A 57671-nucleotide genomic window follows, 5' to 3' on the forward strand; every position below is an offset into this window, starting at 1 on the left:
GTCCGGTAACGTAACCCGTAACAACGTGGTACATTTTGTGAACCATGTTGCGGTGATATTCCATTCGTTCTTGGTCATTATAGATACCCCAAAGGCGACTAAGCCACATTGGGCCCTCTACCAACATAAGGAAGGTGAGTACCAGCACAAAAAGGCAGGAGACCATGAGTGAAAATATCGAGCCGAGCCCATTCAGGACATTTGAGCCTAAATTAGCCGCCCATCCGGTAGTATTGTTACGGATTGTCTCCATTGCATTTTCCACTTGAGGTTGTAGGTGGTATTTATCAATGAGCGCACTCAGTCCCTGCCACTGCGTCGTAGCCGTTTCTACGAGCCCAGGCACTGTCTCGGCAAAGCGCACTGTTTGCTGAATGATGGGCGGAACGACCAAAAATACGAAACCGCCCAATATAACCACCACGAGCAAAAAAGCGATTGCCGTCGGCCACACACGACTTTTACCTGGCAAATGCTTTGCAAGAAATGATACGGGCTTATTAAGAGCAAGTGCTAAAAACAGAGCAGCCCCGAGCATAATAAGCGCGGTACGTGCACTGTAAATTGCTAAAATTGCAAACGCAAACCCTATAACGACCAGCCAAAACCGCACGAATGTTTTGGTGTCGATCTCGATACGTACCTTCATAATGTTACTATTATAGCATCACGAAGCATATTCTCATCAGAGTCGGATTTTAAGAGATTTGGCATGAATTTTATAGTGCAGAGGAGATCTAGCCCACACTACTTCTCCGTCCCGTGATATCCGCAGATTTCGGTGGCTTGTTCGAACCATTAGCTGGGAGGCGTAGAATTCATCAAACTCCTCAAGAAGATGACTTTTTCCAACTAAAGAGAGTAGGGCAATTTTAAAAAGAATCATGCGTGACGTTGTTCGTGCCACAAAAACAGAAAGCACACCATCATCAAGCTTTGAACGCTCGCTCACTCCCATGCCATCCAATTTATAGCGGTTATTGCCAATAAATACGAACGGCGTCTGATAAGTTTTACCGTTTATTTTTACACGATAAAGTCTAAAACGCACTAATACCTTAATAGCAGCAACTACCGCAGCGAGCCATTTACCTAAGTATTTTTCTGTTTTTGAACGCTCATGCACAGAAGAAGGGTACAGCCCGAGGCTCGAATTATTAATAAAAACGGTATCGTTTACCGTCGCCATATCAACATTCAGTACTTTCGAATACGCGAGATTCTGTATAGCATCGGCTATATCTTGCGGAATGCCAAGGTCTTTCGTGAAGTGATTAAGCGTTCCGCCCGGAAGCGGGGCAAGCACAGCATCTGTATCAGCTACTAAACCCGCAATCGCACTAATAGTACCGTCACCGCCAACAACCGCAATAGTTTCGCCCGCTCTGATAAACGGATTCAGATGAAACCTCAGTCGATCATCCATTTTGATTGCTCTTATAACTGCGATACGGCTCGAATTGAAAAACATCTTTAAATCGTCTAACGTATACGCACCACCGGATTTTTCGTTATAGACAAGGACTACTTTCATACGACTGGCTTGATGATAAAAATAATAACCGCAAGACCAAGCAGACCTACGACCCATCCGGCAATGACATCACTCGGAAAGTGGGCTCCTAGATAAATACGAGACATGCCAATCACCATAATAAACAGTCCTAACAAAATAGCGACAACAACACCCCAGGGGTGAGGGAGCAGATGCCATGCAAGATATGCCAGGAGTCCGTACGCAACAGTAGATCCAACAGTATGACCGCTTGGAAAGCTAAACGACGTATACATCATATTGTTGACATATTCCGTAAGAGGTCGGTCGCGGCGGAGGCTTACTTTTAACAGAGTTCCTAAGCCTAGAGTCGCAAACACCGCAAAGCCCGCGTATACCAAACGAAGATTAGCCCTTAGTCCCCCAATCAGGACAACAAATAGCCCGATACCCATTGTCACTATGGGATGACCGAGTATCGTAATAATTGTCATAATCCCCTCGAGGCCGCGCCATTGTTGAACAAACAATGTGAGCTTTATATCAAAGTTATGAATATATGCGCGCATATATCTATTATAATAAATATATGGCTACTTTTTCTTTTGATATTGTCTCAGACTACGACAAGGCAGAAATGAACAACGTATTTAGCGGGGTCGAACGTGAAATCGGTACTCGATACGACTTTAAAAGCACACCGGCTAGTATCGAATGGTTGAACGATAAAACCGGCTTTAAAATCATCGGCGCAAACCAATGGCAATGTGATGCGATTCTTGATATTGTGCGCAAAAAGCTCGCCAGCCGCAACCAAACCTCAAAGGTACTTGATACCAGTAAGACTCCTAGTGAAAGCAACTTGAAAATGACCTGGGAAATTCCTTTCAAGCAGGGGTTATCGCAAGACAACGCAAAGAGTATTTCAAAACTAATTCGCGAAAAGGCCCCCAAAGCAAAATCACAAATTCAAGGTGATGCAGTACGCGTGACGAGCGGAAGCAAAGATGAATTGCAAGCAGTCATCCGGCTTCTTCAAGAAGAAGATTTCGACTTCCCGTTGCAGTTTATTAATTACCGCTAAATTGTTACAATAAGCGACATGGCTAAGAATTCATCACTTGTGAAGGTAGATCACTTCCGGATGTCATTCGGAAAATCAACTGTCATTGACGATCTCTCGTTTACTGTTGAACGTGGTGAAACGTTCGGCTTCCTCGGAAGCAACGGCTCGGGAAAGACTACCACGATTCGAGCGCTTCTCGGTATTTATCAGCCGACGAGTGGAGCACTTACTATCAACGGCAAGCCTTACCGCGTCGACGGAAGTATACGACTGGGGTATTTACCTGAAGAGCGTGGACTGTATAAAAAAGAAAAAGTACTCGATACCATGGTGTATTTCGGCATGCTAAAGGGTCTGGATGCACACGATGCACACGATTGGTCACTCGATTTTCTCGAACGAGTAGGGCTTAAAGATAAAGCTCGCGAACGACTCGATAAGCTTTCCGGTGGTCAGCAGCAAAAAGTACAACTTGGGATCACTATCATGAATGACCCCGACCTTCTCATCCTCGATGAGCCGACCAAGGGGTTTGACCCCGTCAATCGCCGCTTACTGATGGACATCATCGAAGAGCACCAGCAAAAGGGTGCGACGGTGATTTTTGTTACCCATCAAATGGAAGAGGTTGAGCGACTATGTGACCGAGTCGTTCTTTTGAAAAACGGCAAAGCACGACTTTATGGCACGATCGATGAAGTAAAAGAGCAGTTTGGCGGTACAGAACTCGAGATCGTTTCCGAGCACGATATTCCGGAAAATACGAAACTCTACACAATCAAGCGGCGAGAGGGAAGTCTTGCTATTCTAGAGCCGAAAGCAGATACATTTACCATTCAGCGATCGCTCGTTTCAAGCGGAGTTGCCTACAGCCGATTCGAGCTAAAGCGCCCATCACTCGACGATATCTTCGTCCAGATATACGGCGACCAGAATGATGAGGAGGTAAGACATGCATAATCTTAGCACTGTTGTTAAGTTTGAGGTTATCCGTACGCTCAAAAAGAAGAGCTTCTGGCTGGCGGCTTTAGCCCTGCCCGTCATTGCGGGTGTTATTGGCGTTATCATCTACTTTTCCAATAAAACCACGAACGACGTAGGACAGCAACTAAGTAGTGAGCGTTATTCTCTTGGGGTGACGGACGATTCAAAACTCCTCTCCGCAGATATTCTCCGGTCGGTAAACGCGCAAATTATCACATCGCCGTCAGAGGGACAACAAGCCGTAAAAGAGGGGAGGCTCGACGCTTATTTCCACTATCCAGCAGATATGAAAAACCAGCCCGTCGAAGTATACGGCAAAGAGGTCGGATTATTTAAGAATAATCGCTATGAAGGCCTCGCGCAGCAACTCCTTAACCAATCGGTCATGCTTACCACATCCCCAAATATCCAAGCGGTGATCCAAAATAGCGTCAACTACACGTCGGTTACCTACAAAGATGGACAAGTAGACAAAGGATTTTTGAAATTAATCGCTCCCGGCATCTTCCTCGTGCTCTTTTATTTCATGCTTGTCACCTTTGGTGGTCAAATGCTTACGAGTATTATTGAGGAGAAAGAAAACCGAGTTATTGAAATGATTCTTACTACTATACGACCAACTACGCTCTTAGTAGGCAAGCTATTTTCGCTCGTTATTCTTGCATTCATTCAGCTTATCGTTATTTTGGTTCCAATTATTACGGGCTACTTCGCGCTCAAGAATCAGTTGTCTCTTCCTAATTTTGACTTGGCGAGCATTCCACTGGATCCACTTTCCATTACGCTGGGAGCAACTATATTTATCATGAGTTTCCTGATGTATACCGGTATTCTCATGACAATAGGAGCTGCGATGCCCACCGCCAAAGAAGCTAATAGTTTCTTTGGGGCTGCGATGGCATTTACGTTTGGCCCGCTTTATGCAGTCGCGCTATTCATATCCTCGCCCGAGTCACCACTCGTCCAAGTACTTAGCTACTTTCCACTAACATCACCTATTCCACTTCTTTTAAGGAACGCTATAGGCAACCTTACGCTTCAAGAGGCGCTCGTCGGAATCACCTTACTTGCGCTCACTACAGCATTTGCGATTCGTATAGGCGTGCGCATATTTAAATATGGCGCACTAGAGTACAGCCGCCGTCTCAGTGCAAAAGAGATATTCGGAAAGCGTTAAACGCGACGTTTAGTACATTACAATAACAGTAATCAACACGAGGCTGACCACCGCCACACAGGCAACAGCTAAGGCTACCTTATTTGGCTCAAAATCAACTTTTGTACTCTGTTTCTTGTTGGTTTTCTTAGGGGGAGTTTGGTTTTTCATACTATCATTAGTTTACGCCTCAGCCCAACCAAGTGCAATACTTACCATAAACAGTATCACATCATGACTTTACGAATATTGCTACACAATGTATAGTAAAATCATGCAGACAGCAGTGGATATCGGATGCGTAAGAGCCGCAACGGCAATCTTAGGCGACAAATGGACGCCGCTTTTGTTACGGTATTTTGTCAATGAAGAAGAAGTCCGTTTTTGCCAACTTCAAGATCTTGTAGGAGGTATTAATCCTCGTACTCTATCGGCGCGACTTGCCTACCTTGAAGAGGAGGATATCATTACAAAAATAACCAAAGATGACGCCGGCTTTTGCACCTATCGCCTCACCAAAAAAGGTACGGATCTCCTGCCAATCTTGCAGGATATGCATGCCTGGAGTCAAAAGTACGGCCTTACGGTTTAAGATTACTTTAAGGACTCTTGAGTATAGTTATATATATGCGGATTCTTATTATTGAAGATGAACACAAGATTGCACGCGCTCTCAAAAAGGCTCTGGAACAAGAGAGCTATGCGGTTGATGTCGCCTATAACGGTGACGACGGCTACGCAATGGCCACGACAGAACCATACGACGGAATGATTATCGATCGAATGCTGCCCGGAGAATACGACGGCATTGGAATCTTAAAGGCAATGCGTGCGCTTCGTATTCATACACCTGTACTCTTTTTGACCGCATTAGACAGCATCAGTCAGCGGGCAGAAGGGCTTGATAGCGGGGCAGACGATTATTTGGTAAAACCGTTCGCACTTGAAGAATTACTGGCACGTATCCGCGCGTTGCTTCGCCGCCCAGCCGAACAAACTCCGACTATTCTCACTGCGGGTGATCTTTCTCTTAATACTGTCACCTACGAAGTTACTCGTGCCGGTAAGCCGATTCTGCTCACTAGCAAAGAATTCGCATTGCTCGAGTATTTTCTTCGTAACCAAAATCGTCCGCTTTCAAAAGAAATGATCATTTCCCATGTTTGGAATTATGATGCCGATATTTTACCAAATACCGTTGAAGTCTACGTCAAGTATCTTCGCGCCAAGGTTGATGACGCGTTTGACACCCGGCTTATTCATACCATGCGCGGTTTCGGTTATAAGCTTCAGGCGGCCTAATGTTCCGATCCGCTACTTTTAAACTAACAAGTTGGTATTTGGCCATACTTATTGCAGTCTGCCTGTTGTTTAGCGCTATTATTTACACCAGTGCTTCAAGGGAAGTTGTGGCTCGTATCGATGACTGGCAGGCAACGCCGCTTTATAGGATTAACGAACCCCGGTTTCTTGCGCTGCGTGAGCAGCAACAGCATCAGGCTGAAGCAAACCTCATTGCTTCACTCGCTATAGCCAATATTGCCATCTGGACAATAGGTGGCATTGGTAGCTATTATTTGGCCAGACGAACACTACACCCTATTGAAGAAGCGCACGAAGCCCAGTCCCGCTTTACTAGTGACGCCAGCCACGAACTTCGCACACCGCTTGCCAGCATGAAAACAGAGATAGAGGTTGCCCTGCGCGATCCGAGTATTAGCAAACAAGAAATGCGGGAGCTTCTCTCAAGTAATCTTGAAGAAGTCGATAAGTTATCGCGGCTTTCACATATGCTTCTTCAGCTCTCAAGGCTTGATCACGGGAATATCATCCTTGAAAAGGTAGCCTTGCTCGACGTCGCGAAAGGAGTGATCGGTCAGCTTGATAAAGAAGGGAGACGAATCGAATTGACAGGTCATCCTTCACACAAAGTACTTGCTAACCGCTCCAGTGTCGAAGAACTCATGACAATCCTTCTTGATAATGCGCTCAAATATAGCCCGGAAAATTCTAAAGTACGCATGAATTTGTTAACCAAAAAACAGCTGACGGGTTTTGAGATCATCAACCAAGGCGAAGGAATTCCAGCCGAGGCACTTCCTCATATTTTTGATAGGTTTTACCGCATTGACAGTTCACGCTCTAATGGCAGCAAAAAAGGCTATGGGCTAGGGCTTTCGCTTGCAAAAAAGATTGTCGAATTGAGCGGAGGTGAGCTAACCGTCAGTAGCGCACCACAGCACGATACGACATTTACTGTTTTTATGCAAAATCTCAGCAAAAGTAAAGCAAAAGATCAGTCTTAGCCTGTATATTCCTGGTGTAAACCATGAATAAGGAGACACCATGAATGTCATAACCCGAGGAATTAGAGGCGCCTTTAGGAGCCCTCTCCGGTCAGGAGCTATCCTATTGATGCTCGCCATTAGTATCGGGCTCGTCCTCGCCATGCTCGTAGCGCGCTCAAGCGTTGAAGCAAAAATAACAGAAGTCAAAGCTTCTACCGCAACACAAATTACCATCAACCCGGCAGGTATCAGCGGCGGTACCGGAGGAGGTGATGCGCTCACATCAGAACAAGTAAAAATCGTTGCCGAGACACCGCATATAGTCAAGACGTCCTCCACGCTGACTGACCAGCTTGGCGACGACGACACAAATCTTACCCCGTCGCTTGAACTTGGCAACTTAGGTAAACGGCAGATGCGCTTCGAGGGTCGTGCGGGCGGAGAAGGGAGTACAATGCTCCAGAGCTCCGACGGTAAGATGCCGACGCCAAAAACAAATGTGACAGGAACGACCGATCCTACAAAAGCTATCGAAAACAGTACGCTCGCAAACGGCTCTATGATCGACGGTTCCAGCAGTGATCTCGTTGCACTTATTGGTAAAAGCCTGGCTGAAAAAAATAATCTTGCGGTCGGCGGCACCTTTACTGCCTATGGCAAAACTATCACCGTAAAAGGCATCTATTCGACTAACAATAAGTTCATTGATAGTGGAATTGTAATGCCACTTACGACCTTGCAAACACTCACGAACCAACCCGGAGCAGTAAGCACTATCAATGCGACTGTCGATAGTAGCGACAATGTGAGCGGTGTTGTAGCAGCACTCAAAAATGCACTTCAAGACAAAGCAGATATCGTAAGTCAGGAAGAGCAGGCCGCAAATAGTTTGAAACCTCTCGAAAGTATTTCGGGCTTGGCACTTGCCGGCGCCATCGGCGCAAGTATTGCCGGAGCTGCGATAATCTTGCTTTCTATGATAATGGTCGTTCGCGAACGTCGTCGTGAGATCGGTGTCATCAAAGCTATAGGTGGCAAAAACAGTAAAGTCATGTTGCAGTTCATTACAGAGGCGCTGACACTTACCATTATCGGCGGCGTCATCGGTATTGCTCTTGGGATCACCGTAAGCGGACCAATGACGCAATCTCTCGTTGAAAATTCACAATCACAACAACATGCTGGACCTAGCGGCGGCGGGCGCACCTTCATAAAAGACGATCTCGGCATGGCAGCAGCGCTACTAGGAAACAATGCAAAAGCAATCACCGCAAACTTAACTCCTCAAACCATCGCAACAAGCATAGGACTGACACTTCTTATTGCTATCGTGGGCAGCGCCGTTCCAGCTTGGGCAATCTCGCGCGTGCGCCCGGCTGAAGTATTGAGGACAGAATAGGAGAGTACAATGTTAGCAGTAAAAAATCTTACAAAGACATTTCAAGCCGGCCATGGCGAAGTCCGTGCGCTCCAGGACGTTACCTTCAAGGTTGAGACAGGCGAGTTCGCTTCTATCATCGGCAAGAGTGGAAGTGGTAAATCGACGCTCTTAAGCCTCTTGGGTGCGCTCGATACACCGACGGACGGTGAGATTCATGTTGATGATACCGACATCGCGAAATTATCACAAAAGAAACAGACGGATTATCGCGCACGAAAGATCGGCTTCGTTTTTCAGCACTACAATCTCATTCCAAATCTTTCGGCGCTAGAAAACGTTATGCTCGCGCTAGAGTTTGGCGGCGTAACGCCCATGCATGTGCGCCGAGAGCGTGCCTCGGAATTGCTGAACGAGGTTGGCATTACCGACGATCAGCAACTGCGTAAGCCTGCCAAGTTGAGTGGTGGTCAGCAGCAGCGAGTTTCGATCGCACGGGCACTCGCCAACAAACCGGCGATCATTCTTGCTGACGAGCCAACGGGTAATCTAGATACTGAAACAGGCAAGAAGATCTTTGATTTGCTTCATACTTTGTCTCGAAGCGAAAATACGACCATCATCGCCGTGACACACGATCTAGAAATTGCCGGCAAAACAGACCACACATTCACATTAAAAGATGGTAAGTTGAGTATAAAAGCAAAGTAACGTAGTAGCTTATACAATACCGCGCACTTTTTCAGAATTAATTCAGTTTTCTATTTCATAATCTGTAAACGTAGGAGGGGAACATATAAAATTCCGACTACAAAAAGAAAAGGAGGACTAAAATGAGCTCTCAAACAACTGTTTATTTAAGCAAAAGAGGCATGAAGGAACTGAAAAAGGAGGTCTCCCGGCTTGAACGCGACCGCCAAGAGGCAATCGTAACACTTCGCGAACTCGAACGCATCGATAATCACGAGGAGCGTTTAAAACGAAGTGAACGTCTTGCCCAGCTTGAAATTTTGGAAAGCGAATTATCAGACAAAAAACGGACACTGGAGAGTGCTAAGCAGCTTCCGCGCAAGCGAGATGCCCTGAAAGTCGCCATCGGGAGCGTCGTCGACCTTCTCGACACGAACGGCCGGATTATCCGCTATACGATCGTTGAAAGTATCGAGGCCAACCCAAGCGATGGACGCATCTCTACCAAAAGCCCGCTCGGAAGAAGCCTACTTGGTAAACAGATGCAGGAGTTCGTTGAATGGTCGGTCGGTCCACGCACCAACCGTCTTCAGCTCATCGCCATAACGTAAAAAGACCCACCTCACACACGTAATACCAGAGCAGCCAAAGCTCTGGTATTTACGTTTAGCGTACTTTTGCATCTGTTATAATTAATGCTAATGCTTTACTACACAAAAACTGTAAAACAAATCCTCAAAGAATTTGATACCTCTGAAGTGGGTCTCGCGAATAGTGACGCTGCTGAACGGCTCTCTAAATATGGTCGTAACGCAATCAGGGTCCGCGGCGAACCGCTTTGGCGCAAACTCATCGAACCGTTTGCCAATGTGTTTATGGCGGTCCTCTTCATCGCTGTGATCATCAGTATTTACCACCACGCTATTTTGGATGCGCTGATTATTAGCATTATCATGCTCGCCAGCGCGACAATTTACTATATTCAACGATTCTCAACTGAACGCATTCTTCGCTCTCTTCAAAAGCACAATACTCAAATGGTTGATATTTTTCGCGACGGGAAAGTGGTACGGCTCGACTCTGAACAGCTTGTCCCAGGCGATATTTTCACCCTTAACGAAGGAGAGAAGGTACCTGCTGATGCACGAGTTCTAGTCAGTCAATCGCTTCGGGTGGATGAATCTCAACTTACAGGAGAATCGGTGCCTATCAGCAAACAAACCGATGCATTATCGGGAGAAAAAGAGGTTTATGAGCGAAGTAATATGCTCTTTCAGGGCTCTTTTGTTGTGGCTGGGGAAGTGCGTGCCATCGTGGTGGCAACGGGCAATGACACTGAATTTGGCCAGCTTGCTGCGCTTACTACCAATGTCTCTACACAAAGCCCTGTTCAGAAAAAAATTGACAAACTCATTTCGCAGATAATTGCTGTCGTAGGGGCAATCGCCCTTGTTGCCTTCGGGCTTGCCGTGAGCAGAGGGATGGATATCACAGAGAGCTTTCGCTTTGTCCTTGCGCTATCGGTAAGTGCAGTCCCGGAAAGCCTTCCTGTTGCTATATCGGTCGTTCTCGTATTAGGCATGCGCCGCATGGCAGCTAAAAAAGCTCTCATTACCGCAATGCGCTCTATTGAAACGATCGGTGTCGTTACCACGATTGCAACTGACAAAACTGGTACACTCACAAAGAATCAGCTCACCGTTCAGGACACGTGGCGCCCCAAGGGTATTTCCACGCAACTTTTAGCTCATTATACTTCTTATGCCGTTAACTATGCGGCTGAAAAAATGCACGATCCGCTCGATACAGCCATGGATATATTCGTAGAAGGAAAGGTGAAGCGTCCGTCGGCAAAACCTTTAAAGAGCCTTCCGTTCAACCAGGCATTCGCTATGAGCGGTAATCTGTGGCACAACGGCAGTACCTATACGCTTGCTATAAAAGGGGCACCCGAGCATGTACTTTCCCGCAGCGATCTTACTGAAGGCGAGCGCGAGAAGGCCAGCCTTGCACTTCATGAACTAACTGCCAGCGGTTATCGTGTGATCGCTATAGGTCATATGGAGCTTGTCAAACCGCTTAATGGCTTCGAAGATCTTCCCGCTAAAGCGGCGCTGGAGTTCGATGGCTTTTTAGCGGTTGCCGACGTGCTCCGCCCTGAAGCTAAAAAAGCCATCCATACTGCGCTTCGGGCCGGCGTTACTGTTCGGATGATAACGGGTGACCACTTTGAAACCGCATACCAGATAGCCAGGCAACTCGGTATGGTTCAGAGCAGAAACGAAGTCTTTGATAGTCGCCATATGAGTGTTATGAGTGATGAGGAGCTCCGAAGCAAGATTGATTCGATCCGCGTTTTCTCGCGCGTGACACCCGAACATAAATACCGTATTTTGACACTTCTCAAAGAAAAGAACATCACCGCCATGACAGGTGATGGCGTGAATGACGTACCCGCACTAACGAACGCGCACGTTGGAGTAGCCATGGGTAGCGGCGCACAAATTGCAAAAGATGCCGGCGACATCATCCTTATAGACGACAACTTCAAGAGTATCGTTGATGCCATGCATGAAGGTCGCACCATTTACGCCAATATCCGCCGCATGCTCTTCTACTTGCTTTCGACTAACGCCGGGGAAGTAATAACGGCGATACTTTCACTTATCATAGGTCTTCCTATTCCTCTTGTGCCTGTACAAATCTTATGGGTAAACTTGGTCACGGACACATCGATGGTAATTCCTTTAGGGTTAGAGCCTGGTGAGCGCACGGCAATGACAAAAAAGCCGAATGCACCAAATGCTCCTATTTTAGGTAAATTCCTCATTTCGCGCATGATACTCGTCGCACTTACCATGGCACTTCTTACCGTCGGGCTTTACGCGTACTATTCATTCAATTTCGATAACGAATATGGGCGCACAATCGCATTTTGTTCGCTCGTGGTCATGCAGTGGGCAAATGCCTTTAATACACGAAGTGATGATGAGTCACTCTTAAAAAGGCTGCGTGTCTTTAATGGCAAGTTTTATATCGGCCTCGCGATTGGAGTTAGCCTTCAGGCGCTCGCCGTGTTTGGGCCGCTTGCAAGCATTCTCCATGTCAGTTCGGTTGCGATAGGCGACTTGGCAATTACAGGCGCCATTGCATTCGTTATTCCTATATTTGTGGTTGAGGTTCATAAGCTTATTGGACGGCGCTTTCTTAAGCGACATTAGTACCTGTACTATACCTAGATGATCTTTTTACATTCTATTGCTTTTATATAGCCTTTGGGCGGGCATCAGTCCTCAGACCTACGAAGCCTACGATACTTCCTACGATGAGTTCTGGGCGAGACCGATATGTACGCTCTGCCTCCCGAAAGAAAGAGATAACACTTAAAAAAGCAACGCCCCACCTGAAGTATTAGGCGGGGTTCTTTCCTTGTAATTAGGTGTTATGTATTAAACTTTATGTCAAAAATATGATATAGTAGCGAGGCGCATTAGTCATGCTACCTTAACAAGCAAACCTCGAAGGGATCCCCTAGAGAGATGAAGCAAGCCATAGCCCTGATCATCCTTCTCGGACTGATCGCAGGCGGAATCTACGTCGGATACGAGTACTCGCAAGTCGACATCACTTCGCCTCCCAATACCGGCAAAGACTCGGTGGTGTATGCAAAGGACAACAAGGTCCTGGGCCACATCCGAGCCAGCGGGGGAACCCAGCTCAAAGACGAGGAAGTGTCGAGCCTCGTAAAACAGGCACACATGGCGGCCGAGGACCGCGGGTTTTATACTCACGGTGCTGTTTCTTGGCCGCGCATGGCGTTCTCGGTTGTCACGAGCCTGGGATCCGCGGGTGGATCGACGATCGCCCAGCAATACATCAAGAACGCTTTTTTGACGCGAGAGAAGAGCCTTGGTCGCAAGAGCAAGGAGATCATCTACGCGTACAAGCTGATGGACCAGTACACCCCCGATCAAGTCCTCGTGAAGTATGTGAATACGATTCCATACGGACGAGGAACGTTCGGTGTCGAAGATGCTGCCAAGACCTGGTTTGGCATCTCCGCTACCGAGCTCAAGGATATCAATGACCCGTTGCAGGTGGCACGCGCCGCATTTCTTGCTGCGCTTGTTCAGCGGCAAGAGTTTTTTGCCGCCTCAAAGGATAAGCCGTCAAACCTCGTCAATATCGACGCCCTGAATGACAGGATACGATACGTCCTGGATGGACTCCGCAAGGTTGAAGGCGTCGATCAGAAGGACATGGTTCCCCAGGCAGTAATTGACAAGGCGAAGCAACTTTTGCCCTTGAAGGTTACCGATACCGTGAACGCCAGTGGTAGCTCGGCAGATACCGACCCGTATCTTCTGGACTACGTAAAGGACTGGCTGACCGCCTGGCAGATTCAGGTTCTGAAAAACGACGGTATGAGTGACAGTGAGGCTACTGCTCAGGGTGAGAGTGCCAGCAAGGCGCTACTTGCTCGTGGTGGCCTCGCCATCCACACCTCGATCGACAGCAATCTCCAAAACTTGGTTGCCGAGGCTGTTCAAGCCAAGCTTCCAAAAACAGGCCTTTCCGCGGGTGTGGTGATTCTGGACCCACGAACAGGTGCTGTTGCCGCGATGTACGGCGGCAAAAACCACGTGAAGGACGGCTTCAACTACGCCCTCTATGCCAATCGGCAGGTGGGCTCAACAATGAAGACAGTGGTGCTGGCGGATGCCGTCAGTCACGGCATTTCGGTGCAGTCGGTGCTTCCGGCGCCGGCCTACATCAAGATCAATGGCGCAGAAATCTACAACGACGACAGGAAAGCTGCACCCGGTTGCAAGTTGAGCCTGGCCGACGCGATGGCAGTTTCGAACAACCCGGTGCACATCGAGTTGATCAGCGGAAAGATGGCGAGTTGCGACAACCCAGCCGCACTCTCGGATATCCCCGATTACCCGATAAGCCCGGCAAGTGTCGCCGCATTGGCCCACAAGTTGGGCGCCGACGACAGCCTTGTGCCCGGCAAAACGAGTCCGGCAAAACTGGATGAAGTACCGTCGCTTGCTCTTGGTGTTAGTTCGCTGACTCCGTTGAAGTTGGCCTCTATTGGTGGCACCTATGCCAACGGAGGGGTGCACAACAAACCGCACATCATCGACAAAATCGATGACAGCAACGAGGAGAACGTCTACGAAAACGAGACTCAGTCCAACCGTGTCCTGCAAGCCAAGCAAGCAGGTATTCTGAATCAGGTACTCACCGGTGTGTTCACCAAGGGTACCGCACGCGGCGCTCAAGTGCAAGGCCATCCCCTGGCAGGGAAGACTGGTACTACCGACACCGACGCCTGGATGCTGGCCTACTCCGCAGTGGATCCGAAGAACGACGACACTCCCGCATACGTGTGTTCTGCCTGGGCAGGCTATGCCGACAACCGCACAACAAGTGCGCGTGGCGGCGATGTTTGGGGTGCTGATGTCGCGAAAATATGTCAGTACTTTTTTGCGGGGGCGCTCAAGGGAACTCCCACGGTCAATTTTCCCGCGGCCGACATGAACGCGGGCAAGGTGATCGGGCTTCAGCAAGAAAAACCGGTGGAGGCACCCAAGCCACAACCGACGACGGCCGAGCCGGCTAAGGCAAAGCCAACACCCACGACAACCGAGGAGGCGCCAACAACGACGAAACGCAAACCGCCGGCAACGACGACCGAACAGTCGACCGTCACGCCTTCATCGCAGGGGGTCGTAACAGGTACGGTCGATCCGGGTCAATCAGTCGGCTAAGTAAAGGGTAGCGGATCTAATGCGCAAAACCCCTCGTGAGCACCCAGGTGTCACGAGGGGCTATCCCTTGTTATTATCTATTTACGTTACGCAGTGCATCAAGCGAAACAGCACCGTTCCGAGCGTATACTTTAGGCGAAACCTCGTCTTGACGTCGAATATGCTCGGTAATTTTTACGACTTTACGTGCCGTGTCCCAATCCTGAAAACTACCCTCAGGAGTATCTCCATTAAGTCCACTCTTTACAACTTCTCCATAGCCGTTATCGGTAAATTGTGTCTGCTCAAATAAATGCTCAACAGCCTCTGGTATGGTAAGCGAATTACGTTGCAAGTCAACCACAACGGTATTTCGTTCACTCGTGTCAGGATCAACAAAGTCAAGCCGCACGCACTTCTTATCATCAAGGCCTTTTCCGCCTTGCCACCGAAAAGGAAGTTCATAATGCATCCTCTCTGGAATAGTAGCCTGCTCATCAATAATTGTTGTCGTTCCGTGCACGATAAAACCGGTTTCAATTTCGGAAGGGAGCACCGAGTCGGCATATTTATATCTCTCGAGACTTAGCGTAGCATTACCTACATTTTTATATCGCTTACTTGCATAGAATGCCTGCTCAACATCAAGCCCAATACTAATAACATGTGGCCCAAGATCCTCAAGTGCGCCTCCTTCAAAAGCCGCAACTCGACCTTCGCCTTCTACGGTTCGGGCCTCTTCAATAGTAACCACTGCCGATTCCAGTCTCCCAAGCACATCCATTACTTCACCGAGTTTTTCGCGCATTGCCTTCCAAGCACCCTTTACGACATAATGCTCGTGCACATAAAGAGGGTCTGTATCGGCATCAATACCGTTAGCCTTTCGCTCGGCTTCAGCCTCAGCAATTGCATCATCAACTTCTCGCATTTCTGAAATAGTGCGTACGGCTGGTTTGGGAACAACTACAAACCCAAGCAATCCTTTTCCCACTCTTCGCAGGTGCTGTTTAATCGCGTCGACATGCATTTGTGGTATGAGGCTAAGATATGCCGAAATCGCCTCTGTACCGAGCGCTCTATCCGCTCGCTCACGACCCTCATATTCGTCCAAGCGGTATAAGACATCATGGGGCACACGAGCGGGGTCAATATCGCGTACTTCAAAAAGCTCTACCGGGCGGATCTCTTGCAAACCTTTTAGCGCACTACCGAAATGCTCTGTATTTGCACCACCCCCAAATACCTGAACCGATCGGTTCTCACGAGTATTGTTCATACGAGGACTCATTGCTTCTACAGACATACTTTTCCTTTTTGCCTATAAAGAACAGGCACCGTCTCACTTGAAAACGGATTCAGCCCTCTTTTGGCTCATTATTTTAGCATTAAAAAACGCCCTTCATGAGAGTGCAGAGCGCTGGCGCGGAGTGCGTTTCGTTCATATAGTAGATCAAACGCGTATGATATACAATAACTTTTTACGGGTTTTGTATATTTGAAGCAGGAGATTGCCCCATAGTTAGCTTTGGCCTTGGCCTTACGAACGCTAAAATAATCAATAGCATCACGCCCAGTACTACATAGCTTACACCAAATCCCAGCCACCAATCACGAAGCTGTGTTGCAAGGATTTCGAGTGCAATGAGCAATTTATCTTGTACCGCCGGAGTAGCCGAGGCTGGCGCAAAAATAGATACACCGGCATGCAAGAGCCACACTTCAACGATTGAAAAGACGATGTTCGTAAGCCCGATAACGACAAGGAGCCATGCCATCCGTTTTACGCCTGCGCGTTTTGTTACGCTCCAAAAAATAATAGCAATAGTTCCAAGAAGCAGAAGCACAGGTACAACATATAGCGAGATAACGAAGTAGCGGTGGGCCACTGGAACAAATGAAAGTTGGTCGCTAAGAGGCTGGCCATTTACATCCTTAAGGCTGGCCGTATCAATCGTGTCGGTGTCTGAAAAAAGCTTAGTGGCAAGAATTTCTTGGCGCACCATCTGGCCTATTTGGTCGAGTGAAATACCTCGGGGGCGGCACGTAAGATTAAGGACTTCTTCGGCCGACGTAGGTGGTGCTGTCACCATTGCACACAGTGGAAGCGCAGCAAGCTTTTGCTCTATATCCTGTGCAGTATTACTAGCGAAGTTCTGTTTAACTGGTGTTAAATCAATTGAAAAATCGGGTTTTGGTGTTTGCCCGCGTGCCCATGCGTAGATGCTATCAATAGCACGTTCCGAAGAAATTTTAGCAAAATCCGGAGGAAACGCCGCCACAAATGCCTGCTGAATTCCCGGATCAGAGACGAGCAGAGTGGTGTCGCTCGCCTCCGGGAGACTACTCTGAATCGATGTTTCATACACACCGCTCGTGCGAAGTGCTTGCTTAAGTGGCTGGGGAGAGTCAAAAACCATATATAATGCCACGAAAAGCGCTAAAAGCGACAAGCAAAACGAGACGATAAGAACCGCCATACCCCCACCAAAACGACGCAGCATATCCATAACGGCATTATAGCAGTGTTCATCAATTATACGCCAATGTGTCGGCACATAAAACTACAACCTCACGCTCTCATTATAAATACAATTGAAAGCCCGCCTCCTACGGGCTTTTTTTAGCTCTTGTATGAAGGCGGGAAGGGTATTACGGCAACAACGGACGATGGCGAAGACGACCGGTATATGGTCGCAATTCCCGTGCCGCTTCGAGATTTTGCACCAGAACAGTCGCGCTAGGCATATAGCTCAGAGTATCGTCATCGCTTCGCCACCTCAGAATTTCAAAGATGTGCGGTAATCCCCTTTGCCGATACTGATTTGCCTTACGCATTGCCACGATACAGGTCTGTGTAACCGTGTCGGGAAGATGCATAAGACGCTGCTCGGGCACCTCACCTCGAACGGGATGGAGCATAGTTTGATACTGCCCAGGCCGAGGTAAGGCACCACACGTTCCCGTGCCTTTATCCGTCACTACAACCTGAATTACTTGTCCAAATCGATCCTCGTAATGAGTATCTCGGGGCGTCATGTCGTAGGTGCCCGGCTCTAAAACGACAAGCTCCGAAGCATATCGAGCCAGTAGTTGATCCGTTAATTCAAAAGGAGATTGACCTTTCTCGATTGCAAAAGGGACATCAAGGTGAAGATGCTCAATTGCCATGTCGTAAATTGTACAATAAAAAGCATCGCCTGCCTAGCAACTTTAGTCTTCCACCACCTGTCGTTGCGTAAGATAGTACCCCACACGAAATCGCACCAATACAAACAAAGCGATATAAAGGGCAAATATATACAACGCAAATGCCGAATTCTCAAGCGTCCACGATTTGATTGTAAGTAGAGTTATCAGAGCGCTCACAACGAATAGAAGGAAAAGGGTAGGGCTCTCAGAATCAGGATCACGAAATGACTTGATAATTGTTGGTGTTGCAGCCAAGCCGTCGGCCATAATACTAAGGATAATCGCCCAGGCACTATCTTGAGTCAGCTGCCAGGCCAAGATCGCCAACAACGAGACTCCGCCACACACATAGTCAAGTTTTGTGAGATGAACAAATCCTTTCTTTAATGCAACAAAAAAGATAACTGCCGGACAAAAACCCACGGCAAATGTCAGCCACGCAGACGCTCCAATACCATGTTGCAATTGAGCCGTAAATGCAATCAATGGCGCAAGTCCCCATAAAAACCACGTAACGATATTTGGTCGAACTTTGCCTGCGATAATATCTTTAATATACAAACCACCACCAATAAAAAGCAGACCTACGCCCACCCACACAAAATGCTCGTCAATCATGCCCACCTCCACGACTCATCATCATGGAGTATAACAAAAGGCGTTACGTATTTAAACCGAGCTGCCTGACCACACTATTTGGTCCGACAAAAAACGCACTGTCCGACATAATAGCTTCACGCCACGCCTTCAATACCGTCGTCCTATCAAATTGTATTGCCTCAAACCAAGCCGGAGGCATCTTGGGGTTTTCGCTTGTCATTGTACCCCAAAGAGCCATTTCATAGATGATAGGAATTGTCCCCAGCCCGGCTTCAGTCAGCGTATATGCGACTTTCCGCCCGTCTTCTTTATCGATCGACTTTAAGATAATACCCGCCTTTTCCAGGTGAACCAGCCTATCGGCAAGCACACTAGTACCTATCCGTTCCTCTGACTTTAGGAAATCGCTATAGGTTTTTGCGCCGTACGTCAGGATACCTCTGAGTATTAAGAATGACCACGTATCACCAAATATCTCAGTTGTGAAATTAATAGGGCATCTTGATCGGTTACTCGCTCGCTTCATAATATCCTTAAGTATAGCAAATATAACTTTCATTATCAAAGTTAAAATGATATTATGGCAGTACATCATAAAATTAAAGGGGAATGTATGAAAAAAATTAACTATTGGGCCGTACTGGTGGCGATACTCGTAACATTTATCGCCAGTGCTATTTGGTACGCTGCATTTGCACATCAATACTTTGAGCTACGGGGGATCGACCCTAACGATCAAGCCGCAACAGCGATGCCAGGATGGCAGATACTTGTTATCCTCGGGCGACATCTTGTTGTGACACTCGTCATAGCCTACGCGTTTATTCGCATGGGAATCACTACGCTAAAAGAAGGCCTAGGGATGAGTTTTCTTTTCTGGCTTGGCTTTCCAGCGGTTTTGCTCGTTGGTTCAATCGTTAGTGATAAAGTACCTTTCGAGCTCGCCGCGATTCATGGGGGAGACTGGCTTGTTAAACTTCTTATTATTGGGGCGATCCTTGCCCTTTGGCAAAAGAAAGTAAAGAAGGGAGTATAGATGGAAGATATTAATTTTTGGGCTATCGTTGCTGCGGTAATCGCTTCATTTGTGACAAGTTCGATCTATTACGTTGTTTTCAGTAAGCAATGGGCATCGGTAAGTAAAGTTGGCGCGGCGGCCGCCGAGGCAAACGCCAAACATCCAGGCCCTTTCCAGGGTATCGTACAAATTGCCCGCACTCTCGTACTTACGTTTGTCGTTGCCTTTCTCGTAAGCAATTTGCACATTCACGATGCCGCGAGTGCCATCGGCCTTAGTTTTATCCTTTGGGTCGGCTTTCCAGTCGTACTGCTTACCGGTTCGGTCATGTGGGAAAAATCCCCAGTAAAGCTCGCCATGCTTCACGCTGGCGACAGCCTCCTAGCACTTCTTATTATGACCCTGGTCCTATCCCTCTGGCGCTAGGCAAGAATTAAAAAGCCCCGTAATATGCGGGGCTTTTTAATTAAAACACCAATTTACTTATGTGATTTCGAGGCCTTTTTCTGCATTTTTTGCTTGCGTTTTTCCAACTTCTGGTCGCTTTCATCCTCGGCATCAATCAGATCTTTACTTGTAATACCCAGCTTTTTCATGATTGCATCTTGTTTGATATTCATCGCTAGGTTATCCCGATTTTGCGTATTTTGAATAATGAAAACCATCAAGAAAGTAATAATCGTCGTACTCGTGTTGATAATGAGTTGCCAGGTGTCCGAAAAACCCAAAATCGGTCCCGTTACCGCCCAAAGTGTAAGTACGCTAAGAGCTAAAACAAATACCCAAGGCCGTCCTAGCCACGCAGAAACAGTACTTGTAAAGCGTGTAAATAATTCTTCTTTATTTTTAGCCACATTACCTCCTTATGTCACTCGGCTTTCTCAGCCTCACCACTTGCCGTGGTGAGTTCGTGCTTGGTTGGCTTGCCGTGCGTAAGATAATTGAGAAGCACGGCCAAAGAGGCACCAATAATAGGCCCTACAAGATATATCCAAAACATTTCTAGCTTACCTGTTACCAACAGTGCCCCAAATGATAAGGCAGGGTTCATCGACCCTCCGCTTGTGGTTGCCCCCAGAGCCGAACATAATGCAACCGTGCCCCCTACGGCAATGCCCGCATTTGGCCCTACTATCTTACTCCCTGTAGCCGTACCAATAATGACAGTCACTAGCAAAAGCGTTAAAATCGCCTCCATCCCCAGCGCAAGGGGTAGTGAAATATCGGGAAGAGGCGCTTCTATAGGACTCGTATTACTCAAAAACATCTTAAGCAGGAGAACCGCGAGAACAGCACCTATTAGCTGGACAATTATATATCCCGGCACTCGTCGCCATTCAAATGCTCTTCGAATGGCAAAAGCAAAAGTAACAGCAGGATTAATATGAGCTCCCGAGACCCTTCCTAATGAATAAATAACCGCCATCACCATGAGGGCGGGGGTGATTACTTGAGCAATAAAATCTACCCGAGATCCCGGAGCATGGGCAAGTGATGCAATTCCAACTCCGGCAAAAGTAAGAGCAAATGCTCCGAAGAGCTCCGCGACCAACGCGCGAAATTCTTTCTCAACCGAAGTCTTCTCATGCGCAATCATAAGCTTATTATACAGGATGCTGTATTTAAGGCTAATCCGGTACACGTTACAGTTGTAGTATTGCCAAGAGCAAGTTGCTTACTCCAAAAGAATCGAAAGAGTATACCTAGTAGCAATGAGCATCGCCGAAAAACGGATCATAAAAGCTAAAAGGCCCTATCGGCTATACTTTATACTAGGGCTTTTGGTGCCGCTACCATTCATCGCGGCCAGTCTTTTATTCGACTTCTTTTCGCAAAATATCCACGCAAGTAACGCCTTTCTTTACCTGACTATCATAATCCTCACCATTTTGTTTTTCACCATACTTGTCGTCAAGTTCTACCGCCGGCTTTCAGATACAATAAACGATCTGGATATTCATTCGGCAACATTGCTTGGGTTTCACGTATCTTGCCTCATCCTTTTATCACCGCTACTTTACGCCGCAGTTGCTTCGCTCCAACCTCCGCTGCGCCAGCTATTTCAGGCTCTTCTGCTTGTGTGCGTAAGCGGCGTATTGATGGTGCTATTTTTAGGCATTGCCTTGAGCAAACTAGCCGACACGAAAAATCCTGAGCTTTCTTCTCATTATGGCGATTTGCCTCATCGCGTCACTTTTTTATTTACTTAAGAGATAAAAATCAGAGAATATCGGCGCCACCACCTTGCTGACTAGCCTAGAAAAATCAAAATATGGTATACTAACAGAGCTATTGGGGTGTCGCCAAGTGGTAAGGCACATGGTTTTGGTCCATGCATTCGGGGGTTCGAATCCCTCCACCCCAGCCATGAAATTATTGTTCAAAAACCACCTCTGTAAAAGGGGTGGTTTTTGTGGTTTGGAATCTCATAGGAGAGGTAGAACGTCCAAACTTCTGATTTACGGGTGCTGTGTGAGTCTTGGGGGACCGAACCGTCTTCTCATTCTAAAATAAAATCTAAGTGATGCGTAGTCCTGCCCTCCGTCTTCGTGACGGAGGGCAGGACCGTGACGGCTATACCCTCGAAAGGGCGGATACCATCACTTCTTGCCGGAGTCTAGCTGCCGTCGCACTCGTTGCTGCAGGACTTGCAGGTCTCCTGGTCGCACGGCACCCGGTGGCCGATCCACAGCATCTCGTCGACGACGAAGCCGTGGCCCTTCAGAGCCTCCACGGTGCGGGCGATGTTGCCCGTCCTGTAGTCGACACCGGGCACGTCGCTCGGGTTGTGGTGGATGAACCGGCCGGCCACCTTCTGGCAGAAGTCCGCGTAGGCCTTCGTGTAGAGGATGAACGTGTGCCAGCCGACGTCCACGAACTCCGACGGGCTGTAGCGACCCTGGGGCTCACGCGCGCAGAGCGCCAGGAAGGCCAAGGCCTGGTCCATGATGCGCTCCGCGAGGGAGAGCTCCATGGACTCGTCCTTGACGATCCGGGCGACGAGGCGCGACCAGAGCTGCTCGTCGATGAGGTGCTTGTTGGCCAACTAGCGGCCGGCCGGCGCCTCACCGACGTGGGTGTTCACGGACATGCCGTGTTCCTTCCACTGGACAAGACCGGACATTTGTCCGGATATATAATATAGTAAATGATTATGTGAAAAATGGAGCAATCGAGCTTGGAGTTGTGAATCTCGAATTCCTTTCTACGTAGGAAATAATTGCAAGACAGGGTGGAGCGGTCGGTGTCGAACGCATATGCTGCGTTCGTATAGCGCCACCGACCAAGCACTCTTGATCCCACCCAGGCCGTCATACTGCGACAGTTGTTGACGCAGCTAATGCCGTTGTTGCGGCATCGGGCCTAGTGTTTGTCGCATCCGAAGCAGCTCGAGCCGTCGCAGACGCCCCTGCAGTCGGATGCCGAGGCCTGCTGCCAACCGGGCACGTCGTTGGGCAGGTGGTGGATGCGGCGCCCCGCCAGCACCTCGCATGCGGCCTCGTACTCGAAGGAGTACAGCTGGAAGTTGTGCCAGCCGAGGTCTTCTTCCTCGTCGGGCGACGTGGAGCTTCCGGCCTCCGGGAACCGGGCCAGGAAGGCCAGACCGCGGCCCTGCGCCCGCTCGGCGTCTGCCTGGGACAGGCCGTGTTCCTTGACGATCCGCGCGACCAGCCGGTCCCACAGGTTGTCGATCATGGCCTCGACCTTGCCGGCCGGCAGGTGCGGGTAGTGCTCGATCAAGTACCCGACCATCCGGTCGCGGTTGTCGACGCACCACTGCCGCGCCTGGGGCACGACGGATGTTCCTTCCATGACTGCGGTCATGTCCAACCTCTCACTCGAAACGTGTCTTACGGCTGCAAGACACGTTCTCCAGTATAGCGCAGAACCCGCCAGTCTTTCCAGGAATTTTGGGAATAGGAACTTCAACAGTTTTATTGCTTTAAAATATCTCGCTAAAAAAAGACCGGGTGAGGTAAATACCCCATTTTTTTCTATGTAGTTTCGTTTTCTAGGTTTTCTATACTGAACCTGACATTTAAAGATGATCGGATTTTAATGTAGGTTAAGAATTTCTTATGTTAGCAATAGCTCTCTCCTCGTCAGTGGCATTTAATAAGTTGCGAACCTCCTTAATTTCTTCTCGAACCTCTATCTCTGTCTTTTGATCAAAAGTTTGGAATAGGTTCTTTCTCTCCAGCCATGAAATTATTCGTCGGAATGATGTCCATATTGGACATCATTTGATTTATTGCTACAGTTACAGATATGGTTACCGAAGTATTATTTATTCAAGGCGTAGGTGAAGGTGCCTACGAAGAAGACTCGCTGTTAGCAAAAAGCCTACAAAAAGAGCTTGGTTCACACTTTAAAGTCACTTATCCAAAGATGCCCGATGAGGTAAATGCGCCATATGACACATGGAAAACACAAATCCAGAAAGAACTCGACGCGGCCTCGGAACCAGTTATTCTGGTAGGTCACTCGTTAGGTGCATCTTACATTGCCAAGTTACTTACTCAAGTCAAGGTCCACAAACCGCTTAGAGGAATCTTTTTACTAGAAGCACCCTTTTGGGGCGGTCAGGGCTGGTTATACGAAGGTTACGAAGAATTGGAGTTGCCTCAAAATGTAGTGACAAAATTCCCAGATGGAGTGAAGTTATTTTTATATCATACGCGCGACGACGAAATCGTTCCATTTGATCATCTCGCGCTATACTCAACACTGCTGCCACAGGCGACTGTTCGGGAAATTGAGAAGGGGGGTCACCAACTAAACAATGACCTATCGGTGGTAGCTAGAGATATAAAAGAGCTGAAGTAGCACGGCGGCTCGCACCTCTCTACTTCAGCCATGAAATTATTACAGATAAAGCGTTCAAACTTTACTTTACTTTACTACTTTGTAGTGGAGATGCGAGACAATGCTCGTACCACCAACAGACTCTACTTCAAATTTGAGACCTGGTACACCTTCGAAGAGACGGGCGCCGCTTCCAACAGTTACGGGTACGACGTGGAGCCATAATTCGTCAATGAGGCCAGCTGCCAAGTATTGATTTACCGTGTTTGCACCTCCGGCGATGGCGACGTTACGGTCACCTGCGGCTTCTTTGGCTTGCTTAAGAGCGGCTTCAATGCCGTCGGTCACAAAGTAAAACGTGGTACCACCCTCCATTTCAATAGGGTCACGCGCTTTTTCACTCAGTACGAATACAGGACCATGATATGGGGGGTTATCACCCCACCAACCTTTCCATTCTGGGTCGTCACGTTTCTCTTTGGGGCCAAACATGTTGCTGCCCATAATAAACGCGCCGGCATCTAAAAGATGATCAAGCTCTTCTTTGTGTTTATCGCCTTCGTCGAACATCCAGGTATGCAAAAGATTTTCCGGAATCTCACCAAAAGGGTGTTCAAAATTCTGGTTTGGGCCAGCCACAAACCCGTCAATTGACATTGCCATGCCACAGGTAACTCTATTCATATTTCCTCCATTGTAGTTAGTCATTATTTACTATTATATCAATACTATTATATCAATCGATTTTTTATTATCTGGTGCTTGACCATTATTCAAAAGTTTTGGCATCCATCTGCCACCTCCAGTTATGAGATTATAAAAGAGACTACAGATTGATCTACAGTCTCTTTTGCGGTAAAAAAATCGAACGCCGCTGGTCTCTATGTCTATTTCTTTGCTTCCCGGTTATTATTCTAGGTGAATGAGTAATTGTATCAGGGATTACCAGGAAGGGAAGATCGTCACGGTGCTTGTATGCAACCGCCGACCACCTTCCTGGGTAGTCCTCACGCTTGGTAGCCCCTATGTGGCCGCCATATCACGCTTACCGCTCGTGCCGTAAACGAGCAAGGTGGTCCCTCTCGATTTCGGCCACGATGTCGCCCCAGTGAACACCTCTCCCCAGGCGCGGCATCGGTCTGGGGAGGCTGTCATTGTGCACGCGCGGTGCGTCCTCCAGGCGAGTGAACTCGGAAGCCGGCGTGGCTGAAGAAGCGTACGGTTCGGTCATTCAAATCTCCTCGATTCTTGGATGGGCACGGACAATAACAATCAATTGAGATTGATTGTATGGATATTATATTTCATTTTACGATTTAATCAAGCTATAGAAGTATGTTCATCAATAATAGCAAGGTTTGCTCCGTACAGCTGGTATAATGTCTTAACAAGACGCGTTATCGTGGACGGCAGGCAAAGTCACTCGCCTTTATGATGCTTCGGCATTCTTAAAGTGAGGAGTGTGGGTTCGAATCCCACCGATAGCAACAAGACAAGAGGATTGCGAATGATCATCACAAAAAGCCCAGCTCTAAAAGCCTTTAAAAAGGAGGTCGGACAAGCCAACCATATGCTTATCACTCTACTCGTTGGACTGGATGGGATCATAAAAGGCAATGTTACGATCAGCAAAGAATTCCACGCAACGTGGAGTCCTAAGGATAAAAAAATATCCGCCTACAGAAGTAGGGACTTTGCTAAGAAATCCTGTCTTGTATGGGTGGTCGATTGCCTTGATATGTATACGCGACTAATCAATAAGAGCCCGTCTCTCATTGAAGATACTGATTTAAAGAAAAACATCGACAATGAAGAGAACAACCGAAAGATCTATACAAAGTTAGCGATTATATGTGAACAATACGATATTAAGGACACACGTCTCGCACTTGTACATGTGTTGATCTGCTGGCGAAACAGGCTCACACACTACGATGCCGAAAATGATATATCAGTAAAGGATACAGAGCTTTTACTAGAGGATAAGGAAGCTATCAAGGCAAAATATCGTGGGCTAGACATCCAATTGGCGCTCGAATCATTTTACAAAAAACAGCCGCCTACCTTTAAAGAAGTGGCCTCTCTTGTTAGCGCATCCATCGACCTTGTTTACGCAATTGATGAAGCATTGATTAGTGAGCTCGATAAAGTAGTGTATGCCGATCGAGTCATTATTAAGTATTTAAAATCAGATATATCTAGAAGATTAAATGGTCTATTCTCGAATGAAAAAGAGAAAATAAATAAGTCGCTACAGCAAATATTAATGCAGAACGGTTTCTCCAAATCAGATGAAGCTGATAACGAAATAGACCAACTCTGCCTTGACATCTCCAGCCTCAGCTTTGATGAAATTAAGACATGCTTGAGTAACGGGTCCTTTATAAGGTAGCGTCTTCCTGTCGGATGGGAATCTTTACCATATGATTTCAATTATCCACAAAGCATGCTATAACTAAAAAGCTCAAAACCTATCCGAAGGAGAGATGTTGAAAATTGCCGCACAGGACGATGTGAACATCGTTCTCGACTTGGACGAAGTGTTGTGCGAACAGGTGAGACGTGTTCATGAGGCAGCCGTCACACGGAACCTCGGAGACGCCTGGAAAATCACACCCAAGAGCTACCTGACTCTCAAGTATCATGAGTGGTGGAACGTAACCCCTCTGGTGGCTCACGAGTTCGTGCTCGACTACCTGGGCAATAGGAGTCGCGAGCTACAGCCAGTTCGGGGAGCAAAAGAAAGCCTGAATCGCATCAAGGAATTCGGCCGGCAGCGGGGGAAGCGCGTTAAATACCACGTGCTGACCTCGAGGAGTATTTTGCTCCAGCAGGCCACGGTAGATCAGCTCGACTATCGCTTTCCGGGTATGTTCGAAACCGTCATCCTCACAGGGCATGCCGAGCCAAAGCCGCCAGAGCGCTCCAAGCTGTATTGGTATCGAGAGCTTGGCGGCGACGTGATCGTCGATGATGGCCTCGAAAACGTACAGCAGTGTGTCCAAGGATTTGGCGGTTTGGGTATCGTGTTCGGCGACTATGCCTGGAACCGGCCAGTGGCAGGCGAAGTACTGGTACCCGGCGTTCACCGGCGCACAAGCTGGGCGGCAACGGAGCAGCTGATTTTGGACACGCTCTTCTAGGCCGTATCCGAAATGTCGGTGCAATACACTAGTTCTGACGGGAGACTTGAGTTTTGAAGCGGGCTCGCGGGCTCGTTTCGGGGCCGACTACACTAGTCGGCCCCTTCTTCATATGCAAGGAGAACTACATACCATGCATCGAATTATGGGTTGTCTTGAAACCCCACATATCCTGCCACTGCTTCATTTCGGCTATCTCTTTTTCCTGCGCAGTAATAATCGTGTTTGAGAGATCTTTGATTTCTTTATGACTTGCCCGGTCGACGCTCATTTTTGCCATATCAATAGCACCCTGATGATGATTGATCATTTCATTAATGAAAGCGGCATCATACTCATCGCCGGTTTTGTTTTTTAGTGAGCTTACCATGGCTTCCATAGTCATATCTTGCGGCTGAGGTTTATTAAACGTTGTTGCTGCGACCGATACGAGCAACCCGCCTAAAATAAAGCCCACAATTCCGCATACTAATGCTTTTGTTTCCATTACACTGTCCTCCTTTTATTTTATAAGCCTATCAATGGCAGTTATTACTTCATTAATTTTTTCATCTCTGCTTCGGGGACCTATAGATTCGTCCAAAAGGCAATGCTTTGTATGTTCGCGAAGAAGTTCAAGGGCAATTTTATCAGTAGCGGCCTGGATGGCACTGATTTGAGTTAAAATATCGATGCAATACGTGTCCGCCTCTACCATTTTTGCTACGCCGCGCACCTGACCTTCTACTCGGCGAAGACGTTTTAAAACTGCTTCTTTGTTATTTGAATATCCGTACGTTGTCATACAACCTCCTACTAATGGTGTTCATTATGAACAAGTGCATGTCCTTTGCCTTTACGGATAAGATAGCGATTAACAGGAAACGCGGCCCAAAATGCCAAGAAGAGCGAGGCAGCGAGTGATAGCCAAAATACAGGGTTTACGAGCCCTGCGCTCATTGCACCGGGAATAGCAATAACCGTAGCGTTATCAACAACTTCCATCGTAAAAATTGAAAGTGTATCAGCAGCAAGAACAAGTGGCATAGCCGCAGTTAAAGCCATGCCCGACTTTACAAGAGGAATGAGCGATAGTGTATATCCAAAGGCAAATGCCATCGCAATGGCAACAGCGATCGTCACAAGATTAGGCCAGCCAAAAATAGTACCCAAAACTAGCCCGGTAATTTCACCAATAGCGCATCCTGCGAGACAGTGCAGGGTAGCGTTCAAAGCGATTTTGTTACTTTCTTGATGCATACACCATCCTCCTCTTTTACTATACCCCCTAAGGGTATATTTAGAAGCTCACATTGTCAACAAAATTAACTAATTATTACACATATCAAGCCTACTTCGAGCTCTGCTTAATACCATAATATAATAACTCTTGTGATTACTCACCCAGATGTAGAGAATGCAATTCTGCTACTTGGCCACATGCCCGATCACCAGGGCCGAATTCAGGAAGGAACAAAGATTCGCGTAAAGTGCGCCGCAAGGCTGTACTGCGAGGGAGTCGCACCTGTTGTTATTCCTTCAGGATGGTATATGCCTAAAGATGACACGCTGCGAAAGTTCCGAGAAGCTTACATTATGGAGCGGTATCTCCACGAAGCATTCGGCAATGATATTAAGACGATTTGCGAGCCATACTCCACGAGCGTGCCGGAAAACTTGCTGTTCACCCAAGCGCTGTTTCCGAACTTGCGCAAACTTGCCGTCGTGACAGGTGAGTTGTTTGAAGAACGAACGAGACTCCTGGCAGACATGGTCTTCGACGGAGAAGTTGAAGTTGCCATTTATACATGCTCGGACGGACTGAGTACTGTCGCTAACGAGCAGCGCCTAAAGCGAAACCTCGAATGCATGTTAGGCAATATAGCCCCTGGCAACCTCAAAATACTCATGGCTGACCCCGATAGCGAAGGCAACCTACGCTCTGGGTGGACAGCAATGAACGAAAAGCACAAGCACACCTGCACGCTACATCCCGTGTAATCGAATGGCCCAAGACGGACACTGTCTGCCTTGGGCCTTTTCACTTATTTAGATGAAGCCTACCATTCGGCAGGCAAGGTTGCTGCGCAAAAATGACTCTGCGTATGGTACACTAGTTTTACGAAAAAGGGAGGACGAATGGCTGAGCGCATGACAAAATTTGTCGGATATGATTTTGGGGATGCCCACGAATTACCGGAGCATTTGGAAACAAAAGAAATATTTAAAACGGAGTCATGGCGCATGGCCATGGAAGTGCTCCGCGGCAGTTTTGTCATATCAAGCGGTAGACAGTACGCACAGCTCTGTGACATGGCTGTAGCAGCAGCGCTGATAGACGAGCAGGATATTCCTTTCGATCAAACTATCTTTACCGCGCCGGAGGCTACGGAAGCTATCCGCGCCTGGAAATTAGCCCCCTCGCACACCGGCAAGCCCAATCATACGCCCGGCCTGGTTTCCGGTGGGCATGAATTTTGGTGGAGGATGTTTGGCGATGCATTTGCTTGGCGCACCGAGGGGGCGGAGTTGTTGCCGAACGAACGAGCAATTGTGAAAAGGTTTCGTGAGTGCGGTGTAGGGCGAGGCACTTCTAGTACTACAACCGAAGAGCTCGCCGCGCTTGACAAAGCAGTAGATGACCTGCGCGGAGCTCAGCACGAAACGAGCGAACAGTTGGCCATGCGCTCATTACAATGGCACCTCAAAGCCAGCCTCCACTGGCTCACACACATTCGTCCGCGGACGGATCGAGAAGATAAAAGCAAGGATGAATGGCATAGTGCCAAACATGAAGATAGATGGCGCACCGGTATGATAACCGCTCTAGAGACACCAGAAGCAGGCCGCACTCTTTATGATAAGGTTCTTGTAAAAGAAGCTGAAGCGCTAGATATACTTTTAGAAATGTCTCCCGAAATGCTCGCTCAATACGATTTAGAGGAAACACGCGAACTATACGATGAAGTACTCGAACTTTACAATCAAGTCCACGGCGAACAACTTACCGCTCTTCATAGCAACGAACGGAGGCAAACGTCGTCCCGTACAACCTCCGCTTTGGGGGTATTAGGTTTGAGTATTACAGAACAGCACAACGGACTATATCAAGCTGCCTCAGACAGCGTTTGACGAGATTAAAGCATTAGCGTAAATTCTAGGATAGCTACACTAAAGCCGCTAGGGGGATTACGATTCAGAAACAACTATTGAAAAAATTCGTATCGCCTCGGCGAAAGTATGTATATGGGTGGCTTGGCGGGGCATTCATTCTGTTCGGAGGAGGAATATATTTGTTATGGCTAATTCTTGCCCAAGTATACATGCCACTTCCCAAAGAGTGGAATGAACCCGTGTCTCACGACATTGCAAAACTCACCGAAAATAGGCTTTATATTCCTAAGCTTAAACTAAATGTACCTTATGGCATCACTGAAGAAGCGCTTAATAGTGGCGCTTGGCACCGTTACCCGGAACGCGGCGACTCCGAAAAAGGTGGCAATTTTATTCTTGCTGGGCATCGTTTTGAAATGGGCTGGACATACCAAGAAATAAATAAAAAATCTCCTTTTTATCATATCGATCAGCTTCATGTAGGTGATGATATATTCATTGATTTCAATGGAAAACGCTACCAGTACAAAATAGAGGATCGGCTCAAAGTAAAGCCGACACAAATTGAGATTGAGGCCTCAAGCAACGACGCTAAACTAACCCTATACACTTGTACGCTAGGGGGTGAAATGGACGGCCGGGAAGTCATCGTCGCTAGGCTGAAAACTACCGACGTAGATCCTTCGCTACAGTTCTAATGGGATTTGTTGACAAATCATAAGCACTTTGCAACGATAATTACATGTTTGATATGTTTGATTTTTCATCTTTCGCACAAACGGCGGGTAAGCTTCTCGACGCAGCGGGAGTCGTCGTTATCCTGGCAGGAGCTATTTTAGCTTCATGCGCGCTTATTGTCGCCATAGCTAAACGAAAAAGTGTTCATGAGCTCTACAGATCCTACCGCCATAACCTAGCTAGGAGTATTCTCGTTGGTCTTGAATTCCTTGTTGCAGGCGATATTATTCGCTCGGTGGCCGGTAATTTAAATATGGACAGCGTTATTATTCTAGCGGTTATCGTAGTGATTCGATCGCTACTCGGTGTTGAATTTGAAATGGAAATTGAAGGCCGCTGGCCGTGGCAACGCGCTAAAAAATAAAAGGCATACATGTCATAAAAGACATGTATTAATTTCGATTTAATTTTATATTGCTATACTCTGAACCAGTGTAATTGTTAGGCGCATTGGTGGGGGTAAGAATGCAAGAAACAAACAAATTTAGAAAAAACCGTTCAAACGGAACTTTTCGTAAATGGTTCGGAAGCCAGGGTGATACGATTACTATTAAAAAGAGTGTCTGTATATGGCTGTCGATTATAACAGTCATCATAATTATTCTTCTGGCTATTTTCTTTGCAAATTCCGGCACTAAATCAACTCGCAGCGAGTCGTACAAAGAAGTTACGGGGGCCGCCGGGTTGCAAGCAACTATTTCTTATGACTGTGGTAGGCAGCCATGCAATAATTTTGATTTTAATGTCTATATTTTTAATGAACGCGGGCAACAAGTAAATGTTGTCCGACCAGACAAAGATGGCAAGGTGAGCGCCGCGTTAGCAGAAGGCAAGTATGTTTTGTTAGTCGGAAAGCCATTCGGCAAAGACAAGCTATTTCCTGAAGAGCCTTTAGTATTAAAAAACGGCCAGGAGTTAGAGCTGAAGCTTCATTATAAGGAGGAGGCATTATGAAGTTATTAAAAAGAGTTTTAAAGCAAAGGAATTTTCTATCTTTTGCTCTCGCTACTATCGTAGGAATTATTGCATTGACGCTTCAAAAACCGATGGAAGCATACGCAAGCACAAACCCTGGTCTTGATAGTGGTAACGCACAAGTGACCACTGTTGGTGGCGACACGGTACTTCTGTATAAAACAGCTGGCACTAGTACCTTTAAGGCACCGGCAGGTGTCACAAATGTACGAGTATTGGTAATTGCCGGTGGTGGTGCTGGTGGAACCGACAATGCCGGTGGTGGTGGAGCCGGTGGATTTATCGAAAACTCAAGTGTTGCAGTAACGCCGGGTGTTGCAACTACAGTAACGGTTGGTGCTGGTGGAACTGCCGTCCCAGCTCCGGGCAGCGGAAAAGGTGGCAATGGTGGTAATTCGATCTTTAGTTCATTAACAGCAATTGGTGGCGGTGGTGGTGGCTACCACGGCGGTAACAACGGAAGCAACGGTGGTTCTGGTGGTGGAGCCGGAGGCAATAATATTGCTTCTGGTGGAGCCGGTACTGCCGGACAAGGTAATAATGGTGGTGGAAGAACTCTCTCGGTCACCGAAGGGCGGAATGGCGGTGGTGGAGGAGCCGGTACTATTGGCGCTAACGCTACCGCAAGCGCGCCTGGTGGTGGAGGAGCGGGTAAAACCTCGACTATCACCGGTTCGACAGTAACCTACGCTGGTGGTGGCGGTGGAGCCGGCCGTAATGATACTGGCAACACAGTACCAGGAGCCGCAGGAGGTGGCGGTGGCGGTGGCCAAGGCGCTGGAAGTAATGGTGTTGCAAGTGCGGGCACCGCTAACACCGGTAGTGGTGGCGGTGGTGGTGCTAACAATCCTAGCAACTCTTCGGACCCCGTAAGGAGCGGTGCGAGTGGTGGCTCGGGTATCGTTATAGTTCGCTTTACGACGCAGAATTTTCCAGATCCTATGGGCATGACTGGTGTGCGAATGTGGTATAAGGCGGATGGCACAGGTAACACAAACGCGCTTTGGAAGGATTCAAGCGGGCTTGGCTACGATATAACACAGAGTACTGGCTCAAAACAACCCGTGCTGACACAGGGCGCGATTAACTTTAACCCAGCGTATGTATTCGATGGAACCGATGATGCATTTAGTATGCCGACGCACGGTATTATCGGAAGTGACCCTATGACTGCTTTTTATGGAGCAACTGCTTCACGCACAGACGGCGGATACCGCTACTTTGAAGAATTTGGAGATGATACCCCGAGCATCACTATGAATAACGGCAAACCCGACTTATGGGTACGCGGAACAAGTCCCCAGGATCTCGCTTATTCCAGTGTTCAAGCGCTAGTTCCTCACGTATATAGTTTTATTTCACCCAATGCTAATAACCAATCTAGAGTTGTAGGCGTCGATGACAACGAACAATCGCAAAATGTAACCTCGGGCCTCTATGCAACAAGTAGTGGTAGCCAAAGTGGAAATACATTCGGTAGTACTAATGGAAGCTCGGGCACAAGCTGGGCAGGCCCGATAGGAGAAGCGATTTACTTCAATAGGGTCCTTACACCTGCTGAGCGCCTTAAAGTTGCCTCTTATTTAGCAATAAAATATGGTGTCACACGCTATCAGGGAACAACGGGGGCAGGATATTCAGATAGCGCCGGTAACACCATCTGGTCAGCCGATGCAACTTTCAAAAATAATATTGCCGGTATCGGCCGAGATGATACGACTACCCTAAATCAGAAGCAATCAAAGAGTACATCGGACGGCGATATCGTGACAATGGGCCAAGGCGCCATCTCCTCCACAAATCAAGGTAATGCCAATAATTTCACGACCGATAAGTCGTTCTTGCTTTGGGGCCACAATGGCGCTGCCACTAACACCACTACAACGGTGACGGGTGGATACAATCGCATGAATCGTATCTGGAAAGCAGTCAGGACTAATACGGTCGGACAAGTCAAAGTTCAGGTTCCGGTAAGTGCTGTACCTGGTGGTAATGGTGTAATGTATACCAGCAATAGCACAACTTTTGACGGCTCTGCCACACGAACGAATATGAGTGTGAATGGCTCTAACTACGAAGCTACCGTTACCTTGCCGGCTGGCACAAGCTACTTCACGTTCGGTTCACTTGCAGGCTCGGACATTCAATTCGTCAGCAAAACAGCGGCCGATAGCGGCGGCAGCCCGATAACCAGCTACATACCTGGCGAGTCTATGCAGTATATCTTAACCGTAAAAAATAATGGTCCGGACAACGCCGGCACCGTAACGGTAACCGACACACTCCCTGCGGGTATTGTACCTATCGCCGGAAGTGCGAGTGGCGGCGGTTGGACATGTAATATTAGTGGTCAAACGGTTACTTGTACCCGTACGGCACTTAATACCGGCGTAACTGCTCCGGCTATCACAATCGAGGCAAACATTGCTTCATCAGTGACGGGTGCTAAAGTTAATACCGCTACCGCTAGTGTCGCCAACGATCCCGATTTAAGTAATAACAGCGCGAGTCTTACCCTTCCAGCCGCGCCGAAAGCAGATTTGGGAATCTCAAAGGCGCACAGCGGTACACCTACAGCGGGTGGGACGCTTACCTATAATTTCACCGTTACTAATAATGGTCCGTCAGATGTGTCATCATTTACCATTTCGGATACGTTGGACGCCAACTTTACCTATGCCAGCTCAAGTCCGAACATCTGTTCGGCAGCCGGGCAAGTTGTTACTTGTACGGGAAGTGCCATACCTGGTAATGGAACACCGGCAAGTCGAACGACGACATTTAGTATTACAGTCAATGTATCACCTAGCTATCCTGGTGGAGCACTCTCGAACACGGCCACGGTGGCAGTGCCCGCAGGCACCACCGATCCGAACTCAGCAAACAATAGCTCTACGGATGCCACAAACGTTTTTGTGAGCACTGACGTAGGCATCACAAAAACACACACAGGCAACTTTACAGCCGGGGTCAACAACGCCTTCAAGATTACCGTCGACAGCCAAGGCCCATCTAACTCTCCTATAGGCACCGTTACCGTTACCGATACACTTGATGATGACTTTACGTATGTATCAGCAGCAGGGACCGGTTGGAGCTGTTCGCACACCACTGGCACGGTAACGTGCACTAATACGGCCGTTATCAATGCCGGAGGCCCAGCACCGGATATTACCTTGACAGTGCTTGTAGATGCTATTGCAAAGGGTAGTGCAACTAATACCGCTGAGGTAAGCACGACCACTCCCGACCCAGACCTTAGCGACAACGCATCTACCGATACCCCAACCATCGACTCCAGTGCCGACCTAGGCATAACAAAAGCGCATGTCGGTACCGGCTTTACTGCCGGAAGCCAAGGCCAATACACTCTTACAGTAGTGAACAATGGTCCGTCTGTCGACTCGCCAAGCTACACTATAACCGATACGTTACCTGCTAGCTTGTCGTATGTCAGCACCGTTGCCGGAAGCGATGCAACGTGTAGCGCAGCGGGGCAGGTTATTACCTGTAGCGGCGGTGCAATCGGAGTAGGCCAAACACAAACCACTACTATTAATGTCGCAGTGAGTGGCAGTGCATCGGGCACAATTGCCAATACGGCATCGGTTGCTCCTGCGGCCGGTGTTACCGATCCGGTTTCGGGCAATAATAATTCAACTGATAATGCTCCCGTCAAACCAAATGCTGACCTCTCACTTACAAAAGCTCCAGCTACAGACATGACCGCAGGCACGAACGCAACCTACAACTTTACTGTACATAATGGTGGACCGTCGAACGTATCCGGCTTTACGGTAACCGATACACTCGACTCAAACCTTACCTATGTCAGCTCAAGTCCGAATATTTGTTCGGTCACAAATACTGCCACAAACGGCGCCCAAACTATTACTTGTACTGATACTACCGGAATTACGAATGGTAACGACTCTACATTTAATGTGACGGTCGCTGTAGAACCCACCGCCGCGCCAGGAGGCACAATTGCCAATACCGCCTCTGTCGTACCGCCGGCCGACACCAACGACCCTGACTTAAGCAACAATAGCAGTTCAGTGACACGAAATATCGTCGCAAGTGCTGATCTCGCCATTACCAAAACACATACGGGCAACTTTACAGCCGGCGCGAATAATACCTATATCATAACGGTCACAAACAACGGCCCATCGGATGCTGCGGCCTTTACCGTAACGGATACACTGCCTACCGGACTGACATTCGTAAGCGGCGGCAGTACAGGTGGCATAAACGCAAGCTGTACAAACGCCGGCCAGATAATTACTTGTACGGGTGGTCCTGCTATTGGCTCAGGCCAAACCTCTACCATCACTCTCACCGTTACGGCTGACCCATCGCTTGCGGGCAACTCAACGCTTAATAATACCGCTTCAGTTTCCTCAACAACGCCTGATCCGGATACAAGTAATAACACGAGCCCAATCGATACAGCTACCGTCGACTCAAAGGCCGATCTGGAAATCATTAAAACTCATACTAACGATTTCACGGCAGGTAGTGCCGAAGACTACCAGATACAAGTGATCAATCACGGTCCTTCCGACGCAAGTGGCTTTACAATTAGTGATACGCTTCCGGCCGGACTTACCTATGTCAGCTCAAGTCCGAACATCTGTTCGGCAGCCGGGCAAGTTGTTACTTGTAATGGCAGTGCGCTTACTGGCAATGGTGCATCGACCACTGTAACTGTCACCGTCAATACCAACGCTGGACTGTCTGCGGGAGCAACTATTAATAACACGGCAACCGTAGCAACCATCGCACCGACGACGGATCCTAATAGTGCAAATAACAGTAGCACCGACACCGCAACAATCGTAAATGTAACAGATCTTTCGGTAACCAAACAGCACACAGGCGCGTTCATCGCCGGAAGTAATGCAACGTACACCATGACTGCTTCTAATGCTGGTCCGTCGAACACTCCGGCTGGTGATGTGAGTATCGTCGACACGCTGCCAGCGGGACTGACTTATGTTTCTGGTAGTGGTACTGGCTGGAGCTGTAGCGAATCTAGCGGTACAGTAACGTGTGACTACGCTCCTGCGCTTGCTGTAAGTGCTACGACACCAGCCCTTACGCTTACCGTACATATTGCTCCGAATGTGGAAGGAGATGTAAGCAACACCGCCATGGTAGAGTCAATACTTGACGATTCTAACCCACCTAACGATACCTCTACAGATACAACAACAGTTCAGTCGCAAGCAGACCTCACGGCTACTAAAGTACCTACAACGTCACCAATCGTCGCCGGGCAATCCATTACCTATCGCTTCAGCGTAACGAATAATGGGGGGCCAAGTGACGCACGCGATGTAAAGATAACTGACAACAACCCAGACCTTACTTACGAAAGTGTCAGCGGCACAGACTGGACGTGTAGTGCAAGCGGAACCATAACAACATGTGACTATGGAGCAACGCTAGCCGTCGGAGCAACGACGGACGTTGATGTTACCTTCAAGCTTGCCGAAGATGCTCCGAATCCATTTATTAACACCGCAGCAGTAACGTTCAATGGCACTGACCCGTCTCCAGCAAATCCAAGCGACTCAAGCCCAATATCGTACTCTGCTGATCTCGAAGTTGATATCTCGCACGACAAATCAAGTTATAGGGGTGGCGATACGGTTAACTACACGTACACTATAAAGAATCATGGACCTTCAGCAGCTCAGGATGCGGTCCTAAAGAGTGCTATTGCTAGCGGCATTACAGTCAAGAATGTGAGTGCCATCAGCCCAACCGGTGATTCTCTTCTCGCAAAGCTCGATTCATTCCTTTTCCCGACAGCTTCCGCCGCAAGTAATCCATTTACATGCAGCCTTAGCGGCCAGAACCTTACCTGTAACGCAAGCACCTTGTATGTAGGGACCTACCAGCTGTATGTAAGTGGAGTTATTAACAATAACTTCAGCGGTCAGCTAGTAACAACAGCAAACATCAGCTCGGCCACGCCCGACCCCAATACTGCCGACACAAACGCAACTGACGTGATTCAAAACGTACTTCCAGGATTAGGCCTTCCAGGTACAGGAAATAACCTATTCATATGGCTCGGCGGCGCCTTACTTATACTAGCCGCAGCCTTCCTGTTCTTCATACGAGCAAGAAAGAACTACCTAGCTAAATAATCTCCCTAAGGGAGTGATGGTATCAGTGAAGACCATCACTCCCTCAAGATTTAGGGCGGACTAGGCGTGGAAGTTCATCGGCGGACACGCCAATATGCCGTGCTGTAACGCACAAGAGACACTCAAAACAAGAAAGTGCGTTCGCACCAGTTTTCGCGGTCTCTATTGGTATACTAGAAGTGCGCATCTCTCTGGTGAATGCGAGCCCAGCAGGTCAACATAAGTTGCGCTATTACCGTTTATTGGGTTTACTCGCTCAAAATGCATGCTCGATACCGATAGAGAAGCCAGAACATAATATGGGGAATTTATACATATGAATAGTACACCTGACGATATCGTCACTATCGCACCCAAACAACACGCGGTTATCTTTGAAAATGATAAAATACGCATGCTCAAGGTAACCGTTGAGCCAGGAGACAAGGTCGGAATGCATACCAATCCGGAAAACGTTTAATTATATTTTAAGTTCCGGCACGCTTCGCCTCACAGGCTCCGATAGATCAAGCCAGGATTTTGAGCTCACAGATGGCCAAGTACTACCCGCACCCGTCAGCACTCACGCCGTAGAAAATATCGGTAATACAGAGGTGCGGACCATTTGTATCGAGTTTAAGTAGCCCGTAATTGCCTGGGGCTCACTATTCCGACTGCTCATTTACTATTTTCTCCAATTTTAGTATCCTCATAGGCGTGACTATACTTGATGACCAACAATGTTCGCACTGTGGCCGCTGGAAGAATCGTGGCGTAACCGTCGACGCGCTCCTCATCTGGAGGGGGCAGATCCTACTGATGGAGCGAGCTGAAGAACCCTATCAGGGGTACCTGGCATTGCCGGGTGGATGGCTCGAGACCGATCACCCAAGCACGGCCTTTACAGCCGCACTGGAGCTATTGCAGGAAACGGGGGTGAAGGGTATCAACCCGACGCTTGTAGGCGTCTTCGACAATCCCGAACGTCATCCCGAGCAGGCGATCTCGATCGCAATATCAAGCCCTTGAAACACTGGCGTCTACACCCGCTCGCAAAAACAGGCCTGCCATTCTTGCGGTGTGGAGCTTATGCACGGCGCGTGAATTTTCGATATTGCGTGATGCATCCGGGGCGTTTTCGGCATAATTAACGGCCGTTGGAGAAACAACTACTCCCGCAAGTTTTATTTTATCTGTATTAAACCCATTCAACGCGCCCCAAGCACAAGCTTGGTTATCAGCGTTTGGACCATCAACGAATACCATTACGTGCTCGGACACTTTGCTCTTCCTTCAATTTAATCGTTTATTAGTATGACATATCTGTATGCACATTCTTGAATAATTAAAAGTTAAGAGGTCATTAAAAATATCTGTGAGATATGTCACATTTGTAAAGAAGCAGGATGATACACTCAACACATGAACAGTGCGGGGAAGGAAAAAGCAGAACTCTTTTTCAAGAAATATAAAACAAAAAGCTTCAAAAAAGATCAAGTGATTCTTCTTGCACATGACAAGCCAAAATATGCCTACTTTATTACCGAAGGATGGGTAAAGCAGTACGATATCACACAAAAGGGAAATGAGGTTGTCGTAAATGTATTTAAGCCAGGCAGTGCTTTCATGGTTTTAACAGCGCTCACGGGTCTGCCAAGCGCCTACTATTTCTCAGCCGGCAGCGATATTACTGTACATTACGTACCGATTAACGATGCCAGTACCTTCGTCACCCGGAATCCCGACGTCCTAAAAGACATGCTTATTAATGCATATATAGGATACGAGGACTTATTGCGGCGCGTCACCTATCTTATGAAGGGCGGGGCAAGCGGCCGGGTTATCTTTGAGATATTATTTGACATTCGAGGCCAAAACGGAAAAATACTAGGGAACATCCGATCACTTTCTATTACCGAATCCGATCTCGCCCTTCGTGCCGGGCTTTCACGAGAGACGGTCAGCCGCGAGATCTCAATCCTTAAGAAAAAGAAGTTACTTTCAGATACACAAAAAATCAAAGTTCTGAATGTCAAAAAGCTCGAAGCCGAACTTGAAACATTATTTTAAGCTATGACAGAACCCCGGAACGAGGCCCTGCCACAGCTGGGTCACTCCGGGGTTAACGGTAACCGCCTAGAAGTCGAAGTCCGCCTCACCGTAGGGCGCAGGAGGAATGTACTTATTGCCAACACTTCCCTCCGTAACACCTTCGCCAGGACCTTGGGTTGACGAAGCTGAACCGGTCTTGGCGTTGAAACTCGCCATTTGATGCTTGTGCTTCGCCCAGCCCTGAAGGAATGTGTCGATCGTGATGATCGCCGAATACCTGCCGGCCACACTCATGGCATGCTCGATACCGGCATCGGTGATCGCGTGGCTGTAGCCGCCCGGTCCGAACAGCTTGTCCGGCCCCAAACTTTCAGCAGCCGGGACTACAAGCACGACATTGTGCTTTTCGGATTGAGCGATGAGCTTCCTCAACTCTCTTGTTCCGAGGTGCTCTTCGTCGTTATGAACGACGCTGTGCTCACACACGCGCTCCATCAGGTCCCAGCTCTGGAGCACCAAGGTCCTTGCCGACTTGAACACGGGGGTCGCCCGTGCCAACGACGAAAAAACACTCGATCCTCGGCGAGCCAAGACATCTGGCTTTGCCTCACGGAGCCACATAAGCCCCATCAGAAAAAAATGGTACAGACCCTCTACTGGGTCATCGACATCCACGAGAACCTCCCTCATTGATAGGACAGTTTCCTCACTTTTTTTATCATCTTATGGCATTATTTGCAAATAGACCAAATGAAACACCGCTCTGCCATTCCTTAAAAGGTAGGCAGAGCGGTTATGGACAGTCCTCGAAGCGCCTTCAGTCTCTACACTGATAGAGTCTGGCGAGGAATTCCAACGCGTCCGGCTGGAGTGCCGCAAGATCGTTCACGAGGAGATCCTCGGCAAACTTTTGCAGGCTCAGCATCATGGCGTCCAGTACTTCCATCGACCGATGTATCGTGGCGCTTGAAGTAATGGAATGAGAAAGCGTTTCCATCACTTCGAAACCCGACTTGCAATTGCCGCTCAAGCTGGTGCACACGTAGGGATAGACAAACTTCACGTAGTGCGTATCGTTGTTTACCTGTGACAGCCGAGAAAACAGCTCGTCAGCACTCGGCAGTGTAACAGTTGCTACCATCTTTAACTCCTTTGCGGACGTCGCTATTCCGTGCTTAGTGATTATATCATACTTTTTAAATATTATTGACTTTTTTACTATATTGTGATAACATGTAAATCAATCCATACTACGGCCTGAGAGACCGCCCCGGAGAATTCATAATTAACGGAGGAAACTCATGAAAGTAAGTAACGTTTTACTTAGTGCCGCGATTGTCGGCGTCCTTACAGTAGCCGGTTTATCGACGACCGCATTTGCCTGGCACCCTAAAGGTGTTATAACCAAAAAAGTCCAGAATATTACCACAGGTGGCGTTCTTAGTGAAGCCGATGCTGCCGGAACAGCCGTAGCTGCCAAACCCGGCGATACCCTTAAATATGTTATCGAGGTACGCAATGATGGTGCCGCCGATAGCAAAGGCTATAATGACATGGCCAAAACAGTTATGACCGATACATTGCCAGCAGGTGTTGAACTTGTCAATAACCCATCGCAGCGTCAGATCACTGAAAACCTTGGTCTTATTAAGCCAGGCCAAAAGGTAACTAAAGAATATCTTGTGAAGGTAACCGCCACAAAAGCAACGACAATCCAAAATACAGCGTGTTTTACCGGAAACAGCACAGCTAACGATAATCCACAACAGGGCTGTAACCCTGCCGTAGTTACCGTAACCGTTCCTAAAACACCTGAAGTACCTATTACCCCAACAACACCTACACCGACTCCTACACCGGAAATGCCCGCTGAGCTTCCGCACACCGGCCTCGGTGAAAACGTCGCTTTGAGCGCTCTCGTTCTTGGCGCAGGCGTTTACGCCGCTTACCGTTATATGTTGTCACGACGTGCTCTAAAAAACATCGCCTAGACAAAAATTCATATATCTCAAAAAGCCTTTTCTATTCGCGAAGAGGCTTTTTGATTACTGCTGTGAATTGACGAGAACCATAAGCGACATGTAAAGTAAGGGTAATGAGAAAAAATAACAACGGTTTTACCATTGTTGAAATCGTGGTCACGGTGATGGTTATTAGCATCCTCGTAACAGTGGCCTTCTTTGGATACACCCGTGTACAGATAGACTCTCGAAACTCAGTCCGTTCTTCCCGGGCCAAAATCATTGTTGAGGCTCTTGAGAAGTATTATGCAAAAAATGGCGAATACCCTAGTTGTGCCGCCATGACACAAAGCGGAAACCAGGTGAGCACCAACGTTTTACCGGGCATTGAAATAAGCGCGCTCACAACCCCAACGAGTCCCAGTGGCACCACCAACTCGATCACGTGCACGGCTCTCTCCAGCGGAAGCAATGATCTGTACGCATACGTGGGTGACGGCAGCACAACTTGTGCGACCGGCAACGCCTGTTTGCAATATACACTTCAGTATAAGGATGAAAGCTCTGGAAACATCGTTTCTATGGATAGCCGCCACCGTACGCAAATCGCCGCAACAACAGGAACTACCATCACCGCTACGACTATCGGTAATACTCAGATAAATCTATCGTGGGCCGCGGCAAATAACGCGACGAGCTATCAACTTCAGCAGGCACTTGATGCAAACTTTACAAATAGTGTCGTCACATCCAGTCCAAGCGGACTTACCGCATCGGCGACCGGGTTGGTACCGGGCGAAACGTACTACTTCCGGGTTGCGCCAATTGGATCAACAGGCCAGGGAACATGGTCGAATACCGCCAGCGCGGTCACCTCAATCAGCGCACCTAGCGGCACACCAGTAATGAGCGCTTCAATCGTCGGAAGTAACGCCCAAGGAGACATAACCGGGACCGTTACCTGTGCATCAGGAACCGTCCAGTATCAAATTCGTTACCGAAGCACCGCAACAGCGACCATGGGTTCGTGGTCAAGCTGGACCCCGTGGGGGTCAGGGTTATCTCTTAGCACCGCTGCTTCCCAAGGATTCCAATACGGATTCCAGGCGCAAGCTCAATGCCAGGGGCCAGATGTCGCGAGTAGCGCCTCTGCGCAAAGTAACATACCAACAGCCGTCCGCGCCATAAGCACGCCTGCCGCACCAACATATCTCAGCCCAGGTTCATTCAAGTCTACCGTTCATGCAATCGTAAACTACGCCGGCTCCTGTCCAGCAGGCACGAACACAATTAGCACGACTTTCCGTAGTCGAGCCTGGACGGGAAGCAACTGGGGACCGAACCCCTGGGGATTTGACGATTGGTGGACTAACAATACTGGTTCAAACAGAAACGTTGAATATTGGGGTAAATATCAATGCCAAACCACATACTCAACCTCCGCAATGTCCCCCGAATCATACAATTCTATCGTGGTAACCCCATAAGAAAGGAAGCTATGCAAAACGACGCTCATACACCACCGCCCCGCACCGTTGCACATATTGCAATCTTTATTGCGTATATTATTGCCGTTTTTGCCGTTGGCTTTGGGGTGATTGTTCTTCTCAAGAGTGCGGCTCCACAGCCTAGCATCGTTAAGCCAAGCTCGTTATCTGCTGCGGAAATTACCAAAGAATACGCCAAACCCGATGCCGTAAAAGCGCTCTCCTCAAATGACTATACAGCCCAAGCAGACCAAACAACAGATGGAACTGTGATATACCGTTCCAGCACAGCTTCGTATATTATCAACGCACCAGCAAAAAATCATGTCTTATTCGCCGGCAAAAAACCAATGACAAAAGATGATACACCTACAGTACAAGAACAAACAACCGCCTTTATGAAAGATAAGGGGTTCGAAAAAGCAGGCAATGTAGGTACAGCCCGCAGCCAAAACCCAAGTCATGCAACTTACCAAAACGACAAAGCCGTCTGCGTCCTTACAAGCACAAAAACAGTGGAGGGTAGCAATCTTCCGCCTTACCACGAATTAGCCTGCGCTGACAAAACCTCCATTCAAGATGAATACGCCGCAACCGATAAGCTACTCGCTCTCTACAAAAACGCCGGGGGAAACGCGCCTTTCACTGAGGTTGCGCGACAAACGAAGACCGAAGGTAACAAAGCACTTTCTATCGTTAGCCTCATCAATAACGAACAGAGTACGGCTCTATTATTTGCTAGCGTTGACAATCAATGGGCATACATTGGTAATCTTAATGATAACTCTGGCGTCTCCAATGGCAAATACGCGGTAAGCGATCAAGTGCGTCAAGCTGTAGCCGACCCTAAATATGGCGATTTCCTAACCAAGAACATCCAGCTATGACGCTAAACGAAAAGCATTAGCATTTTAAATAGATTGTCGTATGATGGATATATGAAAAAACAAAACTTTATCTCGTGGGTAAGAATAGGGTTCGGCGCCCTCGGCATCGCTGCTATCGTTACACAGCTATACACTAGCATCCTTAATGGCAAAAACATCGCTAACTTTTTCAGCTTTTTTACTATCGAAAGTAACATTCTTGCTTCGATACTTTTTCTTGTACTAGGTATCCTTGGGCTAAAGGGAATTCGCCAAAAAAGCGATCTTATAAGGGGCGCTATCACACTTTACATGACGATGACTGGTATAATTTACGTTTTGCTACTTTCGGGCAGCCCCAATCTCGAGCTTACTCTACCATGGGTAAATATGACCCTTCATTATATACTACCTGTCGCTATTCTGGTTGATTGGCTCGTTACTCCTCCCGCTAGGGCAATCACTTACAAAAAAGCGCTCAGCTGGATCAGTTTTCCTATCGCATATGTTGCCTACAGCTTCATTCGTGGCGCGATCATAAGCTGGTACCCATATCCATTTCTTGATCCGGGACAGAGCGGGTGGGGATACGTCATTATAATGAGTCTTATTATTACTGGCGGCGTATTGATACTCATTAAGCTTCTAACACTTCGTTTTCAAAAGAAATAAATAGTTTGCCTTTTCTTTCACGAATCACCTATAATGGGCGAGATGAAACAACCGGTCTTTAAAACGCTTACACTTGATGCGATTGTTGGCGGAGGTCAAACGATAGGGACGCTTGCCGATGGCAAAAAAGCGTTTGTTTGGGGCGGCCTTCCCCGTGAGACAGTGACAATCCAACTAACAAAAAGCAGATCTCGGCTTGTCGAGGGCACCGTTACAAATATTGAAACACCAGCCCGGGATCGTATTTCGCCAAAAGACCCCGATAGCTATCTGTCTACCAGCCCATGGCAAATTATGACTTTCGAGGCGGAACAGCATTACAAGGCTTCACTTATTGAAGAAGCGTTCGAGCTTCACAACATCGTACTCCCCGAGCCTATCGATATTTATTCCGACGGAAAACAATACGAATACCGAAATAAGATCGAATACAGTTTTTGGTTTGACACCGAAACAAACAGCCTCAGCCTAGCTTTTTTCCGCCGTGGCACGCACGGTAAAATTCCCATTGACCACACAAGCTTGGCAAATCCCGCAATCACGAGCCTTTCAAAGGTAATCCTTGAAACGCTAAATACTATGAATATCGAGGGAAGGGCTCTCAAAACACTACTTATCCGCTGCAATGTAAAAGGGGAGACAGCTTGGCAACTTTACGTTAAAGATGAGGATTTTCCAACAGACGAATTGCTCGAAAAAGTAAGCTCAGCCTTCGTGCGCGGTGAAGTTATTTTTTCTAACCCCAAGTCACCCGCCAGTATCATTACAAAACGTCTTGGTGTAAAAGGAAGTGCCTCGCTTTCTGATACGATTCTTGGGGTGCCGTTTTCGTACGCGACAGAAGGTTTTTTTCAAATCAACCTGCCCGTATACGAGCAGGCGCTGGTTGACATGAAGCGGTGGGTTGAAAAAGATGCGCCGCTTACTGATCTTTATAGTGGCGTTGGAACAATCGGTCTCACTATTGCCGAAGGGCTGGTGACGCTTGTTGAGGTCAACGAACACGCCGTAAACGAAATGAACAACAACATCGCAGCACTTGGCAAAACACAACATGCCAAGGCAATATTGGCTGCTAGCGAAAATGCGCTTGATTACATTACAAACGACGGTACGATTATCGTTGACCCGCCACGGGCGGGCTTGCATGAGGCCGTCATTGAAACACTGCTCAAAGCTAAACCGAAACGAATTATATACCTTAGCTGCAACCCAGTAACCCAGGCACGTGACGTAGCTCTACTGGCCGCAGAGTATGGTATTCGCGCCCATAAGGGATATAACTTCTTTCCACGCACGCCACACATCGAACATTTGGTCGTTCTTGACCTACTTCCGGATGTAGCTGTCTAACTTGTTTTTATACGACGATAAGCAAACTTAGCAGCAACTCTCCAGCCGCCTCGGGTATCACTATCGTGACAATAAATTTCGCCGTTCTTGACTTCGTTGATCAATATCAGCGCTGGATTGTAGGGCGCAAGTGTCCGATAAAAGAGGATATCTTCGGCAGTTACCGTGCCGCGTCCCGGAAATACTTGTTTAAACTTCTCACGGCCGATCTCATCAAAATAGTCAGGTCTGTTTTTCGGCGGAAGATACATTTCTGCCTTCAAGCCCATTCGTGTCACGATTTTTTTAATGTCGCCAAGTAGCAATCGAGACTGACCATGAACATAGACAAGTAGTTGCTTCTTTTTTGTAAGAAAAACGGTTGCTGTTGTTGTACGGCTCACCTCGGCATCCCGAAGTATCACTTGGGCTACATCAACATCAAGCCCAAACCGCTCTTTACAAGCCCGCTCAAGCGCCATATCACTATATATTTCATCGGTCATACTGCCACCATTGTAGCACCAATTTGCAATACCTTCACTATAGTGTATAATTTTGAAAACAATGAGCGGTCCATACATAGAAAAACTACCCTTCTATCCGTTGAACGACATCGACGATGCCAATGCTCAAGCGGTCCGTCGCACGTTAGAGTATAGCGATTTGTATGCACTCCACGAAACTGAGACCTCGCTCCTTCACGGTATTGGACATGCCAGTATTTCACTAACAGTCCGAGGGTATCTCGAGCAACTAAATACGATGGATGCCGAAAGTTGCAGCAACATGTTCTCCGAGGGATTTGGTGCATACGAGGTCATTGCGTCATTAGTTAAGAGCCCCCACGCCTCAACACGGGCAAGCGTCGTAAGAGAAAGCCGCGCCGTGCTCCATCGTCTTAACGCAGGGGATGTGCTCGACATCCTCTCTGAAGTCGTACACCAAACCGAAAACACTCATGCGCGCACATTAAAGCTTCTCGCAGAAACAGCACGGCTTTACAAACTTCCCGACGAAGGGTATTTTATTGCTGGCGGCAGCGTTGCCCTTCAGGTTGATACCGCTGCTCGTTTCCCCGAGTTTTAAGCTACAATAAAAAGTGATGGATTTTTCAACACGTTACGCCGCGCTTAATAGTGCGCAAAAACAAGCGGTCGATACGATCGACGGTCCCGTGATGGTTATTGCCGGACCAGGAACAGGGAAAACCGAACTTTTAAGTATGCGCACGGCCAATATTCTTCAAAAGACCGACACGCTTCCTCAAAATATCCTTTGCCTCACTTTTACGGAAAGTGGCGCCACGGCCATGCGCGAACGCTTGCGCCGCATTATTGGCCCGAGCGCATACAACGTAGGCATCTACACGTTTCATGGTTTCGGCACGGAAGTAATTAATCAGAATGGCGCCTTCTTTTATCACGGTTCCGACTTTAAACCTGCTGATGATTTAACAAGTTATGAGATTCTCCAGGGCATATTTGATACGCTCGCCTACGACAATCCCATAGCCAGCAAACTTGATGGTGAGTACACGCATTTGAACGATACGCTAAAAACCATCTCCGAGTTAAAACAAAGCGGACTCACAAGCGATGAACTACTTGCCATCCTTGATACCAACGACCGGGTTATCGATGAAGTAGAAAAACCTTTGCAAGATGCGTTCGCCGCGCGGCTTTCCAAGTCAACGATAAGCACGCTTTTGCCGTTGGTTGAAATTATCCGAAGCGTCGATGGAACAACTAATATTCCGAGCATCCCAGCGCTCTCGACTGTTCTTGCCGACAGTCTAGAAGCAGCGCTGTCTGATGCAACCGAGCAAAACTCGACCAAACCCATCAGTGCATGGCGAACACTGTGGATGCGCAAAGACGACAATAATCAATTCGCACTAAAGGCAAAACTAAACGCAACAAAACTTCGCGCCGTCAGCTATGTGTACTACCAATACCTCCTCAAAATGCAAGAAGCGAAACTCTATGATTTTGATGATATGATCCTTCGTGTCGTACACGCCATGGAGGTGTTTCCGGAACTTCGTTTCAACCTTCAAGAACGGTATCAATACATCATGGTAGATGAATTTCAGGATACCAATCTTGCGCAAATGCGTATCCTTTATAACCTTACTAATAATGAAGTGAACGCGGATAACCCAAACATCCTCGTGGTAGGAGATGATGATCAGGCAATTTACAGTTTTCAAGGCGCAGATGTAGGTAACATTAACGGTTTTTTGAAGCTATTTCCTCAAACGACCCGCATTACCCTAACCGACAATTATCGTTCATCCGCCACGATTCTGGAAAAGGCCAGGGAGGTGATTGTTCAGGGCGAAACCCGACTCGAGACACTATTGCCAGATCTTAATAAAACGCTGACACCTCATATGATCCCCAAGGAAACAAAAGTGGCCCTTGTGGAACTTCCCACGGCAACGGACGAAAGAGCCTGGATAGCACAGGATATCGCTACAAAAATCAAGAGCGGTATACCCGCCGAAACGATTGCAATTCTCGCGCGGCGCCACCGCGAAATCGAAGCGCTCCTTCCATACCTTTTAGAGCAGAAAATTCCCGTAGCTTACGAAAAACAACATAATGTTCTCGACCTAGAACCGATTCAGCTCATCGAATTAGTAGGAAATATCCTCGTCTCACTCTATGAAGGTCGATTGGAAGATGCCGACAGCCTCATGCCTCAACTCCTCGCACATCCTGCGTTCAGAGTCGCACCCCTAAGTGTTTGGCAGTTAAGTTTGCGCGCGCAGGAAAGTCACAAAGGTTGGCTTGAAGTGATGAGCGTGTCGCCCGATTTTATCCCGCTTCATACATGGCTTATTACACGTTCGCAGGAGCTTCCGCACACTCCGCTGGAGCGGATGATCGATCGCATTATAGGGCGTATCGACACCGAAGAACCGTATCTTTCTCCTATCGCAAACTACTTCTTTTCGGTAGAAGCCCTGAAAGCATCACCTGAGCAATATGTTACATACCTGGAAGGGCTCAGGAGCATCCGCACAAAACTCCTTGAGCACCATCCAAACGAAGTGCCAACACTCCAGGCATTCCTCGAATTCGTACAACTTCACCGTGACCTACGAACAACCCTTATGAACATCAAGCCAGCCGCAAGTGATAACACAGCTGTAAAACTTATGTCCGCCCACAAGTCAAAAGGGCTCGAATTCGACCACGTTTACATAATGGGCACCATCGATTCTGCTTGGGGGGAACGAGTAAGAACGCGGTCTCGCCTTATTGGTTATCCGGCTAATCTCCCGCTCGCTACAGCAGGCGATACATACGACGAGCGTCTAAGATTATTCTTCGTTGCGATGACCCGCGCTAAGACGCACTTGACGCTCAGCTACTCTCTTGCAAACGACTTAGGTAAAGATACTTTAGCCGCAAAGTTTCTCACGGGAATTGCCCTAGAGCCCACCACAGCCACGCTTCTGTCGTCGATGCGCGACACCACCACGCAAGCCGAAATCGCGTGGTACCAACCGGTCATATCGCCAGTTACTTCCACACTTAAAGAAGCGCTCATGCCTCTCCTCGAGCGCTACAAACTCAGTGCCACCCACGTCAATGCGTTTCTCGATATTACTCACGGCGGTCCCGGAGGGTTTTTGGTAAATAACTTGCTTCGGTTTCCGCAGGGAAAATCACCAAGCGCAAGCTATGGGTCCGCCATACACACCGCACTCCAGCGCGCCCACTCCCATCTCGCAGCCACCGGCAAGCAGCGGCCACACGAAGATATTCTTCACGATTATGAGGAATCGCTTCGTAGCGCCCATCTGACCGAACATGACTTCCAAGCATACCTCCAAAAAGGAAGCATGGCACTATCAACATACCTTAATGCAAAATATGATACGTTCATCCCAAGTCAAAAGGCCGAATTAAACTTCGCGGGACAATCTGTTTTTATCGGCGACGCTCACTTAACAGGCAGCCTCGATCTGGTTGATTTTTCCGATAACTCAATTACGATTACCGACTACAAAACCGGAAGACCAGCCAAAAGTTGGCAGGGAAGAGACGAATACGAGAAAGTAAAACTACACAAATACAAGCAGCAGCTCATGTTTTACTATTTACTTGTCACCCACTCGCGCGACTTTGCAAAATACGATATTGAAAAAGCAGTTCTCCAATTTATTGAAGCCACACCCCAGCAAGAAATAGTAAGTTTAGAAGCCCGCTTCTCCCGGGAAGACCTTGAAGAATTCGCCCAGCTCGTTCAAATAATCTGGCGACACATTCAAGCCCTCGACCTTCCTGATGTGAGCGGTTATGATACTTCTTACCAGGGTATCATTGCTTTCGAAAAGGATCTGCTTGAGGGCAAAATCTAAGTATTGTCCTTAGCCAAACTTCATGAAATAATGAATATGCACACATAAGATGTACCTTAATTTTATCTGTTGCAATTAGTGACAGGGATAAGCTCCGCCCGGTGTAGCCGGGTGAGAGAGGGCAAGTGGGCGCGTGGGCTTCTTCTTCCCCCTTAGAGAAGTCCCGCCCGCTTGCTTTCAAACTAAGATGGTCTCCCGCCATCTTAATGCGGCTATCCCTGTCCGTACCCTTGTGATATAATTTATTTTGTTCGATGTTCGATCCCCGTTCACAGGAGGAACAGCATGACCACGCCGAAGCGTCCCGCTCGCGGGACCACCAGCACCAATCGCGCCACTCGTCCGGCGAGTCCCTCGGACTCCGGTGTCAGCGACGTCGTGAACACGGCGGTGGAGATCGCTTCGTCGGCGGCCACGCCGGCCCCGGCACCCGCCTGCGACACGTCGACCACCAGCGTGGACACCGGCGGCTGCATGTAGTCGCGTCGGCCGGTAAGGCCTGTCTGGATTTCCGTTTTTTTGGAAATCCAGACAGGCCTCGTTTTATTATTCGGACTATATTGTAGACAAATCAATAATATGGTATAAATGGAGAGCTCAGGACATCCCCTGAGCATGACAGGAACAGTTTAGTGGGAGGTGAAAACCCGTGAGGGTTTTCCGTTTGGCACTCATGCTGGCAGTCGTCATGGTGGCGATGGCCGCCAACGACAGGCCTGGTTCGGGAACCTACAAGACAGCTTCTTGCAAGGGATGCTGTGACGTGAACCACAGCGGTTTTTCGTTGTGTAGCAAATGCGGCGTTCACGCGCCCAGGCCCAGCGCACCCACTGGTCACCTGCTCGGGTGCATGGCCCGCAACTAGCCCCAACCCCAGACGGCGTTACAGTGACGTAACGAAAAAATCAGGATTTGCTGTTCCTGTCCGTCTCCCTTCATACATGTCACAAGAGAGGTGTACGAAGGGAGATGTTTTTAACATAAGCAACTTTATGGTATAATGAAAGCTCCACTATAATGTAACTAGATAGGAGCTTTAAGCATGACTGCACAGCGCGAAGCGTCGTTTTTCGACACCCAAACATTTATTAGTTCGGATGAATATGACCCAAAACTTTCCGCTACAGAATTTGGTCAATATCTTATAGAGCGAGATCTTGTCCGCGAAAATCAAAAGGTCGAACTCGCAAGACAGGCACTCATGCAAGGCCGTCTCTCTCAGACAGAATACGCCTCAACGGTTGCTAAATTAGGCGCCGTCGAGCAAATGGCCATCCAGAATGGCGCCGATCCGGACCGTTTCGACGCACCGTCTATCGAACGCGGTCACCACTTCTAGAAAATCCCTCTGAAATAGCCCACACCCGTTAGAGATGCGGGCTATTTTTTAGCATTCATTTTTGATACAATATAATACGATGAATTTTTGGCAAGAGTTACCAAAACCCTTTTTTATACTGGCTCCTATGGAGGCAATTACCGACGTTGTCTTTCGCCATGTCGTAGCTCATGCTGCCAAACCCGATCTTTTCTTTACCGAATTTACTAATGCGAGCAGTTTTTGTAGCCCTGCGGGAGTACACAGTACGCGCGGACGCCTGGCGTTCACTAACGACGAGCATCCGATGGTGGCTCAAATTTGGGGAAGCAAGCCGGATGAGTTTCGCAGAATGGCAATCGGCCTAAAAGAAATGGGATTCAAAGGAATCGACATTAACATGGGATGCCCCGATAAATCGGTCATCAAAGCAGGGGCGGGGAGCGGCCTCATTCGCACTCCTGAACTTGCCGTCGAACTTATTGCCGCCGCCAAAGAAGCCGGACTACCCGTCAGCGTTAAAACACGCCTAGGATATAGCAACACCGACGAATGGAAGCCATGGCTTACCCACATTCTAAAGCAGGACATCGTCAACCTCACTATCCATCTTCGCACCCGAAAAGAAATGAGCAAGGTTGACGCTCACTACGAACTCATTCCCGAAATCAAACAGCTCCGCGACGAGATCGCGCCCCAGACCTTACTGACAATCAATGGAGACATTCGTGATCGCGCCCACGGCATGGAATTGGTAAAAGAATATGGCATTGACGGCATTATGATTGGCCGAGGAATTTTTGCAAACCCCTACGCATTCGAGACAACAGCAGTATCTGTGCAAACGCCTGTGACCCAAAGTGACCGTGATGTCACACGGGGTCGGCCGAACGCCATGGGCCGGCCACAGGCCGCCCATAGAGTGCAAGTGAGCACAGATACTGCTGTTGTCGAACAACGAACGCACAGTAAAGAAGACCTTCTTAATCTTCTCCTCCTTCACCTAGACCTCTTCGACAAATATTCCAAGGAACTCGAGCCTCGCCGTTTCGAACCGCTAAAGCGTTTTTTCAAGATTTATGTTCGCGATTTTCCGGGCGCCAGTGAGTTGCGCGAAAAACTTATGCACACAAAAAGCACGGACGAAGTCCGCGCTCTGCTTTTGGATTCAATCATTTAAGCCTCAAGAAGAAAGATCGGCGTTTTGTCACTTGGCAAACGCTTGCTCACGGCCATGTGCTTGGCTACTTCGGCAATAAGAGCCTGCTTGTAGCCTTCAATTCCTCGTTGACCAGCTAGCGCTTCAGCAACCATCTTCGATGCCTTAAGGTTCCATGCAAAATCGTCTGGCCAATCGATCGTCTTATCGCCAATAATAACCACCAGCGAAGCTTCTTTATGACCATGAAACGTAGTATCATCATGATCCACCTTCAAGTCTTCAACGCCCCGTGGGTTTTCCTTTTTAACGGTATCGACGTATTTCTGACCATCCCAGCCACTCTCCCGAAAGAAAGCTGCTGTTTTACCCGCATTTTCTCGCACTCGCTCAGCCAGCGTTTCATCGTAGAGTTCCGTCTTACCCAGTTCTCGCAATTCTTCCTCGTGTCCTTCTGAAAAGTATTTTTTTACTTCAGGAATCTCCAAGAAAGTCCGCGTTGCCTCTAAAATCACCGGATTCTTTTGGATTAACTCGTGTTCATCCGCAGTCAGGGTATCACCATGAATAAGCTTGTCATCATCCACTTCGCCGTTTGCTCCACCGCAACCGCCAAGATGCGCAGATTTTTCAAACCCTGTCTGCTGCGCAACGTGCCGGTCAATGACATCTATTTGCTTGCCGAGATCATCTTCGGAAGAAAGCGTATCAACAATTGAAGCTTCGGCATTTAATGCAACCCCGGCATTTGACGCTGACCCGCCTACACGACGTAGTCGGACTTCTGGCGCACTTTCATCAGCGTTATGCAGCGTTTCTCGGCCATCAATACAAGCAAGTGCGCTAAGGTCAGTTGGCTCAACAAGTTGGTCAACCATCTTTTCAGCTTCTTCCTGGAGGGCTTCATCAGAGTAAGCTGCGTAACGAGAAGGAATTCCGTTGAGATTGCCTAGGCCCAAATCACCTAATCTACCTATATATCGCCCCACGCGCTCTCTCGTTTTTTCCATATCAATATTTCTTCCTTGCAAATGTTCGTTTCTCATCATCATTCCAATAGTTATTCTTATAGTCCTTAGTAGATTTTACTCTTGAGGCGAAATTTGTAAATACGCTATATATGATGTGACTCAAATCACTTTTACGCTACGTGCAATAATGGTATAGTAAAGATATTATGACTTCACCCGAACATGAGCCGTTGCTCCCTCGAGTCGAAGAAGACGACCTGCTTTCACTTGTGATCGAAGATATTACCGATCCCACCCACGAAAGGCACTGGAAAGAATTCGCAGCCCAAAATCCGCACCTCGCAGCCGAGCTATTAAAGCGAACCTTTGCAAGAACCCGTGACATAACAGATTCAAATCGATCGGAAGTTCAAAAGTTTGCCCTGGATACGGTTACGTTTGCTATGCGCGCTATGGAGCAGGCTGCTAAGCGATACTATACGTCTAGTGGCGATGTCGGCGACGCAGTTCCGCAACCTTCAACCTGACCGCATGACGGTCAACGAGTTGGTGAGCCTTTTCAAGTTCAACTTGACTTCCAGCATTATCTCGCATAGCAATCGCACGATCCAATGCTGCTTTGCTTTCAGCTTCAATAATGTCATCGCCATGATCAGCCTCATCAACTAAAATTCGCACTCCTGTCTGAGAGACTTCCACTACGCCACCACTAATAGCGAAGTAATCCAGCATGTCGTTCGGATCATTTTTTTGGTATCGAACTGCGAGTGCTCCTGGAAGTGCCACTGTCACGAGGGGCTCGTGACCAGGAAAAACAGCGATCTCGCCATCTGCCGTTGGAATAATAACTTCATAAATATCCTGATTGAGTTTCGTGCCAAGCAAAGTAATGAGTTCTAATTTCATATCTGTTCTATCATAACAAAAAAACCCGCGCTGGGCGAGAGGTGATATAAGATAGGGAGCAATTTCAGAAGGAGGATGACCGCATAAAGCACGCGGTCATCCTCCAATACAGAGAGGACTAGTTGTCATCACGGCGGTTGGGAAACCAGGCGATCCAAAAGATCGCCACCACGAAGCACACCGCGAACACGCCCAGGCCAACCAAGATCGTCATGCCGAGATCGAACCACGATGTCGATGTGGCAACCACGATCCAGATGAGAATGCCGATCACGCCGGCCAATGTACCCCATCCGATGGCGTACGGCGCTTTGGCCGGTATCTCCGCCCACAGCTCGTCGGCGTCCTCCGGGTGTGTTTCGAAGTTTCCTTTATCGTCGAACACAGCCACGATACCTTCCTTTGCTCCCTATCGAAAAACGAGCCTTCCAGCTCGCTTTTCTTATTATAACACCGGATTCTTAGTTGTGCAACTAGTCTTTCTTTTCGTGAAGAGGACCACCGGCCATGTAGAACCAGCTTTCAGGCTTAGCATCGTACTTACCGGCTAAAATATCTTTCGCGTCACGAATGGTATCTTCAAGCTTGATGTATACTCCGGGATTACCCGTGAATTGCTCGGCAACATGGAATGGCTGCGCAAAGAATCGTTGCAAACGACGCGCGCGGTTAACAATCTGTTTTTGATCATCAGAGAGCTCTTCCATTCCCAGGATGGCGATGATGTCCTGAAGTTCCTTGTACTGCTGGAGTACTCGCTGAACTTCTCGTGCAACCCTGTAGTGTTCTTCGCCCACGACTTCGGGATCGAGGCTCGTCGAGGTACTATCAAGAACATCCACAGCTGGGTAGATACCGATTTCCGTCAATGCGCGGTTCATGGTAATCGTCGCGTCAAGGTGAGCGAATGTTGTCGCGGGCGCAGGGTCGGTCATGTCATCTGCCGGTACATATACGGCTTGCACAGAGGTGATCGAGCCTTTCTTTGTACTCGTAATACGCTCCTGAAGGCCACCCATTTCCTGTTGAAGATTCGGCTGGTATCCTACGGCGCTTGGGAGACGACCAAGAAGTGCGGACACTTCGGCGCCGGCTTGAGTAAATCGGAAAATGTTGTCAACGAAGAGAAGAACATCCTTTCCTTCGTCACGGAAGCTCTCTGCCATCGTCAGACCCGACAGCGCCACACGAAGACGAGCTCCCGGCGGTTCGTTCATCTGACCAAAGACAAGGCTTGTCTTATCAAATACGCCCGCTTCTACCATTTCTTCATAAAGATCGTAGCCTTCGCGTGTACGTTCACCAACACCCGCAAATACCGAGTTACCACTGTGGAATTTTGCAATATTATTAATTAGCTCTTGGATAAGCACTGTCTTTCCCACGCCAGCACCCGCAAAGAGGCCGGCTTTACCACCTTTTGTCAGTGGAGCAATAAGATCGATAACCTTAATACCGGTTTCCAGGATTTCCGTTTTGTTTGACTGCTCGCTGAGCGCAGGCGGCTCACGGTGAATAGGGGACCGTTTTGCCTTAGGCGCCGGCTTGTTGTCGATAGGCTCGCCTACTACATTAAACATACGTCCCTGAGTCGCGTCACCAACAGGTACGGTGATAGGACTTCCGGTTGCAACTACTTCATCGCCGCGCTTTAAACCATCGGTGCTTGAAAGTGCAATAGTACGAACGGTTCGCTCATCAAGGTGTTGCGCAACTTCTAGCGTAATCACCTTGTCGCCCTGCTTGATTTCAAGCGCATCGTACATCGCCGGCAGGTTTTTATTTTCAAATTCAACGTCAATCACCACACCCACAACTTGGGTAATGCGACCGACTGTCTGTTCTTTACTCATCATATTTCTCCTTATTCCTTTAGGGCCTCGACTCCACCGGATATTTCAGCCAATTCTTGGGTAATTGCGCCCTGGCGGACTTTGTTCATCGCAACCGTGAGGTCATCAACGAGCTCGCTGGCATTATCGGTGGCGTTCTTCATAGCAATCATCTGCATGCTGTATTCGCTTGCTTTTGCATCAAGCAAGGCTTGAAAGATC

The 57671-nt window shown here is 48.1% G+C and carries 64 protein-coding genes and 2 tRNA genes (2 of these 66 running past the window's edge); 39 read left to right on the plus strand and 27 right to left on the minus strand.

The genetic code is table 11. The features are described 5' to 3' along the window. The 3 genes in view from VFH06_04415 to VFH06_04425 are tightly spaced (at most 36 nt apart) and all read right to left on the minus strand, a layout consistent with a single transcriptional unit that may run on beyond the window. Positions 1-649, minus strand: partial view of an AI-2E family transporter gene (locus VFH06_04415; protein HET6747321.1) — the 5' portion only. 497 nt of this gene lie to the left of the window's left edge; only the first 649 of its 1146 coding nucleotides appear in the window; its start codon is at positions 647-649; the stop codon falls past the left edge of the window. A gap of 36 nt (positions 650-685) precedes the next feature. Continuing rightward, positions 686-1534, minus strand: a complete 849-nt coding sequence (locus VFH06_04420; GenBank protein HET6747322.1) for a diacylglycerol kinase family protein — start codon at positions 1532-1534, stop codon at positions 686-688. Then, entirely contained in the window at positions 1531-2064 is a 534-nt protein-coding gene (locus tag VFH06_04425) for a phosphatase PAP2 family protein (protein HET6747323.1), read from the minus strand. The genes VFH06_04420 and VFH06_04425 overlap by 4 nt, the downstream gene beginning before the upstream one ends. A 20-nt stretch (positions 2065-2084) precedes the next feature. Here VFH06_04425 and VFH06_04430 point away from each other — a divergent pair, with 20 nt between their 5' ends. Genes VFH06_04430 through VFH06_04440 form a run of 3 tightly spaced genes read left to right on the plus strand, consistent with a single transcriptional unit; the run spans position 2085 to position 4722 of the window. After that, positions 2085-2579: a YajQ family cyclic di-GMP-binding protein gene (locus VFH06_04430; GenBank protein ID HET6747324.1), complete on the plus strand. Its 495-nt coding sequence runs from the start codon at positions 2085-2087 to the stop codon at positions 2577-2579. Between the two features lie 18 nt (positions 2580-2597). Further along, positions 2598-3521, plus strand: coding sequence for an ATP-binding cassette domain-containing protein (locus VFH06_04435; GenBank protein ID HET6747325.1), 924 nt, complete (start codon positions 2598-2600; stop codon positions 3519-3521). Then, entirely contained in the window at positions 3514-4722 is a 1209-nt protein-coding gene (locus tag VFH06_04440; GenBank protein HET6747326.1) for an ABC transporter permease, read from the plus strand. Before VFH06_04435 ends, VFH06_04440 begins: the two co-directional genes overlap by 8 nt. A gap of 9 nt (positions 4723-4731) precedes the next feature. Here VFH06_04440 and VFH06_04445 read toward each other — a convergent pair whose 3' ends face one another. Further along, complete coding sequence (locus tag VFH06_04445) at positions 4732-4872, minus strand: hypothetical protein (GenBank protein HET6747327.1); 141 nt, start codon at positions 4870-4872, stop codon at positions 4732-4734. A gap of 103 nt (positions 4873-4975) precedes the next feature. On the opposite strand from VFH06_04445, the gene VFH06_04450 reads away from it, so the two are divergent. The 8 genes from VFH06_04450 (at position 4976) to VFH06_04485 (ending at position 14834) form a co-directional block, all read left to right on the plus strand. Next, positions 4976-5293, plus strand: coding sequence for a helix-turn-helix domain-containing protein (locus tag VFH06_04450; protein HET6747328.1), 318 nt, complete (start codon positions 4976-4978; stop codon positions 5291-5293). Between the two features lie 35 nt (positions 5294-5328). Next, the gene (locus VFH06_04455; protein HET6747329.1) at positions 5329-6003 is read left to right on the plus strand and encodes a response regulator transcription factor; all 675 of its coding nucleotides are present in this window, start codon (positions 5329-5331) and stop codon (positions 6001-6003) included. Positions 6004-6041: 38 nt separating this feature from the next. Continuing rightward, entirely contained in the window at positions 6042-7007 is a 966-nt protein-coding gene (locus VFH06_04460) for an ATP-binding protein (protein ID HET6747330.1), read from the plus strand. A 40-nt stretch (positions 7008-7047) separates the two neighbouring features. After that, positions 7048-8388, plus strand: a complete 1341-nt coding sequence (locus VFH06_04465) for an FtsX-like permease family protein (GenBank protein HET6747331.1) — start codon at positions 7048-7050, stop codon at positions 8386-8388. A 9-nt stretch (positions 8389-8397) separates the two neighbouring features. After that, entirely contained in the window at positions 8398-9078 is a 681-nt protein-coding gene (locus VFH06_04470) for an ABC transporter ATP-binding protein (protein HET6747332.1), read from the plus strand. Between the two features lie 122 nt (positions 9079-9200). After that, entirely contained in the window at positions 9201-9668 is a 468-nt protein-coding gene (locus tag VFH06_04475) for a GreA/GreB family elongation factor (protein HET6747333.1), read from the plus strand. 90 nt (positions 9669-9758) lie between these two features. Then, the gene (locus VFH06_04480) at positions 9759-12278 is read left to right on the plus strand and encodes a cation-transporting P-type ATPase (protein ID HET6747334.1); all 2520 of its coding nucleotides are present in this window, start codon (positions 9759-9761) and stop codon (positions 12276-12278) included. 318 nt (positions 12279-12596) lie between these two features. Beyond that, positions 12597-14834, plus strand: a complete 2238-nt coding sequence (locus VFH06_04485; protein ID HET6747335.1) for a transglycosylase domain-containing protein — start codon at positions 12597-12599, stop codon at positions 14832-14834. Between the two features lie 73 nt (positions 14835-14907). On the opposite strand, the gene VFH06_04490 is transcribed toward VFH06_04485, so the two are convergent. From VFH06_04490 to VFH06_04510, 5 genes are all read right to left on the minus strand, one after another. Continuing rightward, positions 14908-16119, minus strand: a complete 1212-nt coding sequence (locus tag VFH06_04490; protein HET6747336.1) for a hypothetical protein — start codon at positions 16117-16119, stop codon at positions 14908-14910. A 175-nt stretch (positions 16120-16294) separates the two neighbouring features. Next, positions 16295-17323, minus strand: coding sequence for a hypothetical protein (locus tag VFH06_04495; protein ID HET6747337.1), 1029 nt, complete (start codon positions 17321-17323; stop codon positions 16295-16297). Between the two features lie 142 nt (positions 17324-17465). Continuing rightward, the gene (locus tag VFH06_04500) at positions 17466-17984 is read right to left on the minus strand and encodes a hypothetical protein (protein HET6747338.1); all 519 of its coding nucleotides are present in this window, start codon (positions 17982-17984) and stop codon (positions 17466-17468) included. 42 nt (positions 17985-18026) lie between these two features. Next, a complete protein-coding gene (locus VFH06_04505) occupies positions 18027-18623 on the minus strand; it encodes a hypothetical protein (protein ID HET6747339.1) in 597 nt (198 codons plus the stop codon). 43 nt (positions 18624-18666) lie between these two features. Beyond that, positions 18667-19131, minus strand: a complete 465-nt coding sequence (locus tag VFH06_04510) for a helix-turn-helix domain-containing protein (protein HET6747340.1) — start codon at positions 19129-19131, stop codon at positions 18667-18669. An 87-nt stretch (positions 19132-19218) separates the two neighbouring features. Between VFH06_04510 and VFH06_04515 the strand changes: the two genes are divergently transcribed. Further along, on the plus strand, positions 19219-19641 hold the full coding sequence (locus VFH06_04515) for a DUF1761 domain-containing protein (GenBank protein ID HET6747341.1): 423 nt from the start codon (positions 19219-19221) through the stop codon (positions 19639-19641). Further along, positions 19642-20049, plus strand: a complete 408-nt coding sequence (locus VFH06_04520) for a DUF1761 domain-containing protein (GenBank protein HET6747342.1) — start codon at positions 19642-19644, stop codon at positions 20047-20049. Between the two features lie 53 nt (positions 20050-20102). Here the strand turns inward: VFH06_04520 and VFH06_04525 are convergent, their stop codons facing one another. Together VFH06_04525 and VFH06_04530 are read right to left on the minus strand one after the other, a co-directional pair. Further along, entirely contained in the window at positions 20103-20477 is a 375-nt protein-coding gene (locus VFH06_04525; GenBank protein ID HET6747343.1) for a low affinity iron permease family protein, read from the minus strand. Positions 20478-20491: 14 nt separating this feature from the next. Beyond that, positions 20492-21220, minus strand: a complete 729-nt coding sequence (locus VFH06_04530; GenBank protein HET6747344.1) for an aquaporin — start codon at positions 21218-21220, stop codon at positions 20492-20494. Positions 21221-21335: 115 nt separating this feature from the next. On the opposite strand from VFH06_04530, the gene VFH06_04535 reads away from it, so the two are divergent. Beyond that, positions 21336-21833 (plus strand): hypothetical protein, encoded by a 498-nt coding sequence (locus VFH06_04535; protein HET6747345.1) that lies wholly within the window; start codon positions 21336-21338, stop codon positions 21831-21833. Positions 21834-21916: 83 nt separating this feature from the next. Continuing rightward, a tRNA-Gln gene (locus tag VFH06_04540) sits at positions 21917-21991 on the plus strand. Positions 21992-22240: 249 nt separating this feature from the next. Here VFH06_04540 and VFH06_04545 read toward each other — a convergent pair. Together VFH06_04545 and VFH06_04550 are read right to left on the minus strand one after the other, a co-directional pair. After that, positions 22241-22669, minus strand: a complete 429-nt coding sequence (locus VFH06_04545; protein HET6747346.1) for a hypothetical protein — start codon at positions 22667-22669, stop codon at positions 22241-22243. 317 nt (positions 22670-22986) lie between these two features. Continuing rightward, positions 22987-23448 (minus strand): hypothetical protein, encoded by a 462-nt coding sequence (locus VFH06_04550; GenBank protein HET6747347.1) that lies wholly within the window; start codon positions 23446-23448, stop codon positions 22987-22989. A gap of 444 nt (positions 23449-23892) precedes the next feature. Between VFH06_04550 and VFH06_04555 the strand changes: the two genes are divergently transcribed. Continuing rightward, entirely contained in the window at positions 23893-24450 is a 558-nt protein-coding gene (locus VFH06_04555; protein HET6747348.1) for an alpha/beta hydrolase, read from the plus strand. Positions 24451-24516: 66 nt separating this feature from the next. Here VFH06_04555 and VFH06_04560 read toward each other — a convergent pair whose 3' ends face one another. Further along, entirely contained in the window at positions 24517-25113 is a 597-nt protein-coding gene (locus tag VFH06_04560; protein ID HET6747349.1) for a dihydrofolate reductase family protein, read from the minus strand. 238 nt (positions 25114-25351) lie between these two features. On the opposite strand from VFH06_04560, the gene VFH06_04565 reads away from it, so the two are divergent. From VFH06_04565 to VFH06_04580, 4 genes are all read left to right on the plus strand, one after another. Continuing rightward, entirely contained in the window at positions 25352-25492 is a 141-nt protein-coding gene (locus tag VFH06_04565) for a hypothetical protein (GenBank protein HET6747350.1), read from the plus strand. A 333-nt stretch (positions 25493-25825) separates the two neighbouring features. Then, positions 25826-25916: transfer RNA gene (locus VFH06_04570), tRNA-OTHER, on the plus strand. A 20-nt stretch (positions 25917-25936) separates the two neighbouring features. Next, the gene (locus tag VFH06_04575; GenBank protein HET6747351.1) at positions 25937-26821 is read left to right on the plus strand and encodes a hypothetical protein; all 885 of its coding nucleotides are present in this window, start codon (positions 25937-25939) and stop codon (positions 26819-26821) included. Between the two features lie 94 nt (positions 26822-26915). After that, positions 26916-27572: a hypothetical protein gene (locus VFH06_04580; protein HET6747352.1), complete on the plus strand. Its 657-nt coding sequence runs from the start codon at positions 26916-26918 to the stop codon at positions 27570-27572. Between the two features lie 124 nt (positions 27573-27696). Here the strand turns inward: VFH06_04580 and VFH06_04585 are convergent, their stop codons facing one another. From VFH06_04585 to VFH06_04595, 3 genes are read right to left on the minus strand one after another with little or no spacing between them, the layout of a single operon-like run. After that, on the minus strand, positions 27697-28059 hold the full coding sequence (locus VFH06_04585) for a DUF305 domain-containing protein (GenBank protein ID HET6747353.1): 363 nt from the start codon (positions 28057-28059) through the stop codon (positions 27697-27699). A gap of 15 nt (positions 28060-28074) precedes the next feature. After that, a complete protein-coding gene (locus VFH06_04590) occupies positions 28075-28356 on the minus strand; it encodes a metal-sensitive transcriptional regulator (protein ID HET6747354.1) in 282 nt (93 codons plus the stop codon). A gap of 11 nt (positions 28357-28367) precedes the next feature. Beyond that, complete coding sequence (locus tag VFH06_04595) at positions 28368-28811, minus strand: DUF4396 domain-containing protein (GenBank protein ID HET6747355.1); 444 nt, start codon at positions 28809-28811, stop codon at positions 28368-28370. Between the two features lie 132 nt (positions 28812-28943). Here VFH06_04595 and VFH06_04600 point away from each other — a divergent pair, with 132 nt between their 5' ends. The 8 genes from VFH06_04600 to VFH06_04635 all read left to right on the plus strand — a co-directional run bounded on the left by VFH06_04600 (position 28944) and on the right by VFH06_04635 (position 39547). Beyond that, positions 28944-29552: a YdcF family protein gene (locus tag VFH06_04600; GenBank protein ID HET6747356.1), complete on the plus strand. Its 609-nt coding sequence runs from the start codon at positions 28944-28946 to the stop codon at positions 29550-29552. Positions 29553-29690: 138 nt separating this feature from the next. Continuing rightward, positions 29691-30683: a hypothetical protein gene (locus tag VFH06_04605; GenBank protein ID HET6747357.1), complete on the plus strand. Its 993-nt coding sequence runs from the start codon at positions 29691-29693 to the stop codon at positions 30681-30683. 191 nt (positions 30684-30874) lie between these two features. Then, on the plus strand, positions 30875-31363 hold the full coding sequence (locus tag VFH06_04610) for a class E sortase (protein ID HET6747358.1): 489 nt from the start codon (positions 30875-30877) through the stop codon (positions 31361-31363). Between the two features lie 44 nt (positions 31364-31407). Beyond that, the gene (locus tag VFH06_04615) at positions 31408-31767 is read left to right on the plus strand and encodes a DUF1622 domain-containing protein (protein ID HET6747359.1); all 360 of its coding nucleotides are present in this window, start codon (positions 31408-31410) and stop codon (positions 31765-31767) included. Positions 31768-31868: 101 nt separating this feature from the next. After that, complete coding sequence (locus VFH06_04620) at positions 31869-32357, plus strand: hypothetical protein (protein HET6747360.1); 489 nt, start codon at positions 31869-31871, stop codon at positions 32355-32357. After that, complete coding sequence (locus VFH06_04625) at positions 32354-38539, plus strand: hypothetical protein (protein ID HET6747361.1); 6186 nt, start codon at positions 32354-32356, stop codon at positions 38537-38539. The genes VFH06_04620 and VFH06_04625 overlap by 4 nt, the downstream gene beginning before the upstream one ends. 316 nt (positions 38540-38855) lie before the next feature. Further along, on the plus strand, positions 38856-38999 hold the full coding sequence (locus VFH06_04630; protein ID HET6747362.1) for a hypothetical protein: 144 nt from the start codon (positions 38856-38858) through the stop codon (positions 38997-38999). 236 nt (positions 39000-39235) lie between these two features. Next, the gene (locus tag VFH06_04635; GenBank protein ID HET6747363.1) at positions 39236-39547 is read left to right on the plus strand and encodes an NUDIX domain-containing protein; all 312 of its coding nucleotides are present in this window, start codon (positions 39236-39238) and stop codon (positions 39545-39547) included. Here the strand turns inward: VFH06_04635 and VFH06_04640 are convergent. Further along, a complete protein-coding gene (locus VFH06_04640; GenBank protein HET6747364.1) occupies positions 39536-39799 on the minus strand; it encodes a hypothetical protein in 264 nt (87 codons plus the stop codon). The two genes, VFH06_04635 and VFH06_04640, sit on opposite strands and share 12 nt — an antisense overlap. Before the next feature lie 141 nt (positions 39800-39940). On the opposite strand from VFH06_04640, the gene VFH06_04645 reads away from it, so the two are divergent. After that, entirely contained in the window at positions 39941-40588 is a 648-nt protein-coding gene (locus VFH06_04645) for a Crp/Fnr family transcriptional regulator (protein HET6747365.1), read from the plus strand. A 66-nt stretch (positions 40589-40654) separates the two neighbouring features. Here the strand turns inward: VFH06_04645 and VFH06_04650 are convergent, their stop codons facing one another. Further along, positions 40655-41260 carry a hypothetical protein gene (locus tag VFH06_04650; protein HET6747366.1) on the minus strand — a complete coding sequence of 202 codons (606 nt, stop codon included), beginning with the start codon at positions 41258-41260 and terminating at the stop codon, positions 40655-40657. A 127-nt stretch (positions 41261-41387) separates the two neighbouring features. Beyond that, positions 41388-41711: a hypothetical protein gene (locus tag VFH06_04655; protein HET6747367.1), complete on the minus strand. Its 324-nt coding sequence runs from the start codon at positions 41709-41711 to the stop codon at positions 41388-41390. 160 nt (positions 41712-41871) lie between these two features. On the opposite strand from VFH06_04655, the gene VFH06_04660 reads away from it, so the two are divergent. The 5 genes from VFH06_04660 (at position 41872) to VFH06_04680 (ending at position 46909) form a co-directional block, all read left to right on the plus strand. After that, complete coding sequence (locus VFH06_04660; protein HET6747368.1) at positions 41872-42561, plus strand: hypothetical protein; 690 nt, start codon at positions 41872-41874, stop codon at positions 42559-42561. A 104-nt stretch (positions 42562-42665) separates the two neighbouring features. Further along, entirely contained in the window at positions 42666-44018 is a 1353-nt protein-coding gene (locus tag VFH06_04665; protein HET6747369.1) for a fibronectin type III domain-containing protein, read from the plus strand. A gap of 11 nt (positions 44019-44029) precedes the next feature. Continuing rightward, positions 44030-44905 carry a hypothetical protein gene (locus tag VFH06_04670; protein HET6747370.1) on the plus strand — a complete coding sequence of 292 codons (876 nt, stop codon included), beginning with the start codon at positions 44030-44032 and terminating at the stop codon, positions 44903-44905. A gap of 51 nt (positions 44906-44956) precedes the next feature. Further along, complete coding sequence (locus tag VFH06_04675) at positions 44957-45556, plus strand: Pr6Pr family membrane protein (GenBank protein ID HET6747371.1); 600 nt, start codon at positions 44957-44959, stop codon at positions 45554-45556. Between the two features lie 42 nt (positions 45557-45598). After that, positions 45599-46909 (plus strand): hypothetical protein, encoded by a 1311-nt coding sequence (locus VFH06_04680; GenBank protein ID HET6747372.1) that lies wholly within the window; start codon positions 45599-45601, stop codon positions 46907-46909. Here the strand turns inward: VFH06_04680 and VFH06_04685 are convergent. Next, on the minus strand, positions 46906-47394 hold the full coding sequence (locus VFH06_04685; GenBank protein HET6747373.1) for a hypothetical protein: 489 nt from the start codon (positions 47392-47394) through the stop codon (positions 46906-46908). The genes VFH06_04680 and VFH06_04685 overlap by 4 nt on opposite strands. Positions 47395-47455: 61 nt before the next feature. On the opposite strand from VFH06_04685, the gene VFH06_04690 reads away from it, so the two are divergent. Then, the gene (locus VFH06_04690) at positions 47456-47977 is read left to right on the plus strand and encodes a hypothetical protein (GenBank protein ID HET6747374.1); all 522 of its coding nucleotides are present in this window, start codon (positions 47456-47458) and stop codon (positions 47975-47977) included. Positions 47978-47993: 16 nt separating this feature from the next. Further along, entirely contained in the window at positions 47994-51263 is a 3270-nt protein-coding gene (locus VFH06_04695; GenBank protein HET6747375.1) for an ATP-dependent DNA helicase, read from the plus strand. Between the two features lie 269 nt (positions 51264-51532). On the opposite strand, the gene VFH06_04700 is transcribed toward VFH06_04695, so the two are convergent. Continuing rightward, positions 51533-51880, minus strand: a complete 348-nt coding sequence (locus VFH06_04700; GenBank protein ID HET6747376.1) for a hypothetical protein — start codon at positions 51878-51880, stop codon at positions 51533-51535. 425 nt (positions 51881-52305) lie between these two features. Here VFH06_04700 and VFH06_04705 point away from each other — a divergent pair, with 425 nt between their 5' ends. Next, positions 52306-52602 carry a hypothetical protein gene (locus VFH06_04705; GenBank protein ID HET6747377.1) on the plus strand — a complete coding sequence of 99 codons (297 nt, stop codon included), beginning with the start codon at positions 52306-52308 and terminating at the stop codon, positions 52600-52602. 127 nt (positions 52603-52729) lie between these two features. Further along, positions 52730-53761, plus strand: a complete 1032-nt coding sequence (locus VFH06_04710) for a tRNA-dihydrouridine synthase family protein (GenBank protein ID HET6747378.1) — start codon at positions 52730-52732, stop codon at positions 53759-53761. Here VFH06_04710 and VFH06_04715 read toward each other — a convergent pair. Beyond that, positions 53758-54750, minus strand: a complete 993-nt coding sequence (locus tag VFH06_04715; protein ID HET6747379.1) for a hypothetical protein — start codon at positions 54748-54750, stop codon at positions 53758-53760. The two genes, VFH06_04710 and VFH06_04715, sit on opposite strands and share 4 nt — an antisense overlap. 167 nt (positions 54751-54917) lie before the next feature. Between VFH06_04715 and VFH06_04720 the strand changes: the two genes are divergently transcribed. Further along, on the plus strand, positions 54918-55238 hold the full coding sequence (locus VFH06_04720) for a hypothetical protein (GenBank protein HET6747380.1): 321 nt from the start codon (positions 54918-54920) through the stop codon (positions 55236-55238). Here VFH06_04720 and atpC read toward each other — a convergent pair. From atpC to atpG, 4 genes are all read right to left on the minus strand, one after another. Continuing rightward, complete coding sequence (gene atpC, locus VFH06_04725; GenBank protein HET6747381.1) at positions 55195-55617, minus strand: ATP synthase F1 subunit epsilon; 423 nt, start codon at positions 55615-55617, stop codon at positions 55195-55197. The two genes, VFH06_04720 and atpC, sit on opposite strands and share 44 nt — an antisense overlap. Positions 55618-55735: 118 nt before the next feature. Next, on the minus strand, positions 55736-56008 hold the full coding sequence (locus tag VFH06_04730; GenBank protein ID HET6747382.1) for a hypothetical protein: 273 nt from the start codon (positions 56006-56008) through the stop codon (positions 55736-55738). Positions 56009-56090: 82 nt separating this feature from the next. Next, complete coding sequence (gene atpD, locus VFH06_04735; protein ID HET6747383.1) at positions 56091-57473, minus strand: F0F1 ATP synthase subunit beta; 1383 nt, start codon at positions 57471-57473, stop codon at positions 56091-56093. Positions 57474-57481: 8 nt separating this feature from the next. Next, a protein-coding gene (gene atpG / locus VFH06_04740) for an ATP synthase F1 subunit gamma (GenBank protein ID HET6747384.1) crosses the window boundary here: on the minus strand, positions 57482-57671 show its 3' portion. The gene runs 680 nt beyond the window's last position; only the last 190 of its 870 coding nucleotides appear in the window; the start codon falls outside the window, past its right edge — the gene reads right to left on this strand; it ends in the stop codon at positions 57482-57484.

It is taken from the genome of Candidatus Saccharimonadales bacterium, from assembly GCA_035697325.1.
Taxonomy (GTDB): domain Bacteria; phylum Patescibacteriota; class Saccharimonadia; order Saccharimonadales; family Saccharimonadaceae; genus JALRBM01.

Excerpts from the sequence above, each read along its gene's own strand:
- VFH06_04470 (HET6747332.1), top strand. The coding sequence starts at position 8,398 with ATGTTAGCAGTAAAAAATCTTACAAAGACATTTCAAGCCGGCCATGGC.
- VFH06_04665 (HET6747369.1), top strand. The coding sequence starts at position 42,666 with ATGAGAAAAAATAACAACGGTTTTACCATTGTTGAAATCGTGGTCACG.
- VFH06_04535 (HET6747345.1), top strand. The coding sequence starts at position 21,336 with ATGAGCATCGCCGAAAAACGGATCATAAAAGCTAAAAGGCCCTATCGG.
- VFH06_04515 (HET6747341.1), top strand. The coding sequence starts at position 19,219 with ATGAAAAAAATTAACTATTGGGCCGTACTGGTGGCGATACTCGTAACA.
- VFH06_04510 (HET6747340.1), bottom strand. The coding sequence starts at position 19,131 with ATGAAGCGAGCGAGTAACCGATCAAGATGCCCTATTAATTTCACAACT.
- VFH06_04655 (HET6747367.1), bottom strand. The coding sequence starts at position 41,711 with ATGGTAGCAACTGTTACACTGCCGAGTGCTGACGAGCTGTTTTCTCGG.
- VFH06_04615 (HET6747359.1), top strand. The coding sequence starts at position 31,408 with ATGTTTGATATGTTTGATTTTTCATCTTTCGCACAAACGGCGGGTAAG.
- VFH06_04430 (HET6747324.1), top strand. The coding sequence starts at position 2,085 with ATGGCTACTTTTTCTTTTGATATTGTCTCAGACTACGACAAGGCAGAA.
- VFH06_04475 (HET6747333.1), top strand. The coding sequence starts at position 9,201 with ATGAGCTCTCAAACAACTGTTTATTTAAGCAAAAGAGGCATGAAGGAA.
- VFH06_04520 (HET6747342.1), top strand. The coding sequence starts at position 19,642 with ATGGAAGATATTAATTTTTGGGCTATCGTTGCTGCGGTAATCGCTTCA.
- VFH06_04625 (HET6747361.1), top strand. The coding sequence starts at position 32,354 with ATGAAGTTATTAAAAAGAGTTTTAAAGCAAAGGAATTTTCTATCTTTT.
- VFH06_04590 (HET6747354.1), bottom strand. The coding sequence starts at position 28,356 with ATGACAACGTACGGATATTCAAATAACAAAGAAGCAGTTTTAAAACGT.
- VFH06_04685 (HET6747373.1), bottom strand. The coding sequence starts at position 47,394 with ATGACCGATGAAATATATAGTGATATGGCGCTTGAGCGGGCTTGTAAA.
- VFH06_04705 (HET6747377.1), top strand. The coding sequence starts at position 52,306 with ATGACTGCACAGCGCGAAGCGTCGTTTTTCGACACCCAAACATTTATT.
- VFH06_04690 (HET6747374.1), top strand. The coding sequence starts at position 47,456 with ATGAGCGGTCCATACATAGAAAAACTACCCTTCTATCCGTTGAACGAC.
- VFH06_04505 (HET6747339.1), bottom strand. The coding sequence starts at position 18,623 with ATGATTGACGAGCATTTTGTGTGGGTGGGCGTAGGTCTGCTTTTTATT.
- VFH06_04455 (HET6747329.1), top strand. The coding sequence starts at position 5,329 with ATGCGGATTCTTATTATTGAAGATGAACACAAGATTGCACGCGCTCTC.
- VFH06_04500 (HET6747338.1), bottom strand. The coding sequence starts at position 17,984 with ATGGCAATTGAGCATCTTCACCTTGATGTCCCTTTTGCAATCGAGAAA.
- VFH06_04550 (HET6747347.1), bottom strand. The coding sequence starts at position 23,448 with ATGACCGCAGTCATGGAAGGAACATCCGTCGTGCCCCAGGCGCGGCAG.
- VFH06_04650 (HET6747366.1), bottom strand. The coding sequence starts at position 41,260 with ATGAGGGAGGTTCTCGTGGATGTCGATGACCCAGTAGAGGGTCTGTAC.
- VFH06_04700 (HET6747376.1), bottom strand. The coding sequence starts at position 51,880 with ATGCTCAGGGGATGTCCTGAGCTCTCCATTTATACCATATTATTGATT.
- VFH06_04720 (HET6747380.1), top strand. The coding sequence starts at position 54,918 with ATGACTTCACCCGAACATGAGCCGTTGCTCCCTCGAGTCGAAGAAGAC.
- VFH06_04630 (HET6747362.1), top strand. The coding sequence starts at position 38,856 with ATGAATAGTACACCTGACGATATCGTCACTATCGCACCCAAACAACAC.
- VFH06_04450 (HET6747328.1), top strand. The coding sequence starts at position 4,976 with ATGCAGACAGCAGTGGATATCGGATGCGTAAGAGCCGCAACGGCAATC.
- VFH06_04565 (HET6747350.1), top strand. The coding sequence starts at position 25,352 with ATGAGTAATTGTATCAGGGATTACCAGGAAGGGAAGATCGTCACGGTG.
- VFH06_04575 (HET6747351.1), top strand. The coding sequence starts at position 25,937 with ATGATCATCACAAAAAGCCCAGCTCTAAAAGCCTTTAAAAAGGAGGTC.
- VFH06_04605 (HET6747357.1), top strand. The coding sequence starts at position 29,691 with ATGGCTGAGCGCATGACAAAATTTGTCGGATATGATTTTGGGGATGCC.
- VFH06_04495 (HET6747337.1), bottom strand. The coding sequence starts at position 17,323 with ATGGATATGCTGCGTCGTTTTGGTGGGGGTATGGCGGTTCTTATCGTC.
- VFH06_04490 (HET6747336.1), bottom strand. The coding sequence starts at position 16,119 with ATGTCTGTAGAAGCAATGAGTCCTCGTATGAACAATACTCGTGAGAAC.
- VFH06_04435 (HET6747325.1), top strand. The coding sequence starts at position 2,598 with ATGGCTAAGAATTCATCACTTGTGAAGGTAGATCACTTCCGGATGTCA.
- VFH06_04485 (HET6747335.1), top strand. The coding sequence starts at position 12,597 with ATGAAGCAAGCCATAGCCCTGATCATCCTTCTCGGACTGATCGCAGGC.
- VFH06_04680 (HET6747372.1), top strand. The coding sequence starts at position 45,599 with ATGAAACAACCGGTCTTTAAAACGCTTACACTTGATGCGATTGTTGGC.
- atpD (HET6747383.1), bottom strand. The coding sequence starts at position 57,473 with ATGATGAGTAAAGAACAGACAGTCGGTCGCATTACCCAAGTTGTGGGT.
- VFH06_04480 (HET6747334.1), top strand. The coding sequence starts at position 9,759 with ATGCTTTACTACACAAAAACTGTAAAACAAATCCTCAAAGAATTTGAT.
- VFH06_04420 (HET6747322.1), bottom strand. The coding sequence starts at position 1,534 with ATGAAAGTAGTCCTTGTCTATAACGAAAAATCCGGTGGTGCGTATACG.
- VFH06_04555 (HET6747348.1), top strand. The coding sequence starts at position 23,893 with ATGGTTACCGAAGTATTATTTATTCAAGGCGTAGGTGAAGGTGCCTAC.
- VFH06_04425 (HET6747323.1), bottom strand. The coding sequence starts at position 2,064 with ATGCGCGCATATATTCATAACTTTGATATAAAGCTCACATTGTTTGTT.
- VFH06_04645 (HET6747365.1), top strand. The coding sequence starts at position 39,941 with ATGAACAGTGCGGGGAAGGAAAAAGCAGAACTCTTTTTCAAGAAATAT.
- VFH06_04465 (HET6747331.1), top strand. The coding sequence starts at position 7,048 with ATGAATGTCATAACCCGAGGAATTAGAGGCGCCTTTAGGAGCCCTCTC.
- VFH06_04670 (HET6747370.1), top strand. The coding sequence starts at position 44,030 with ATGCAAAACGACGCTCATACACCACCGCCCCGCACCGTTGCACATATT.
- VFH06_04595 (HET6747355.1), bottom strand. The coding sequence starts at position 28,811 with ATGCATCAAGAAAGTAACAAAATCGCTTTGAACGCTACCCTGCACTGT.
- VFH06_04675 (HET6747371.1), top strand. The coding sequence starts at position 44,957 with ATGAAAAAACAAAACTTTATCTCGTGGGTAAGAATAGGGTTCGGCGCC.
- VFH06_04620 (HET6747360.1), top strand. The coding sequence starts at position 31,869 with ATGCAAGAAACAAACAAATTTAGAAAAAACCGTTCAAACGGAACTTTT.
- VFH06_04560 (HET6747349.1), bottom strand. The coding sequence starts at position 25,113 with ATGAATAGAGTTACCTGTGGCATGGCAATGTCAATTGACGGGTTTGTG.
- VFH06_04585 (HET6747353.1), bottom strand. The coding sequence starts at position 28,059 with ATGGAAACAAAAGCATTAGTATGCGGAATTGTGGGCTTTATTTTAGGC.
- VFH06_04710 (HET6747378.1), top strand. The coding sequence starts at position 52,730 with ATGGAGGCAATTACCGACGTTGTCTTTCGCCATGTCGTAGCTCATGCT.
- VFH06_04695 (HET6747375.1), top strand. The coding sequence starts at position 47,994 with ATGGATTTTTCAACACGTTACGCCGCGCTTAATAGTGCGCAAAAACAA.
- VFH06_04660 (HET6747368.1), top strand. The coding sequence starts at position 41,872 with ATGAAAGTAAGTAACGTTTTACTTAGTGCCGCGATTGTCGGCGTCCTT.
- VFH06_04440 (HET6747326.1), top strand. The coding sequence starts at position 3,514 with ATGCATAATCTTAGCACTGTTGTTAAGTTTGAGGTTATCCGTACGCTC.
- VFH06_04530 (HET6747344.1), bottom strand. The coding sequence starts at position 21,220 with ATGATTGCGCATGAGAAGACTTCGGTTGAGAAAGAATTTCGCGCGTTG.
- VFH06_04610 (HET6747358.1), top strand. The coding sequence starts at position 30,875 with ATGCCACTTCCCAAAGAGTGGAATGAACCCGTGTCTCACGACATTGCA.
- VFH06_04715 (HET6747379.1), bottom strand. The coding sequence starts at position 54,750 with ATGGAAAAAACGAGAGAGCGCGTGGGGCGATATATAGGTAGATTAGGT.
- atpC (HET6747381.1), bottom strand. The coding sequence starts at position 55,617 with ATGAAATTAGAACTCATTACTTTGCTTGGCACGAAACTCAATCAGGAT.
- VFH06_04580 (HET6747352.1), top strand. The coding sequence starts at position 26,916 with ATGTTGAAAATTGCCGCACAGGACGATGTGAACATCGTTCTCGACTTG.
- VFH06_04445 (HET6747327.1), bottom strand. The coding sequence starts at position 4,872 with ATGAAAAACCAAACTCCCCCTAAGAAAACCAACAAGAAACAGAGTACA.